This is a genomic window from Acidovorax soli (genome assembly GCF_014207955.1).
Classification (GTDB): Bacteria; Pseudomonadota; Gammaproteobacteria; order Burkholderiales; family Burkholderiaceae_C; genus Acidovorax; species Acidovorax soli_A.
Genome location: NZ_JACHLK010000011.1, coordinates 164,109 through 219,267 on the forward strand (window position 1 = coordinate 164,109; position 55,159 = coordinate 219,267).

A 55,159-nucleotide genomic window follows, 5' to 3' on the forward strand; every position below is an offset into this window, starting at 1 on the left:
TGCACGCGCTGGCGCACCTGGGCCAGCAGCTCCTGCGCGCCGGGCTCGGCCGCCTGGGCGGGCAGCAGGGCCAGGGCACACAGGGCCAGGGCGAACATGCGGATCCACGGGACCATCTTCATGGCGCCACCCCCAGCCGCTCCCACAGCACGGACGGGCAGACGAAGCACATGGCGCGGGTCTGCATGTCCACCGCCACCTGGATGGTGTGGGCGCTGTTGACCTTCTGGCCCGTGGCGGCGTCGGTGATGAGGTAGTCGATGCGCAGGCGGTTCTCCCACTCGGTGATGGTGGCGCGCACCTTGAGCACCTGGCCGAAGGTGGCCGGGCGCACGTATTTGAGGCGCATGTCCACCACGGGCCAGCCGTAGCCCGATTCGCGCATGCGCGGGTAGTCGTAGTCGAATTTGGCCAGAAGTGCGCTGCGCGCCAGCTCGAGAAAGCGCACGTAGTGGCCGTGGTAGACGATCTCCATCACGTCGATGTCGTAGAACGCGGGCGTGATCTCGATCTCGTGCGTCAGCCGCTCGCGCGAGGCCAGCTCTTTCTCAGTGGACATGCGCGGGCCTCCGGGCCGATGGGGTGGCGAAAAGGTGAATCATGCGGTGTGCGCAGGGCGCGCGGGCGCGCCTTGCTCCCAAAAAGGGAAAAAGTTGAACCAGTCGTAGGGCGCCTTGCGCAGCATGCGTTCAAGCTGCTGCGCAAACAGGGTGGCGTACCCGGCCATGGCCTGGTCGCGCCGGGCACGCGGCAGCAGCACGCGCTCGGCCAGCGGCACGAATTCGACGGCATAGCCGGCGCCCTCGTGCACGCAGCCCATGAAGAACAGCGGGCATTCGAGCACCGAGGCGAGGATGTAGGGCCCGCAGGGGAACGGTGCCCGGTGGCCGAGGAACGGGGCATGCGTGATGCGGCTTTCGCGCACGGGCACGCGGTCGCCGGCAATGGCGATGAGCTCGCCGCGTGCCACACGCTCGGCCAGCATCATGGCCGTGGCGGCGTTGAAATCGGTCACCTGCAGCAGCTGCACGCCGCTGTCGGGCGCCAGGCGCTGCAGCACGCGGTTGAAGCGCTCGGCGTGGGCCGTGTGCACCAGGATGTTCAGGCGCAGGCCCGCGCGCCGCTCGGCCAGGGCGCGGCACAGCTCGATGCAGCCCATGTGCGCGGTGACCACCACGGCGCCCTGGCCCCGCTGTGCCAGGGCATCCAGGGCCTCGCGCCCGGTGACGGCCACGCTATCGAAGCGGTAGCGCCCGCTGAGCGCGAGCAGCTTGTCCAGGATCACCTGGGCAAACATGCGAAAGTGGCGCTGGCTCTGGCGCCAGCCCGGCATGGCGGGCCACAGGCCATGGGCGGCCTGCATGCGCTGCAGGTACTGCAGCGAGGCGCGGCGCGCCACCGGGCTCACCAGCCAGTAGTAGCCGACGATGGGGTACAGGCACAGCAGAAAGGGCCAGCGCCCGAGGAAGCGGTGCACCTGGTAGAGCAGCCACATGCCCGCGACGAAGGTGTTCTCGCCCAGCTGCGCCCAGTGCGGGGCGGCGGGCGCGGCAGCAGCAGCCTGGGTCTGTGGCTCTGGCGCAGATGCCGTCATGCCGCCTGCCCTGCCCCGCGCCGGCCCAGCAGCTTGCGCACCAGCAGCACGGGGCTGCGCAGCAGCATGCCGCCGAACAGGCGCGTGTGCATGCCCGAGATGAGCACGTTGTCGCGCCACACGCGAAAGTGCGAGAGCCCGTCCTGCGGGTAGGTGACGGCCGTGCGCTGGGTGATGAAGGGCACGCCCTTCCAGTGCATGCGCACGAGGATCTCGGTGTCGAACTCCATGTGCTTGCCGATGCGCGCGCCGTCCATCACGCCGATGGCATCGCGCAGCGGGTAGACGCGAAAGCCGCACATCGAGTCTTCGATGTCCAGCGACAAGGTGTTGATCCACACCCACACATGGGTGGCGTAGCGGCCGTACAGGCGCGCCTTGGGCACGCTGGCGTCGTAGCGCGGCGCGCCGCAGACCATGGCCTCGGGCCGGGCCCGGGCGAGCGCGATGAAGGCCGGGATGTCGGCCACGGCGTGCTGGCCGTCGGCGTCGATCTGCAGCGCGTGGCTGTGGCCCGCGGCCAGCGCATGGCGCATGCCGGTCATCACGGCGCCGCCCTTGCCCTGGTTCTGCGGCAGGCGCAGCAGCGTGACCGCTGCGCCATGCTGCTGCGCCAGGGCATCGAGCACGGCGGCGCAGCCGGGTTCGGAGCCGTCGTCCACCAGGATGCAGTGCAGGCCCGCGGCGAGCACGCCCTGCACCATGGCGCCGATGGTCGTCGGGTGGTTGTAGACCGGGATGATGGCGACGGGGTTGAACGGCATGGCGGTACTCATGCGGCCCCCTCCCCCTGCACCAGGCGCCCGCTGGCATGCGGCCCGCGGCCGGAGGTCAGCGCAAACTGCAGCTGGCCCTTGCCGGGCACCCACTGCAGCTGCACCTGGACCCGGTCGCCGGGCAGGATGGGCTGCTGGAACTTGACCACCTCGGCGCGCAGGAAGGCCGCCGGAATGCCGAAGGCCTGCTGCCCCAAGGTGACCACCCAGTGCAGCTGCGCCACGCCGGGCACGATGGGCGCGCCAGGGAAGTGGCCGTCGAGCACGCGCAGCCCGGGGTCGACCAGCAGGCTGGCCGTGGCCTGGTGCGCGCTGCGCTCGGTCCATTCGGGCAGGGGCATGAGCGGGCGGAACAGCGCCAGCAGGTCGTGCTGCGTGGTCTTGCCCTGGGCGTTTTGCGGCAGGGCCGCCACGTAGCGCCAGCTGCGCGGCAGGGCCACGCGGTCCACCACGGGTGCCAGCAGGGCGCGCAGCGCGTCCCCCATGGGCTTGCGGCCCTGCTGCTGCAGGGCCTGCCAGCCGGCCTCGGTGAGCGCAAGCACCATGCCCACGCGCGCGGCGGCGGGCGGCGCTTCGAGCACCACGGCCCGGGCAGCCGCCACCCGGTCGCTGGCCAGCAGGGCGTTTTCCATGGCGGTCAGGGAGATGCGCTTTTCGGCGATCTTGGCGATGCGGTCGGCCCGGCCCTGCAGCACGAAGCCGGCGCCCCCATCGCCACCGTCTTGCGGCAAGGCGCGGTCGGCCGTCTCCCACCAGGCATCGGCATCGGGCAGGTGGCCCGAGCGCACCGACAGGCAGCCACTGTCGGCCAGGCGCACCTGCACGCCCGGCAGGGGCTGCCAGGCATCGCCCTGCTCGGCCCGGCGGCGCCAGGCGATGCCGCCGGTTTCCGAGCTGCCGAACACCTCGGTGGTGGAATGGCCGAGCAAGGCCAGCGCATGGGCCGAGGCCTCGGGCGGCAGCGGGCCGCCCGACGAGAAGATGCCGCGCAGGCCCTGGGAGGCGGCCGCCCAGTCGAGGTGATCGGGCAGGCGGCTGAGCATGGCGGGGCTGGAGATGAGCAGCGTGGGGCCGGGCGGGGACAGCTGGGCCACCAGCTCCTCGGGGTAGCGCGCAAACCCGGTGCCCAACAGCCGCCCCGCGGCCAGCGGCCACAGCACACGGAACAGCAGGCCGTAGATGTGCTGGTGCGAGACGGTGGCCAGCGTGCGCAGGCCCGGTTCGTTGGCCATCGGGCCGAACACCGCCTGCAGCGCATGCACTTCGGCATCGAGCTGCGAAAGGTGTTTGACGATGCGTTCGGGCACGCCCGTGGAGCCCGAGGTGAACAGCACCACCTGCGCCGCGCGCATCGAAAGCGGCTGCAACTGCACCGCCGCCGCGCCCGTTGTATCGGGCACGAGGGCATCCGGCAACTGGCCCGCGCAGGCCTGCACCTGGGGCAGCAGGTGCGCCAGGGTATGGGGCTGCAGGTCGCTGGCCAGCACCGGCGTCTTGCCCGCATGCCAGGCCCCCCAGAGGGCGGCCGCAAACTGCAGCGGCTCCTCGAAATACAGGCCCACCTCGGTGCCCTGCACCTGCTGGAAGGCGGCGCACCAGGCCTTGACGGACAGCACCCAGTCCGCGTGCCGCACCGGGCTGCCCGCAGAGGCCGCGACCTCGTGCCCTGCGGCACGCGCCTGCGGCAGGGCCACCTCGGACAAGGCTGTAAACGTGTTCACTTGCTCGATTCCTGATTCTTGGAGTTGTTGGACAGGGACGGGGAAAAAAAGTCGCTTGGCTCTGCCCAGCGCTCTACTGCGGCCCCAGGGTCAGCGCCCCGCGCCGGCGCACCCACTGGCGCACCAGCCACTCGCCGCCCATCAGGCAGCCCATGAGCACATAGGCCACAAGCCCGTTGTACAGCGCCCAGGTGGCATCGCTGCACCAGGCGGCGGTGTAGGCCGCGGCAGCGCCGTTGGCCACGAAGAACGCGCACCACACGGCGGTCACCTTGCGCGTGTAGCGCACGCCGGACTCGGGCAGATCGGGCTGGGTGATGCGGGCCACGCGCTCGATCACCGTAGGCGGGTAGCGCAGGCTCACCGCGAACACCACCAGCAGCACGGCGTTGACCAGCACCGGATAGAGCTTGACGGCCAGGGCATCGGCGCGCCACCAGGAGGCCAGCGCCAGCACGGCCGCGCCCGAGGCCACGGCCCACCAGAAGCGCTGGCGCGTGGCCACGGCGCGCAGCACGGCCAGCAGCACCAGCAGCACGGCCAGCCACTGCGGCGCCACGCGGCCCATGGCCAGGTACACGCCCAGCGGGTACAGCACCGTCAGCACCACCAGCACGGCGGTCACAAGCTTGTGCATGATGATGGCCGGCCGCCTGCCCGCGCGCTCAGGCCGGGGAGGCGGCGTCGTTCACCAGGCGGTGCAGGGCGTCGACCACGTCCTGCACCGTGCGCACGGACTTGAAGGCGTCGGCGTTCAGGCGCTTGCCCACCCAGGGCTTGAGCTGCACGATCAGGTCCACCGCATCGATGCTGTCGATGTCCAGGTCGTCGTACAGGCGGGCCTCGGGCGTGATGCGGTCGGCGTCGATTTCGAACGTCTCCTGCAGGATCGCGGCGATGCGTTCGTAGATGGCTTCTTTGTTCATGTCGTATTTTCCGTGAATGCCACTCGCTTCGTCAGTCAGTGCGTGCGGCTGGCGGCCACGAAGGCGGCCAGCGCCTGCACGCTGCCAAAGTGCTTGCGCGTCTGCTCCGAGTCGGCCGACATGCTCAGGCCGTAGCGCTTTTGCAGGGCCAGGCCGAGCTCCAGCGCGTCGATGGAGTCGAGGCCCAGGCCCTCGACGAACAGCGGCGCTGCGGGGTCGATGTCTTCGGGCGCGATGTCTTCGAGCGCCAGGCTGGAGATGATGATTTCCTTGATTTCTTGCTCAAGTTGAAGCACAGGCAGGTCCCTTGAAAAGTTGTACGGACAGGTGCTCGGTCACATGGCGCGCAGCCAGGGAATCGCTGGCAGCCGAGTCACAGAATTCTTCCACCGCGATATCGGGCCGCACCTCGATGGTGAAGTGCGGCTTGCGCACGGGCACCCTCCACCACGGCGTGCCCTTGGTCAGCATGGGCAGGCTGCTGTGGATGTGCACGGGCGTGATGTCGATGCGCCCTTTCACGGCCACATGGGCCGCGCCGCGCTGCAGCTTGACCTTGCCGTGCAGCGGCGTGCGCGTGCCTTCGGGGAAGATGATGAGGTTGTTGCCATCCTGGAGCGAGCGCACGCAGTCCTTCAGCAGGCCCGCGCCGTCGCCATTGGTGATGAAGCCCGCGGCCCGGATCGGGCCGCGCGTGAACGGGTTGCGCGCCAGCGCCTCCTTGACGATGCAGTCCGCATGGCGCACGAAGGAGATCAGGAACACCACGTCGATCAGTGAGGGGTGGTTGGCCAGGATCAAGAGGCCCCGGCGCTGCAGGCGTTCGCGTCCATGCACCTCGTACGAGATCACGCCCACGAAGTTCATGAGCCCCACGAAGCAGCGAAAGCTGTGGTGGATGATGGTCTGGCACAGCTGCTTCTGGCGCGCGGCCCCGCGCACGAAGAGCATGGCCACGGGGCACACGACGATGCCCAGCACGATGCCCCCCAGGCCGAACACGGAAAAACAGAAACCCGTGGCCACGATGCGCCAGGCCCGGTTGATCGCTTCACGCATGCACACGCTCCCACATCCATTGGCCTGACGCATGGCCGTGTACCAGGTTCTTGCGTTCACCCTGCAGCAGAAAATGCAGCGCATCGAGCCCATGCGGCAAGGCCACCGTCTCGCCGCGCCCATCGGCCTCGCCCGGCGCATCGATGGCCTGCAGCGCAAAGCCCGCTTCGCCAGGCTGCAGGGGCGCCAGCCGCACAGCCCAGGCGTATTCGGCCACGGGCTCATCGTGGAAGACGGTGTAGTCGGGCGGCAGCAGCTCGTCATAGCAGACCAGCAACACCTCGCCGAAGGCCTCGGCATCGTGCAGCAGGCCCAAGGCCTCGACGAGGCCGGCCTCGGGCACGCAGTGCGAAGACGCGACGCAGACCGCGTTGGCGCGCATGCCGCGCAGGATGGAGTGCTGCGCGCCCACGGCGTTGTGCACCGACAGGCCGAAGGCGGTGGGCGACAGGGGTTCATCTTGGGCCTGCGAGCGCAGCAGTGCCAGCGCCTTGTCGGCATCGCCATAGCGCGATGCCCAGACCACGGGAATGTCGGCCCCCTGTTCGGGCGGCAGCACGCTGTCGGCCACGGCAACGGCCATCTTCGCCAGGTGGCCCAGCCGGCGCCGCGCCATGGCGGGCACATGGGGCAGCTCGACCACGGTGTCGCCCACGGGGCACACCGGTGCCTGGGCCCACTGCAGCCATTGCTCCTGACTTTGCAGGCCTGGTGCTATCGCAGCCCACGCCCGAACGGCGAACGCAGCGCGCACAGCCCTCTCCCGATTTCTTTGATTGCTTGGCGTGTGTACGGCACACACGGGGCAATTATCTCAGAATCCCCCTTGGCGGCGACAGTTTTGCTGTTACATGTGCACACAAACAGACGCTCTGCCGGACCTGCACACGCCCACACAAAGGGTTACATCAGATCCACCCAAATGGGGGATGCCATGGAGCGTTGCATCCGGGCGACAAAGGACGGCCGCCCCGCCCTACTCTTCGAAGCCGAAGCCCACCGCCGACACCCCGGCCGCGCTCGCCCGGGCCACCAGGTACTGGCCCGGCCCGACCACGATGGCCGTGCGCTCGAGCACGCCCGAGGGCGGCAGGTAGGCGTCGTACTCGATCCACTCCGCGTCAGTGGGTGTGGCGGCCGCGGCAAGGGCCACGCGGGCCAGCACGGCCGAGGCGCTGCGGTTGACCAGCGACAGCGTGAGCGTCCCGGTCTGGGAGGCGGGCTGGTAGAGGGGGGTGGCCGTGGCCGCAGCCAGGTCCATTGCAAAAAGACGTCCGTTGGCCATGTCGATCAAGCTCCTGAAAGAAAGAAAACCTTGCTGCGCGACTGCACCGGGGCCCATTGCTGCACGCCCTGGATCACGAACAGCGCCAGCGGCCGGGCCTGCACCGGCGCCACGGGCAGGCCCAGGGCGCCGCCGGCCTGCGAGCTGACCCAGGCCCGCACCCAGTTCGTGCTGGCCAGGGCCTGGCTGTTGTCGGCCGGGGGCAGCGGGGTGGCGGCGCTGACCGTGCCGCCCACGGCCAAGTGGCCGGCGATGGCCAGATTGCCGGCGATGGATTGGTCGCCCGTGAGGGCGTTGCCGCCGGCCAGGTTGGCCTTGGTGGCCAGGCCGGCATCGGTCTGCCCGGCCTTGGTGGCCACGCCGTCGAAGCCCAGCTCGATGCGCTGGAACTCGTCCTTGAGGACCTGCTCGTCCACCCGCTGCCCGGGCAGCGGGTTGAAGACGCGGTGGTAGTAGGTATTGGCCATGGGGCTGCTCCTGCGTTTGGTGGGATTGGGGGTCAGCGGTCCAGCCGGCGCGGCGTGTAGACCACCGACACGCTCTGCAGCGTGTGGGGCAGCTCGTCGCGCGCGCTGCTCACGATGTTCAGGCTGAGGTCGGTGCCCACGCCGTCCAGGCGCACCTTGGAGAGGGCGTTGGCGGGCACGCTGTAGTAGCTCTGGCCGTAGTTGCTCACGCTGTAGTAGGCGCCGCCGGCGTTCTGCAGCACGCCCACCACATCGGTCAGGCCCACCTCGGGCCGGCCCAGGCTGTACTCGCCCTGCACCAGCAGGCGGCAGGCGCTGCGGTTTTTGCTCTCCAGGTCCACGCGCCGAAAGCGTTTCTTCTCCATCGGGCTTTTGGTGTGGTTGAAGGCCAGCTTGAGGTAGGCCACGATCTCGGCCCCGTCGAAGCTGCGGCCCCGGTCGGCCTCGTAGACAAAGCCGTCGTCGCTGCCGAAGAAGTTGCGGTGCTCGCCGCCCACCACGGCATCGCAGGTGCAGCGCACCGTGCGGCCATAGTCGATGGGCATGAAGGCCAGCGCGCTGCCGCCATCGGCCGTGGGGATGGGCGTGACGCTCAGGCCCTCGCCGCCGGCAAAGAACAGGCGCATGCGCTTGTCGGCCCGGTTGACCACCGAGGCCGTGACCTGCCGCGCCTTGAGCAGCCGCTGGATGCGCGCAGACAGCGGCAACCGCTCGAAGTTGCCGAAGGCCTGCGTGGCACTGACCACGGCCACGCCCAGGGTGTCGAGCACCAGCACCCGGCCCAGGCTCTGCACGCTGCCGCGCTGCGCGCCCACGTCGTCGGCAAAGTTCACGAAGCGCCAGTCGGCGCTGCTGCTGCCATACAGCACCCAGGTGCGCCCGGCGGCAAACACCATGAGCGCGCCGCCCTCGGCGTCCGAAGGCAGCACCTGCAGGCCCGTTACCACATCGCCCGCCGCGATCTCGGCCGCCCCCACCACCGCCGACCAGCGGTACGGATCGCCCACGGCGCTGTGCTGCAGCGAGCCCTCGAAGCTGAAGAACAGGTGGTTCTTGTGCGCCACGCAGTGCACGGGCTTGTCCACCGCCATCCCGGTGGCCAGGGGCACCAGCACCTCGCCGTCGAACTCGAAGCCGCGGTTCACGCCGTCGGCGCCATAGATGCGCTGCTGCCCGGCGCGGCCGTTGAAGTTGTAGACCACGGTATCGAGCCGGCCGCCGGGCAGCTGGGTGATCGCCACCTCGGCCCCGCCGGCCAACGCCGTCACCCCGGCGGTGAAGGCGCCCGCGGTGAACGGCCCGCCCGAGGGTGCGGTGACGATGAAGCGCCCCTTGGCCGTGCCCGCCGCCCAGGTGCCCGACTCCACCACCACGCGCTTGACGATGGCGGACACGGCGCCCTTGGTGACGTTGGCGCCCACGGCAGGCTCCGTGCCGCTGCCGCTGGAAAAGGCCAGCTCATGGTAGTGGAGCACCGGCGCCCAGCCGGTGGCCGAACTCTTGTAGATGCTGCAGGCCGTGGCCGCCAGGTTGTCGCGCCAGGCGTAGACCGTGCCATTCAATACGGCGACGCCGCGCAGCGGCCCCGAGCCCGGCACGGCCCCAATGGCCGTGCGGTAGTGCTCGGCGGCCAGCGCCGCAAAGGCGTTGTCGTCGAAGCCATCGATGTCCGAGGCGTCGCCGTCGAACCGGCCCACCGGGCTGCCCGCCACCGTGAGGACCTCGCCCACGGCGAACACACCGGTGCGCTGCGTCACAACGATCTGCGCCGCATGGCGCAGCAACAGCACCACGGCCGTGGCACCCGAGGTGGCCCCCACCACCGTCTGCCCCGCAGCCACACCGGTGAAGGCGGTGGCCGCGCGCAGGCATTGGTAGGCCGCATCGCCGGGCCGGGCCCGGCCGTCGAAGCGCTCGTAGCCGCCGATGCGCTCGTACCCCTCCAGGGCCGAGCTCTCGTAGTTGATCGCGCCCGTCACCATGCCCGGGCGCAGCGTGAGCTGGGCCGACTCGGCATCGAGCCCGCCCGAGAGCGGGAAGTACTGGGTCTTGAGAGATGGCATCTTCACGTCAGCCCTCCATTGCACCGCGCTCGCCCACTGTGCTTGAAACTGGCGCAGCCAAAGCCAGTGCCCCCGCGCAAGGGCCGCCCCGCCGCGAAGGCGGCGTATCCAGCGTTTGCGCTGGGGGCGTCCCCCTCCCGAATCGCGTAGCGAGTCGAGAGAGGGGTGAAGGCGCGAAGCGACTCAGGGGGTGTTTTATTGCCGGTCATGCCAGGGGCCTCGCGCCAAAGCCGGGGCGCGGCAGCTGCGATTGCGCCAGCGCCGAAAAGCCCATGCTGTAGTTCTGCTCGGCGCGCTGGTAGACCTCGCTGGCCGCGTCGAAGCCGCCGTATTCGCGCAGCGCACGCCAGGCGATCAGGGGGTGGAAGCGCGCAGGCAGGGCCGGCTCGTCCGCGTCGAGCGCCAGGCTGGCGACATCCTTCACATAGGCCGCGCGCACCATGTGGGCCGCATCGGGCGCGGGGCCCACCAGCAGCTCGCCGCCGGGCGCAATGCTCCAGTAGCGCAAGGCCCCCGGGGCATGCGCGCCGGTCAGAAAGCGCTGGCGAAACGCCTCGTAGTCAAGCCAGGCCAGCGCATGCTCGCTCACCTGGCCATCGGCCACGCGCCAGGCGCTGGGCCGGTAGCCGTCGGCCGCGGGCTTCCAGGCGGCGAAGTCGGCCAGCGCAAAGCCCGGGGCCGCGGCCTCGGGCACCATCACCAGGCTGCCGGCTGGAACCTGGCCCAGGGCCTCGCCGCGGCGAAACAGCCAGGACTCGTGCGCCAGCGCGATGTCGCGCCAGGCCCAGTTCACCCACTCGAACACGCGGGCATCATCGCCACTGGCCGTGCTGGCCGAGGCCGGCGGACCGCCGGACAAGCCGCTCTCGCGCTTGACGGCCCGGGCCAGTTGCAGGAAGTTCATGGCGATCTCCTCAGCCTTTGCGCTGAAGTGGGAAGCGCGGCTTTTCCACCCAGCGCATCTTGTCGATGTTCTCGGGCTCCTCGGGGTCGGCCTCGCGCACCGTGTAGGCCAGGCCTTCGATGTGGTCGGCCATCTCCACCGGCACACGCACCCAGCGCTCGCGCTGGATCTGGATCTGGTAGTTGTTGAGCCCGAAAAAGGGCTGCTGCGGCTCGTGCAGCTCGCCCTTGAAGAGCTTGATCTCGACCGTCTGGCCCGAGAAGCCGTGCTGCTGCACGGCCACATCGATGTCGGTGTCGGTGCCTGCGGTGGTTTCGGCCAATGCGGCGGCCTTGGCGGGTGCTTTTGCCATGGGTGTTCCTTGTTCGATGGATGAATGAAGGGGCCGGCCGCGTGCCGGCCCCAGGGGGTCAGGCCGGCGTCACGAAGACACGCCGTGCTCGATGCGGGTCATCCAGGCGTCGTTCAAGATGGCCGCGGCCGACCACATCTTGAAAGCCACATGCCCGCGCTGGCCCATGGGGTCGCTGTCGCTGGGCTTGGGGTTGACCACGATGGGCGTGAGGCCCGAGCCCGATGCCGAGAGGTTCACCGTGGCATAGGCCTCCTTGCCGACGATGACCGACTGGTACACGTCCACCGCCGTGCCGCCCAGCATGCCGTTCAGCGTGGCGTTGCCGGCGTTGGCCAGCGGCGCGTACAGCGTGGACGAGACAAAGCGGATGTTCTCGAACGAGCCGATCTCGTTCTCGCACAGCGGCTTGAAGGTGCCGTAGTTCTGGATGCGCGTGTAGCCGGCCGGGAAGAACGCGGGGTTCTGCAGGTCCATCTCCACATTGGGGTGCACGAAGCACACGTAGCACGGCGGGATGGGCAGCGTGCCCACGCCGTCGGTGGCGTTGAGCACCGTGGTCAGCGGGCGCGCGTCCTGCGCCTTGAGCTGGCGGATCGCGCGGCGCGCCACGTTGGCCGTCATGGTGGTGTTCACCGCGTTGCGCGCCACGCCGTTGGCATACAGCACCTGCGTTCCGGCCTTGATGGTGTTGTACAGGATCAGCTCCTGCGTCTGGCCCGCGGTCTCGCCCAGCGAGGCGCTCAGCTCGCTGAGCACCGGGTCTTCGTGCGTGTCGGCGATCACGTCGGTGATCTGCACACGCTGGCCGTACTGCTCCAGGTTGGCCGACACGTCGGTGCTGGTGATGTTGCCCTGCACGGGCGTCACGCCCTCGGTCAGCGGCGTGGTGGTGGGCGCCAGGCGGCCGTAGCGGCGCCACTTGACGACCTTGGTCTTGCCCTTGGGCACGGCAGTCACCACGGCAAACTTGGCCATGTTCAGGGAGGGCTGGGCGCGTTCCAGCATCTTGTCCACCGCGTAAGCCGCGGTGCGGGGGGTGATGTCACCGTAAACGGTCATGAGATTGGCTCCTTGTCGGAAAATTCAAACGTGTCTGTGTGCGCCAGCGCGCGGCTGCGGCCCGTGGCTATGCCAGGCCGCCCAGCCGCTGGCGCCGAAAGAAGTCCAGCGAGGCTTCGAAGTCGTCCTCGGGCGGCAGGCCGCCCCGGGCGCCGCTGGCGCGCGAAGGCAGGCCTGCCGCCGACTGCAGCCGGGCGGCATTGGCGCTGGCGCGCTGTGCGGCGGGCTGTTGTTGCTGGGGGTAGCGGGCAATGGGGGCGCGGCCCGCGCGGCGCAGGTGGGCGTCGTAGGCGTCCATCACCGCAATCGCTTCGCTGGGGTCCTGCCCCTGGTAGAAGGCCGTCTGGATGGGCTGGGGCTGCGTGCCGATCCAGGCGCCGAAGTCCGCGCTGCGCACCACCTCCACCGCATTCGGGTAGGTGGCCTCGAAGGTCTGCATCGCGGCCTGGTAGGCGGCGCTGCGTTGCTCCTGGGCGCGCTGCTCGTGCTCGGCACGCAGGCCGTGCAGCGGCTCGACCATGCGGGCGGCGGTCTGCTCGGCCACCGTCGCGGCCTTGGCATCCACGGCCTGCAGGGCGTGCTGCACGGCCCCCACCAGCCCATGCAGTTCAGGGAACTGCTGCACCTTCTGGGCCAGCTCGGCCAGCCGCTCAGCGGCGGCGGAGCTGTCGCCCTGGGCACCGGGTGCACCCTTGGCCCCGCTGCCCTTGAGCTGCGCGTTCTCCTGCAGCAGGCGGTCACGCTCGGCCCGCGCCTGGTTCAGGTAGCGGTTGAGCTGGCCCACGCGGCCCATCTCGCTGCGCGCCTTGTGCAGCTCTTCCTGCGTGCGGCGCAGCAGCTCGGCGGGGTCGGGGTTGCCGGCCCTGTCGGCATGCTGTGCGGCGGCTTGGCGCGCACGGATCTGCGCGGCATCAGCACCCTCCTCCATGGCTGCGGGCATGGCCCCGTCGGGGCCTGCCGGCAGGGTCGCGGCGGTGGGCGCCTGTGCATCACCGCCCGTTTCCGCACGCTCCTGGCGCAGCGCATCCAGCGCCTGCGCCATCTGGTCCTCGGCATCCATCGCGCCGACGGCGCCCTCGCCCGGCTCCAGGCTGGCTGCGGTGGCGTGGCTGGTGTTGGTACTGATGCTGCTGTCGGTGGTGTTCATGGTGCGGTCGGTCCTTCTTCGGCATGGCCCGTGGGGCCAGAGGCAGTGGTGGCGGGGTGGTGGTTGCTGGCACCGGGCACGTCGCCCGTGAAAGCAATGTCCGCGAAGAGGAGAGCGCGCTGAAGGGGTGGCATATATGCCGTATCGCACTGCACCGCCAGGACCGCGTGCGCTCGCATGCCAATGCAGCGCCCAGAAAAAAGCCCGCGCGAAGCGGGCTTGGCACAGGGCCTTGAAAAGGTGGACAGGGCCGATCAGTCCTGCAGGCTCCAATCGTGGATGGACACCATGTCAATCACCTGGTCCGGGGATTCCTCCAAAGGACAATCTTCCGCGCCAAAGGCAATACCCTGGAACTCTGCATCATCCGATACGGGGTAATGCATATCATCTCCCGGGCCATACTCCAGACCGCACCACTTCAGTACTTTCGACAGCTTGTCGCCAATCTTCACCTCGCCCCAAACCAGCCCTTCGTATCCTGCATCGACAAATATGTTGTACAGAATTCCAGCGCCGTTGAACTGGAGTCTTATCAAATTATTCCCGAAAACCAATTCTTCAATCGTCAAATTATCATAGCCATGTGATATCCAGCCCTTCGAATCGCGCAAAACAGCAAGAAATGGACGGTCCGAGTCCTGATTCCACCTCGGACTATCGCCAATGGATTTTTTCACCTCCTCCATGCGCTGCCCAATGAAGAAGCCAGCTGCACTTTTTCCGGGGATAAGCGGTGCCCTTAGATCAAGCATAAAAATCCTTAATTTACTCGAAAACCCAAATTTCACCATCCCAACTCAGGCGACGACCATTGACACCAAAGAAGACTGTTCCTGACTTTATTGTTCTTGGAACGTATCTTTCATTGATTATTTTCACTTCAGAGCCGTCATGCCGCAAAAATTTATAATACTCAGCCCTATGCCTACCGCCACCTGGGTGGTACTCCACTTCTTGCAGTTCAGGATGGCCCTGCAGGACATATACGAATGCCTTGCCTGATTGCCCTTTCCCCGGCTGCCTCCTGGTTCCATCAAAGCCCTGCAGTCTGTAATAGGTCAGCAAATCCTCACCGGCCATTCCCCAAACATTGTCAGGCTTGTTCAAGTCAATGTGGTCGGGAATTTTCGCCTGGCGAGCCAGATCGCGCTTGAGCCACTGCATGTTGCCGCCATAGCGCCCGGGCTTGGGCTGTACATCCGTCGCGCTGCCGGCGTTCGCACCAACCTCCTCGGCAAAATCCGCGTCGGATGCTGGCGAGGGAGGCAGACCTCCAGGCACAGGTTGACCCGCCTTTTCATGCCCATTTTCATTTGGCGATGTGGTGTTGGCACCAAGGCCCGACCCGGGCCGCGCGGGGGTATCCGGTTCCGCAAGCAGCAAGCGAGCCTTGTTCGCACTGGAAGGCGCTACCAGTACACGACCACCCATCTGAATCAGTTCAGCCGCACTGATGCCCCCCCGTTGCAGGCGCAAAAGAAGGGCTGCCGGGTTGTCGCCAGCTATCGACAGTGAGCCCTTGTCCAACAACGCGATGTGCAGTCCCGGTGGTGCCGATGTGGGAGATGGGACCTGTGGGAAATGCGTGCCGGCACCTGGAATTGGCAACGGCGGTTCGCCTTGCGGCTGTGCAGTGGAAAAGGATGACAACGCATCTCGGGCGCGATCAGCGCTTCTGGGCGCCACCAACGCGCCTCGAGACCCCGGAAAGACGTCCTCAGCGGCAACACCCGCCTGCAACAATGCGTCGCGGACGACCGCCGGATCTCCCGTCACGGCCAGCGTGCCAGTGGGTTGTGTCTCCACCTTCAGGACAGCGGCGGCCAGGGGTGAGGCAAGCCCTTGCGCCTGCCCGGCTTGCGCAGAATCCCCCTGAGTGTCCATTGTTGGCTGTGCCAAGTGCGCGGCAGGCTCGCTTGCCATCGCAAGCTCGGAGCCCCCTTGCGCCGCTGGTGGATTCGCGCGCTTGGCCCCACCCAGCGCGCGGTCAGGCGGCAGGTCGGAAGGCACGAGCAAGTCCTCACGCAACGCAGAAGCCTGTTCGGCATGCACTGGTGGCATTGGCGTGGTGTGCTGCTCCCCAACCACTGGCACATCGGCCTTGTGTGCTCCATGCTGGGTGGTCGCTCCCTTTGGTTCACCGCCGCGCAAGCCACCCACAGTGCCGGCATGGGCACCGAACAAGGCTCCGGCTGCGAAGTCATCCACATACTGGACACCAGTTCCCTCCCTGAAAGGCGCCCTGCCAGCACCCAATTCTTCTGGCACACGCTGCACAGCCTCGGTGCCACCCTGCACCGCCATCTGGGTGCCCACGGACTTGCCCAGGCGTTCCAGCGCGTTGCCTTTGAATGTCTGGGTGCTCAGGGCGTTCAGGCCTATCCGATCCGCCAGTGTGTCGATGGCGGTGGAGACGGTGGCGCCGGCCAGCATGGCGGGCAGATCGAGCGGCTTGCCGGTTCTGCGCGCCTCCTCGGCCGCTTCGCCATAGACCGAACCGAAAGTCTGCACCGTGCTGTTCAAGGCAATACCGACAGCCTCTCCCAGCGCCTTCTTGCCCAACGTGTTGGCGATCAGGCCGCCCATGCCTGCCGACAGGATGGTGGTTGCGGCCTGAAAGCCCGCGTAGCCACTGTTTTCCAACGCCCATTCCACGGCATCGCCCGTGCTGCGGATGCCGGTGAAGGTCGGCGCAAGGCGGATGTTGTTGACGCCACGCATGGTCTCCCGGTACCCCTCCAGGCCCCAATCGCGCAGATCTTCATTGCCGGTCAACTCTCCGGCCAAGCCAATCGTCCCCATGGAGGTGGCATAGAGTCCGGCCGCCCCCTGCGCCAGCCCCCGCACCACGGAGGGCATCTCCTGCGCCGCCGCGCGCTGGCGGGCATCGGCGCGCTGCGCCCGCATTTCCTTTGCTTCGGCAGCCACGCGCTCGCGCTCGGAATTCGGGTTGTAGTGCTGCACGATGCGCTCGCCGGTCGCGGCGTCGGGGCGCACCTTGTGCGCCCGCGCATTCAGGCGCTGTTCCAAGCTGGCGTCGAACCGTGCGTTGGCAGCGGCATCGGCGGGTGCATAGCCCCGTGCCATGTACTGCGCCTCCCGGTCCACAGGCTTTACTTCGATGGCGGGCTGGGCCAGGTTGAACTCCGCCAGCGCGCGCAGCCTCTCGCGGCTGGCAGGGTTGATCGCAGCAAGCCGCTGCACCTCTTGCTCCACCGCCCATTCGCGCTGGCCGCTGTCGGTATCAAGCCGCATGCCAGAAGTGGCCCCTCTGCCCCCACCTGCTCCGCGCCAGGCCTGTGCTGAAGTGATGACCTGCTGCTCGGACACATCTTCCTGGTCATCCGCAGCGCCAGGCCAGGCCAGCTTGAAAAGGTTCATCGGCGGCCCTCGGGCAAGGATGAGTGGATCGGATCACCACTGTCCTCAAGGGCCGGTCGGCCGCACAGGATCCGCATATATGCGCAGGCCACGATCCCGCTTCGCCACAAGCCCTCCGACCTGGGCGGAACGACTGCCAGAAAAGAGCCCGCACTGGGCGGGCTACTGGAAGGCGGAGGTCACAAACAGCCGCTCAATCATCACCACAGCACCCCGATCAGCGCAAACGCCCCGCCCAGCACGAACATGGCCTGGAACAGCATGCTGCGCAGCTTTTCGTCCGCGCTTTCGCCGGACCACGACTCCACGCCCGTGAGCTGGATCACCGAGCCCCAGGTGGCGAAGATGGCACCCAGGGCGGCCAGGACCTTGCCCATGTCGTTCGGGAACTCCAGCTCCACCGGCCGGCCCAGGCCCGAGTACAGGATGAGCAGCAGCGCAAACACGCCCACGATGGCCAGGCCCGAGCGCCAGAACTGTGTGCGCGTGCGCAACAGCCGCTCCAGCGACGCCTGGCGCATGGCCTCCAGTTCGGTGCCGGTGCTCCACCCGCCCGCCTTGTAGCGTGCCAGCTGGTCTGCGGGCTGGATGATGATGGCCAGGTCGTGCGCGGTCGCCATGTCGGCAAAGCGCCGGCGGCTGAACAGAAACGCCCACAACGTCGGGAAGGTACTGAGACGCTTGGGCACCACGGGCGGCACCGGGGACGGCATGGCTAGGTGTCCGCCCTCTTCTCTTGCGCTGGCAGCATTCCATCCACTGCGTCCCGTGAGGGCACTGTGCAACGGTCTGTTGAGTGGAAAATGCAAACTTCTGCCATCCCTGGATCATAGGGGCAGGTGGGGCCGCTGCAATCAATCAATGGCCAGCCCGGTCCCGATGGCGACCCTGCGCCGCTGATCAGATGCCCAGCACCAACCCGGTGCTGGCGTACTGCGGCAGGTTGGCGGCCGTGCCCACCAGCTCCAGTTGGGCCACGCCGGCCAGCATGGTGGCCTGGGTGTAGTCCCCGCTGGTGATCAGCCCCTCGAAAGCGGCCACCGTGGCATTGTCGGCGGTGGTGCCGGTGACGGCCTTGAACAGCGTGGCGACGAACTGGGCGTTCGATGTGCCGCCTGCCAGACCGGCCATGTAGCCCGAGTCGATGAGGTAGGAGCTCACCTGCGCCACCGAGAAACCGCTGTCGAACAGGGGCAGCAAGGTCTTGGCGATCAGATCGCCATCCCGGAGCCCCGCCGAGCCCTTGAGGGTATAGGCCAGCAGGGCAGCCTTGTGCCCATTGGTGCCGGGGTCAAGGTCCAGCACAAAATACCTGTCCTTGAGCTGGACGCGTTCCATGCCAGAGTCCAGCACATTGTTCTGCTCCACGGAGATCTTGGCCTCCGCCCAATGGGCAGGGTACTTGGTGACCGTGACGTTGGCCGAGGCGGTGTCGATGAACAGGGTGTCGATGCCGTCGCCACCCTTGGCAGAGTTGCTGCTGCCCAGGCTGGCCACGATCAGGTCATTGCCGCCATTGCCAAGCGCCTGGTTGTTCCCCTTGCCCGGCAGGATGATGTCCGGCGCAGCCGTGCCCTCCTGCGTTTCGCTGGCATCCGTGCCCTTGATCTGCGGGGCATTGAGCAGCCACAGCTGCAATGCCGGGATGAGCTTGTCGCCGAACTGGTAGAACTCGAAATTCGAGGTCACGTCGGTGCCGTCGGCACCATCCGCGTTGTGCGCCACCTGGATGGTGTTGGTGGCACGGTCCACGGTCACGGTGTAGGCCGCATAGGCGCCCGCATACTGCGCGGTGTCAATCCCCGAACCACCATCGAGCCTGTCGTTGCCGCCGCCACCGCGCACGAAGTCGTTGCCCGCGCCGGCGGTCACGGTGTCATTGCCGCTGCCGCCGTAGATCAGGTCCATTCCGTTGCCACCCGCAAGCGTGTCCGCCGCATCCGTTCCATGGACGGTGGTTGCTGCAGGCAAGGTGGCATCGGGGCGCGGTGCGGGGGCCATCAGCACGGCCGGCAGGACCGCGGCCACCGGTGCGGGCGCGGGTGCGGGTGCGGGTGCGGGTGCGGGTGCGGGTGCGGGTGCGGGTGCGGGTGCGGGGGAAGTGTTCCAGCCGGACGAGTCTGTGTCTTCGCTCACTGTCAGGCTGGTGCTTCGGTGGCCTTGCGCAACCCCCCTGTCCCAGCCCGGATCGATGTAGAACACGCCGTCGTAAGGGGCCTTCCACCCGCTGATGGAATCGTAGGAGGAGGAACCCGAGTACCAGTCGTCCGAGAGGTCTCCACGGGCAACCGGCTTGCCGTTCTGGTCGTACAGCTTGATCCAGGGCTCGAAGAAGGACGTGCTGTGGATGGAGTAGGTGGAACCCGCCTTGGCCGTGAACTGGTAGATGGACGATTTGGTGAAGTCCGGTTCATATAGGCGCACCGTGGACGTGACCTCGTACCCCAGAAGAACGCCGAGGGGGTGCGTCTCCGGGACGAAGACCATGGTGTTGGCCGACGCCCTGTAGGACGCAGGCAGATCAGGCAGTCTATCCAGACCGAAGTAGTAAGACGCCATGGGGAAGCTCTCCATCCAATCAGACAAAAAAGAAATTCAGGGAAATCCAGGCCGGCCGCACGCTGGCGGCCGCTCACCTCGCCAGCAGCTTCGCCTTGAGGCCCTGGAACTCCTGCTCGGTGATGGTGCCATCGGCCCGCAGCCTGGCAAGCTTTTGCAGCTCATCGGCCACCAGGGCCGGGGTTGCTGCAGCCGGCACGGCAGGTACCGGCGCGGGTGCAGGAACTGCCCCGGCCGAAGCCGCCACCTTGCGGTACTTCCCGGCCTCCAGCTCGGCCTTGGCCACCAGGTCGCTCACCGCCTGCGCATCGACCTCGACCAGCGTGGCGTTGGCCCCCAGGCCCGACAGCTGTATGCGCAGGGGCTGCGTGCGCGCCCGCTCCACGGTGGCGGGCGCGAGATCGATGAAGAGCTCCTCCGAGTAGGAGCAGCCGCTGCGGCAGGACACCACCCGCGCGGCGAGGCGGCCGAGCTTGAGGCCTTCGCCCATGTCCGTCTGCGCCGCGGAGAAGGCCTTCCACGAGCTGGCGCGGTAGATCTCGTAGTAGTGCACATAGAAGTCGACCTCGCCCGTGGCCTTGTTCACCAGGGCAGACAGGGTCCAGCGCCGCAGGTCCATGGGGCTGGTCTCCTGGCTGAGCGGCGTAGCCTCGAGCTTGGCAAAGCGGTAGAAGTCCCCGGTGCCCGGCTGCAGGCTGCCGCGCTTCTTGGCGCTGGCGTCCTTGACGCTGCCACCCAGCGGCGGCGCAGGCACATCGGTGAACACGCCGCGGTTCATGGCCTCCATGTTCTGGGACTGCTGGGCAGATGCCGCGGCGGCGGCGCACAGCGCCATGGCGGCCATGGCCAGGCTTCTTGCAATTGCAGGCATGGATCTTCTCCCTCTCATCCCGGTGATTGTTGTTGTCGCGTGGGCCCGGCTCGCTTCGGGCAGGCGCGCTATCTTAGACAACGCGGCAAGCGCCCCGGCGGATGACATCCACGGCCAATGGTCAATGCCGCGGACCCCGACCGCTGGCGTGGCCTGCCGTCATGCCCCTGCGGCATGCACGCCCGGCGCCATCTCCACCGAATAGAACACCCGGCGCAGCTCCGCATCGTCCGACTCCACGCTGGCCTGCACCTGCGCGGCAAAGTGGGCCAGAAAGCGCTGCGCGGCCAGCGATGGCGTCTCGTTGCTGCGGCGGATGATGCCCACGGTGCGCGGAGCGAACTGCTCGCGCAGCTGCAGCGCCACCATGCTGCCGCGCAGCGATGCCGTCTCGGCCAGCGGCCAGGGGCAGAAGGTGAGCATGTCGGTCTTCTGCACCAGGGTCAGCATCAGCGAGGCCGACTGCGCCAGGTGGATGTGGTGGCGCGGCACAGCCGCGCCATGCTGGGTGAAGAGCTGGTCCATCAGCTCCTTCTCGCCGCCGGGGCCGAAGTTGAGCACCCAGTCCTCGCCCAGCAGCTCGTGGATGGATGTGGCCCCCGCCCGGGCGTGGCCGGCACGCGCCATCACCGTGGCCTCGTAGGTGAACAGCGGGGTGGACTGCAGGCCCAGCATCTCGTCGGGCGCGGCGATGCGGCCGATCATCAGGTCCAGGCTGCCCTCGCGCAGCTTGGGGTAGGCCAGGGCCGAGAAGCCGTCGTACAGCTCCAGTTGCACATGCGGCATCTCGGCACGGAACGGCGGCAGCACGCGCGCCAGCAATGTCTGCGCGACCCAGGGCGTGATGCCGATGGACAGGCGCTGCGGCGCGCCCGCATCGCGGTGGCGCGCCAGGTCCTGCTCGGCCTGGTGCATCTGCTCCAGGATGCGCTGGGCGTGCTGCACCAGGTCGCGCCCCGCGGGCGTGAGGCCGATGCCGCCACTGTGCCGGGTGAACAGGGCGAGCTGGCAGTCGGCCTCCAGCTCGCGCATGCCCTGGGTGACGGCCGCCTGCGTCACCTGGAGGGCGCGCGCCGCCGCGCGGATGCTGCCGTGCGCGGCCACCGCGGCGATATAGCGCATCTGGTGCAGTTTCATGGCGCGCATTATCGGCGCCCCGCCCGCGCTGGCCGGGCGCACCACTGCGCAGCACAGACATGCGACAACAGCAAGACAAGCAGCGCCACGCGGTGCATGGCAGCCCCTGTCTGCCGCCCGGCGGGCCCTGTTCCTAGACTTTGCCTTACCTGCATGGCGGTATGCCCGCTGCACATCACCCATTGAACCCAAGCAATCCAGAACAACACCATGAGCCAGGCCATCGAACGAGACAACGAGCAACACCAGCACACCGCGGGCACCGACCCCGTGCTGCCCGGCATCCGCGCCATCGAGGCCGAGATGGTCGCCCTGCGCCGCCACATCCATGCCCACCCCGAGCTGGCGTTCGAGGAATTCGCCACCGCCGACCTGGTGGCCGCGCGCCTGGCCGAATGGGGCTACGCCGTGCACCGCGGCCTGGGCGGCACCGGCGTGGTGGGCACGCTGCGCCTGGGCAGCAGCCCGCGCGCGCTGGGCCTGCGCGCCGACATGGACGCCCTGCCCATTCACGAAGAAACCGGCCTGCCCTATGCCAGCACCCACGCAGGCAAGATGCACGCCTGCGGGCACGACGGCCACACCGCCATCCTGCTGGCCGCGGCACGCCACCTGGCCCAGGAGCGCAACTTCGACGGCACGCTGCACCTCGTCTTCCAGCCCGCCGAAGAAGGCCTGGGCGGCGGCCGCAAGATGATCGAGGACGGCCTGTTCGAGCAGTTCCCCTGCGACGCCATCTTCGCCCTGCACAACATGCCCGGCCATCCGGTGGGCACCTTCGGCTTCATGGGCGGGCCGTTCATGGCCTCGTCCGACTCGGTCACCATCACCGTCAAGGGCCGGGGCGGCCACGGCTCGGCCCCGCACCTGGCGGCCGACCCGGTGGTGGCGGCCGCGCACATCGTGCTGGCGCTGCAGACCATCGTCTCGCGCAATGTGGACCCGCGCGAGATGGCCGTCATCTCCGTGGGCGCCATCCACGGCGGCGATGCGCCCAACGTCATCCCCGGCAGCGTACTCATGCGCCTCACCGTGCGCGCCTACCGCCCCGAGATCCGTGCCCTGCTGCGCGAGCGCATCACCGCCCTGGTGCAGGCCCAGGCCGCCACGCTGGGCGTGCAGGCCGAAGTGGACTACCACTGGCGCTACCCGGCCCTGGTGAACGACGTGGCCAGCACCGACTTTGCGCGCCAGGTGGCGCTCGACTGGCTGGGCGAAGACGGCCTCATGCCCGACCTGCAGCCGCTGACCGGCAGCGAAGACTTCTCCTTCATGCTGGAGCAGTGCCCCGGCAGCTACCTCATCGTGGGCAACGGCGTGGGCGACACGCATGGCACGGGCGGCTGCATGGTGCACAACCCCGGCTACGACTTCAACGACGCCTGCCTGCCCCTGGCCTCGACCTACTGGGTCAAGCTGACCGAGCGCTTTCTGGCGCACGAGGGCTGAACCCCACCACGGCACGCGACCTGCTTACCCGACCTTTCCCGCAACCCCAGACCCCCACCCCACCCCATGCACACGCCGCCTTCCTCCCGACTGATCCCCTCCCTGCCCGCCCAGCCGACGCGCCGGGGCGCCTTGCTGGCGGCGGCTGCCACCGTGGCCGTGCTGGCAGGCAGCGGCGCGCCCGCAGCCTTCGCCCAGGGTACGGCCTGGCCCACCAAGCCGGTCAAGATCGTCATCGGCTACCCACCGGGCGGCTCGGTCGACCAGGCCGCGCGCATCGTCGGCGACGCCCTGGGCCCCAAGCTCGGCGCCACGCTGGTCATGGACAACCAGGGCGGCGCGGCCGGCGCCATTGCCGCCCAGCGCGTGGTCAGCAGCCCGGCCGACGGCTACACCTTGCTGGTGGGCTCCAGCAACGAAATGGCGGCCACGGGCCTGGTGAACCCCGCGCAGAAGTACGACCCGCTCAAGGACATGACGCCCATCGGCCTCATCGCCACCGCCCCCGTGCTGCTGGTGGCCGGCCCCAGGACGGGGGTGAAGAACCTGGCCGAGTTCGTCGACCTGGCCCGGCGCAACCCCGGCAAGTTCAGCTACGGCAGCTCGGGCGTGGGCTCCACGCTGCACTTTGCGGGCGAACTCATCAAGCAGCGCGCCGGCATCTTCATGACGCACATTCCCTACCGCGGCACGGCCTCGCTCACCAGCGACCTGGCGGGCGGCACGCTGGACTTCGCCATGCTCTCGCCCACCGCCGCCCTGCCCTTCATCCAGAGCGGCCGCGTCGTGCCCCTGGGCATCACCAGCGCCGCGCGCAGCCCGGCCCTGCCCAACGTGCCCGCGCTGGCCGAGCACCCGCTGCTCAAGGGCTACGACCTGGTCGGCTGGTTCGCCATGGCCGCCCCCAAAAACCTGCCGCCCGCCCTCACCCAGCAACTGAGCCAGGGCCTGAAAGCCACCCTGCAGGACCCGGCCGTGCGCCGCCGCTTGGAAGACGCCGGCATGGTGCTGCCCACCGCCGCCAACGCCGACCTGGCCGCGCTGATGCGCAGCGACATGGCACAGTACGCCAAGCTGGTCGATTTTGCGAAGATGAAAGACTGAACCGACCCGGCGCGGTACTGCCCCACCCCGCAAGCGCCGCACGCGGGGACTTGATTTCGGCGAAATGTCCAAAGCGGCCTGTGCCTGTGGCATGCTCGCGGCAGATTGAGAGCCCATTTCCCTGGCTCCACGCTCCCCAGCCCCTGCACAGAAAGACGCATGATGAGAGGACTCACGGTCAGCCAACGGATCGCCGCCAGTTTTGCACTGGTCATTGCCGTCATGCTCGGCATGTCCGCCACCTTCTACCTGCGTGCCGTGGCCAACCACGCGCAGGCCACCGAGGTCCTCTCCTCGGACCTGGCCGGCATGTCCATCGCCGCCGCCATGCGGCTGAAGATGACGGACCACCTTCTGCAGGTCCAGGAGCTGGTGAAGACTGCCCGGGCCAACGAAGGCCGCAAGGCGGAGCTGCCTGCGGAAGCCAAGGCCCGGCTGGCCGCCCTTGAAAGCGGCGTCGACAAGAGCTATGCCGAGTACCAGCCCACCGTCTACACCCCGGCCGACCGCGAGGCCACCGCCGAGTTCGCGCGCACGCGGGAGGAATACCAGCAGAAAGCCCGCCAGGTGCTGGAACTGCTGGCCCAGGGCCAGGTGGCCCGGGCCGAGCAGCTGGCCAGCGAACAGGTGGCGCCGCTGTGGAACAAGAACCGCGAACAGCTCAGCGTGATCATCGACCTGAACCAGCGCCAGGTGACGCAGGCCATGCAAGAGATGCAGGAGACCGCCACCTCCAACCAGCGCCTGTCGGTGGGCGCGCTGGTGTTGGCGCTGGTGCTTGCCGCGGTGTCCGGCCTGCTGCTGCACCGCTCCATCCTGCGCCCCATCGAAGGCACGCTGGCCGCCATGAAGACCCTGGGCAACGGCGACCTGTCCAGCCGCCTCAACCTGGGCCGCAGCGACGAGTTCAACGCCATCGAGCAGGGCTTCAACGGCATGGCCGCCTCGCTGCGCGAGCTGGTGGTGCAGGCGCAGCGCTCGTCCGTGCAGCTGACCACCTCCATCACCGAGGTCGCCGCCACCGCCAAGCAGCAGCAGGCCACCGTGACGGAAACCGCCGCCACCACCAGCGAGATCGGTGCCACCTCGCGCCAGATCTCGGCGACCTCGCGCGAGCTCGTGCGCACCATGGGCGAAGTCTCCGCCCGCTCCGAACAGACCGCGGCCCTGGCCGGCTCAGGCCACAGCGGCGTGCTGCGCATGGCCGAGGTAATGCAGCAGCTGACCAGCGCCGCCGAAATGGTCAACGCCAAGCTGGCCCTGCTCAACGAAAAGGCCGGCGGCATCAACCAGGTGGTCACCACCATCGTCAAGGTGGCCGACCAGACCAACCTGCTGTCGCTCAATGCCGCCATCGAGGCCGAGAAGGCCGGCGAATACGGCCGCGGCTTTGGCGTGGTGGCCACCGAGGTGCGCCGCCTGGCCGACCAGACCGCCATCGCCACCTACGACATCGAGCAGATGGTGCGCGAAATCCAGTCGGCCGTGTCGGCCGGCGTGATGGGCATGGACAAGTTCTCCGAAGAGGTGCGCCGCGGCAACGCCGAAATGGCCCAGGTGGGCGACCAACTCTCGCAGATCATCCACCAGGTACAGGCCCTGGCACCGCAGGTGCAACTGGCCAGCGAGGGCATGCAGGCCCAGTCCGGCGGTGCCGAGCAGATCGAGCAGGCGCTGAGCCAGCTGACCGAGGCCAGCGGCCAGACCGTCGAGTCCCTGCGCCAGACCGGCATGGCCATCGAGGACATGAGCGACGTGGCCAACAACCTGCGCAGCGGGGTCAGCCGCTTCAAGGTCTGAAGCACCAGACGGGGCAAGAATCCATGGACTCCATTGCGGCGCAGGAACGCGACCCGCTGCACCTGCTGTTCAGCCTGGGCGCGGACCGCTACGCCCTGGCCGCCAGCGCGGTGCGCGAGGTCCTGCCGCTGCAGCGCCTCAAGCAGGTGCCCGAGGCGCCGCCCTGGGTGGCCGGCCTGCTGACCCACCGCGGCGAGGTGATTCCCGTGCTGGACCTGTGCCAGCGCGTGCTCGGGCGGGCTGCCCGGCAGAGCATCAACACCCGCCTGGTGCTGCTGCAGTATTCGCCGGCCCACACCCTGGGCCTGGTGCTGGAGCAGGCCAACCAGGTGCAACGCCTGCCCGTGCAGGCGCAGCGCTCCATGGGCCTGGCGGCAGGCGGCGCCTACCTGGGCGCCGTGCAGACCCAGGGTGCTGCAGGCACAGGCACCATCCAGCACATCGCCATCGACGGCCTGCTGCCACCCGATGTGGCCAGCCTGCTGTTTCCCTCCGCAGGCACTGCCCCATGATTGCGCGGCTGGAACAGCTCCTCAAGACCCTGATCGGGCTGGATGCCCGCACCCTGGGGCAGGGCGCCATCGAGCGCGCGCTGCGCCAGCGCCTGGCGGCCTGCGCCCTGGACGAAGAGGCCTACTGGGCCCTGGCCAGCGCATCGCCCGCCGAGCAGCGCGCCCTGATCGAAGCCGTGGTCGTGCCCGAGACCTGGTTCTTCCGCTACCCCGAATCGTTTGTGCTGCTGGCCACGCAGGCCCGTGCCCTGCAAGGCCGCCGCCCTGCCGGGCAGCCCCTGCGCCTGCTCAGCCTGCCCTGCTCCACCGGAGAAGAGCCCTACTCCATCGCCATGGCCCTGCTGGACGCCGGCTTCGCGCCGCACGGGGTGCACATCGACGCCCTGGACATCAGCCAGCGCGCCCTGGACCATGCGGCCCGGGGCCGCTACAGCGGCAATGCCTTCCGCGGCGACGCGCTGGATTTTCGGGAGCGCCACTTCCAGCGCGAGGCCGACGGCACCCACCGCATCCACGAGCGGCTGCGCGGCATGGTGAACTGGCAAGCCGGCAACCTGCTGGACGCGGCCGTGCTGTCCGCGCGCGCGCCCTACGACTTGGTGTTTTGCCGCAACCTGCTGATCTATTTTGACCGCCCCACCCAGTTGCAGGCACTGGCCCAGCTGGAACGCGTGCTGCTGGCCGACGGCCTGCTCTTCGTGGGCCCGGCAGAGGCGGGCCTGCTGACCCAGCGCGGCCTGCAGGCCCTGGACACGGCGCACAGTTTCGCCTTTCGCCGCCGCGCGGCGCCCCAGACCCCAGCGGCACGCCCGTCTGCAGCACCCGCAACGCCCAGACCGGCCCCCCTGCGGACTCCCCCGCCAGCAGCGGCAGCCATGCGCCCCGTGCCGCCCCCGCAGGCCACCCCGCCCGCAGCACCCGCCGACACGGCAACCGGGCTGGCCCGCATCGCCGCACTCGCCAACGCCGGGCGCCACACCGAAGCGCTCAGCGCCTGTGCCGAGCAGCTGGACCGGCACGGCCCCTCGGCCGAGCTGTATTTCTGGTGGGGCCTGCTGTGCGATGGCGCGGGCCAGACCGATGCCGCACAGCGCCACTACCGCAAGGCCCTGTACCTGGAGCCCCACCACGCCCAGGCCCTGGCCCACCTGGCCGCCCTGCTGGCGGCGCACGGCGACCGCAGCGGTGCGGCCCGGTTGCAGCAGCGGCTGAAGCAGCAAGGAACCCACGATGTCGGCAGCAAGTCCTGACCCCCTGCTCGCGCCCGACACCGCCGCCTTCGACGCCTGCTGGCGGCGCATCGGCGTGCAGGGCGACCGCTCCTGCGAGCGGCTCGCGCAGCACGTGCACTGCCACCACTGCGAACGCCATGCCGAAGCCGCCATGCAACTGCTGGACCGGCACCGCCTGGACCTGGCGGCCACAGCAGCCGACCACACACCGCCAGCCGATGCCCCGCAGGCCGGCGGCGCCACGCTCTCGGCCCTGGTCTTTCGCCTGGGGCAGGACTGGCTGGCCCTGCCCACCACGCTGCTGCAAGAGGTTTCGGTACTGGTGCCCGTGCACGGCATCCCCTACCCGCGCAGCCGCTCTCTGCGTGGCCTGTGCAATGTGCGCGGCACCCTGGTGCCCTGCCTGTCGCTGGACTTGCTGCTGGGCCTGGCCCCCGAGGCCACGCCGCAGGACCGGCCGCGCATGCTGATCCTGGACGCCCCCGGCGGCGCCCTGGTGGTGCAGGTGCACGCGGTGGATGCCGTGCACGCCCTGCCCCGCGCCCTGCTGCAGGAACCCCGCCACGCCAGCGGCCTGGCCGCCAGCCAGCTGGCCGCGGCCGTGCTGCAATGGCAGCAGCGCAGCATCACCCTGCTGGATGCCGAGCGCCTGACCCAGGCCATGTTGAGGAGCCTGGCATGAACCTCGACGCGTACAAGGACCGCTCGCTGCAGGAGCTTTTCCGCCTGGAGGCCCAGGCCCAGACCGAGGTGATGAACAGCGGCCTGCTGGTGCTGGAGCGCGAACCCACCGACCCCGCCCAGCTCGACGCCTGCATGCGCGCGGCGCACTCGCTCAAGGGCGCGGCACGCATCATCGGGCTGGATGCTGCGGTGGACCTGGCCCACGTGATGGAAGACCTGCTGGTGGCCGCCCAGCGTGGCGAGCTGCGCCTGGGCAAGCCCCACATCGATGCCCTGCTGCAAGGCTCCGACGCGCTGCTGCAACTGAGCGAAGGTGCCACGGTGGATGGGCTGGCGGCCCTGCACAAGCGCCTGTCCGCCGGCGCACAGCTGGGTGACGGGGAGCCCACACCTGCTCCCACCCCTGCCTTTGAAGCCCCTGAGCAGACAACGCCCCCCGCACAGGCGCCCGAGCCCCAGCCACTGCCCGCGGAGCCGCAGGACCGCATCCTGCGCGTGTCGGCCGACCGGCTGGACGATCTGCTCGACCTGGCGGGCCGCTCCCTGGTGGCGGCGCAGCGCACCAAGCCCCTGGGCCAGGGCCTGGAGCGGCTCAAGCGCCTGCAGCAGCAGATCGGCCGGTCCCTGCGCGGCCTGCGCGATGCCATGCCGGGGCAGGAGCTGCCGCCCCAAGCCAAGGCCCTGCTGGCCGATGCCAGCAACTGGGTGCTGGAAGCGCAAACCCAGTTGCAGCAGCACACCGAGGCCTTCGACAGCTTTGCCTGGGCGTTTGGCCAGCGCAGCCAGCGCCTCTACGATGCCGCCCTGGCCTCGCGCATGCGCCCCTGTGCCGACCTCATGGCGGGCAAGGCGCGCATGGTGCGCGACCTGGGCCACAGCCTGGGCAAGGAAGTCTGGCTGGCGCTGGAGGGCGAAGACATCCAGGGCGACCGCGATGTGCTGGAACGGCTGGAGGCCCCGCTCATCCAACTGCTGCGCAATGCCGTGGACCATGGCATCGAGAGCCCCGAGGAGCGCCTGGCCAGCGGCAAGCCGGCCCAGGGCCACCTGGTGCTGCGCGCGCGCCATGCGGCCGGGCGCCTGCTGCTGGAGCTGCAGGACGATGGCGCCGGGGTGGACCTGGCGCGCCTGCGCGCCACCGTGATTGCGCGCCGGCTGGCCACCGAAGCCATGGCGCAGCGCATGCATGAGGAAGAGCTGCTGGCCTTTCTGTTCCTGCCGGGCTTCAGCATGAGCGAGCAGGTCAGCGAGATCTCGGGGCGCGGCGTGGGCCTGGACGTGGTGCAGCACGCGCTGCGGCAGTTGCGCGGCACCGTGCGCGTACGCCAGCAGCAGGGCCGCGGCACGCTGTTCCAGATGGAGCTGCCGCTCACCCTGTCGGTGCTGCGCAGCCTGGTGGTGGAGATTGGCGGCGAGGCCTATGCACTGCCCCTGGCGCGGGTGGAGCAGACCCTGCGCGTGCCGCCCGACGCCATCACCCTGGTCGAGGGGCAGCAGCACCTGTGGCACCGCGGGCGCCCCGTGGGTTTGGTGGCGGCGCACCAGCTGCTGCAGCTGCCGCCGGGCAAGCCCGATGCGCTGGGCCTGCCGGTGGTGCTGGTACCGCACCACGAACGCAGCCACGCCATCGCCGTGGACCGCTTCATGGGCGAGCAAAGCCTGGTGGTGATACCGGTGGACCCACGCCTGGGCCTGCTGCGCGGCGTGGAGGCCGGGGCGCTGCTCGACGATGGCAGCCCCGTGCTCATCCTCGATGTGGACGAGCTGATGAACGCGGCCGACAAGCTGCTGGGCGCGGGCCAGGTGGAGCGGGTGGCGCGGTTTGCAGGGGGCCCGACCCTGCGGCGCAAGCGCGTGCTGGTGGTCGACGATTCGCTGACCGTGCGCGAGCTGGAGCGCAAGCTGCTGGCCGGGCGCGGCTACGAAGTGACCGTGGCCGTGGACGGCATGGACGGCTGGAACGCGCTGCGCGCCGAGGATTTCGACCTGCTGGTGACCGACATCGACATGCCGCGCATGGACGGCATCGAACTGGTCGGCCTGGTGCGGCGCGACGCACGCCTGCAGTCGCTGCCGGTGGTGGTGGTGTCGTACAAGGACCGCGAGGAAGATCGCCGGCGCGGCCTGGATGCCGGCGCCGACCACTACCTGGCCAAGTCCAGCTTCCACGACGAAACCCTGCTCGAAGCCGTGCAGATGCTGATTGGCGAGGCCCTCGAGTGAAGCTGGGCCTGCTGCTCACCTCCCTGTCGCTGGCCCTGGGCCTGCGCCATGTGCTCGAACCCGCACATGGGGTGCGCTGGCTGGCCATGGAGGACGCAGCAGCCCTGCGCCTGTGCCACGATGAACCGCCCGATCTGCTGCTGTTGCAGCTGGACTCCGCAGACCGGGTGGAGCTCACCCGGCGCATCATGGACGAAGCACCCTGCCCCGTGCTGCTGCTGGACCTGGCGGCCGAACTGAGCACCGAATGGGTGTTCAACGCCCTGGGCCACGGCGCGCTGGACGTGGTCCACCTGCCGGGGCTGGCCGACGCCGCCGCGCTCGATCCGGCCCTGCTGCTGCGCAAGATCCAGAACATCCAGCGGCTCACCAGCTCCCCCCAGCCCGCGCCGCACCGCACCACCGCCACGCAGGGCACGCAACGCACGCGCCTGATCGCCATCGGCGCCTCGGCCGGCGGGCCGGCCGCCCTGAGCCTGCTGCTGCACGCGCTGCCGCCCGACCTGGATGCCGCCCTGGTGCTGGTGCAGCACCTGGACGACCAGTTCTCGGCCGGCATGGCCGAATGGCTGGCGCGCGAATCGCCGCTGCCGGTGCGCCTGGTCCAGGCGGGCGAGGCGCCGCAGCCCGGCGTGGTGTTGCTGGCCGGGCGCAATGAGCACCTGTGCCTGGGCCGCCACGGCGAGCTGCGCTACACCCCCGAGCCCACCGAACAGATCTACCGTCCGTCCATCGACGTGTTCTTCCACAGCCTGGCCACGCAATGGCAGGGCGACGCCATCGGCGTGCTGCTGACGGGCATGGGGCGCGACGGTGCAGAAGGACTCAAGGCCATGCGCGAGCGCGGCTTTCCCACCATCACCCAGGACCAGGCCAGCAGCGCGGTGTGGGGCATGCCCAAGGCCGCAGCGGCCATTGGCGCGGCGGCCGAAGTGCTGCCGCTGGAACGCATCGCCACACGCCTCGCCGAATTGTGCAGCCGGGCACCGACAAGGAGAACCCCATGACAGATACCCGCATGTTTGACGACACCATGCGGCCCCAGGCACCCGGCGATTTCGACGCCATGGTGCTGCTGGTGGACGACCAGGCCATGATCGGCGAAGCTGTGCGGCGCATGCTGGCCAGCGAGGCGGGGGTCGACTTCCACTACTGCAGCGACCCGGCCGAGGCCGTGGCCATGGCCTTGCGCATCCGGCCCACGGTGATCCTGCAGGACCTGGTGATGCCCGGCATCGACGGGCTGGAGCTGGTGCGCGAATACCGCCAGACCGAGGCCCTGCGCGACCTGCCCATCATCGTGCTGTCCTCCAAGGAAGACCCCAAGGTGAAAAGCCAGGCGTTTGCCGCGGGGGCCAACGACTACCTGGTCAAGCTGCCCGACACCATCGAGCTGATCGCACGCATCCGCTACCACTCGCGCGCCTACCAGGCGCTGCGGCAACGCGACGAGGCCTACCGCGCCCTGCGACTGAGCCAGCAGCAGCTGCTGGAGAGCAACCTCGCGCTGCAGCAGGCCATGAAGATGGACGGCCTGACCGGCCTGTCCAACCGCCGCCATTTCGACGAGTACCTGGACATCGAGTGGAAGCGCGCGCGCCGCGAGCAGCAAGACCTGTCGCTCTTGATGATCGACGTCGACTACTTCAAGCTCTACAACGACAACTTCGGCCATGTGATGGGCGACGATGCCCTGCGCAGCGTGGCCCAGGTCATCGCCCAGTCCTTCTCGCGCCCCGGCGATCTGGCCGCACGCTACGGCGGCGAAGAGTTCGCCGTGATCCTGCCCAACACCTCGGCGGACGGTGCCCGGTCGCTGGCCGACGAGGCGCGGCGTGCGGTAGAAAAGATGGCCATCGCGCATGTGGCGCCTGTGGCCGATGCGCCGCTCACCGTTTCGATCGGCGTGGCCACCGTGGTGCCCGACCGCGACATGCAGCCCGTCGCGCTGATACAGCGTGCGGACGCCGCCCTCTACGAGGCCAAGGAGAACGGGCGCAACTGTGTAGGCACCGTCTGAACGGCGCCAGACCCTGCGGCGCATGCGATCATGCACCGCATCGTGCGCGCACATGTTCTGCACCGCCACGCCTTACCTGAAAGACTTGCAATGACCACCGCCACCCCCGAACGATGCGCCGCCCTGCGCACTGCCCTGCTGGGCCTGCACCGCCACCTGATCGAGCTGGAGCGACGCGAGTACGAGAAGCTGCACGGCCGCCAATCGGCCGGCGAGTTCCTGCAGGTCATGGCGTACGCCGAGTCGATGCGCTGGCTGGAGCCGCTGAGCCGCCTGATCGTGATGCTCGACGAGGCCCTGGAGCCCGGCAACGCCGATGCCACCGAAGCCCCCCAGGTGGTGGCCGGCAGGGTGCGCGAGATGCTCAAGCTGGAAGCATCGGCCGAGGCGGATTTTTCAAGCCACTACCAGCGCCACTTTCACACCTCGCCCGAGCTGGCGATGGCGCATGCGGCGGTGATCCGGGCGCTGGGTTAGGGCGCTGGCGAACCTAGTTCAGAACACCCCGCGCTGCGTCGCAAAATTCATCGAACCATGCAAACGCGGCCTGGCAGCGTGCCTCGTCGGTGGTGTCCGCCGCCGAGTACAAGGCCGTGGACAGGTCGAACAGCACGCCCGCCAACGCCTTGGGCACCGTGAGGGCATCGGCGTACACCGGTGCCAGCGCATGCAGCCGGTCGATGATGTCCTGCATGCGTGCCTCGTCGTGCACCGCGCCGAGGCGGCGCACCTCGTCGTAAGCGGCGTCGCAGAGCGCCAGCACCGCGTCGATCCTGGGATCGGCCGCTGGTGCCCCGCAGGCTTCAGTCATCCGGTTGCACCAGATTGATCAGATTGCCACAGCTGTCTTCCAACAGCACCATCGTGATCGGCCCCGCACGCATGGGCTCGCCCCGAAACACCACGCCGCCCGCCTTGAGCCGCGCGTAGTCACCCGCCAGGTCTTTGGTGATGAAGGCCGTGGCGGGGATGCCGGCCTCGAACAGTGCGCGTTGGTACACGGCCGAAGGTGGAAACGCCATGGGTTCGAGCACCAGCTCCACGCCCTCGGCCCCGTCGGGCGAGTTGACCGTGAGCCAGCGGAAGCTGCCCATGGGGATGTCCTTGTCCTTCACAAAACCCAGTTGCTCGGTGTAGAACTTCAGGGCCTTTTCCTGGTCGTCCACGAGGACGCTGGCGAGTTTGATCTGCATGGCGGTCAGCTCCTCAAAGTGGCTTGCGCGCTACGGCGTTGAGCAGGGTTTCCTCGCGCACCTTGGGCACGCCAAAGCCCAGCCATTCGAAGGCGCCCAGGTCTTTGCGGCTCCACCACAGGTAGGGCGTGCTCACCTGCTCGGGCTTCACCTCGAAGCCGGCCTCGCCCAGCATGGCCAGGAACTCGGGCGCGCTGCGCTGCACATGCATGGGGTGGCGAAACAGCAGGCGGATGACCCAGCTGTGGATGTAGGCGCGCGTGCTCTCGGCCAGCAGCAGGTGGCCGCCGGGCTTGAGCACGCGAAAGACCTCGGCCAGCGCGCTCCGCTGGTCCACGATGTGGTGCAGCGTCTGGTGGCACAGCACCAGGTCCACCGAGGCATCGGGCAGCGGGATCTTCTCGGCAGGCGCATGGTGCAGGGTGACGGGGGCACCGGCCGCCTGGCGCATGGCGTCGCAGCGCTCGGCAAAGTCGGGCTCGGGGTCCAGGGCGTGGATCTGCGTGGGGCGAAAGCGCTGCGCCAGCTCGGGCAGCGAATGGCCTTGCCCGGTGCCGATGTCGAGCACCGCCCCGCCCTTGGGCAGATCGGGGGCCAGGGCCTGCAGGTCGTTGAGGGCGCGCTGCAGCACATGCACGCGCCAGGTCTCGGTGGACAGGAACCACAGGCCGAAGCGCGTCTCGGGGACAAAGGCGTGGGAGGGTGTTGCGGCCGGAGGGGACGAAAGAGAGGGCATGGATGGACGGGCTTGGGCGGGAGGCCGCCGGTTCAATGTTCTGGTTGGCGGGCCGAGGACCGATGGGGCACCGGGCGGCTTGCTCGTCATCACATGATAGGCCAAGAGAAGGCCCCACCCCCTATCCCCCGGTGCATGCAACGGTAACAGCCCCCGCCCGCTCAACCTGATTGCACCACAATCATTTTAATTCAAATGATTGTGACAAAATCGGCCTCCATGAAAGAAGCCCCCTCCGACCCCCGCCACCGCATCGGCATCCGCCTGGTGGGCCTGGCACGGCGCTGGCGCCAGGCGCTGGATGCGCGCCTGTCGGCCAGCGGCCTGAGCGACGCCACCTGGGCGCCGCTGATGCACCTGCACGAGTTGGGCAGCGACAGCGGCGTCTCGCAAAGCGCGCTGGCCGCGGCCGTGGGGCTCGACGGCTCCAGCCTGGTACGGCTGCTCGACATACTGGTGGAGCGCGGCCTGATCGAGCGCCGCCCCCACCCCGAAGACCGCCGCGTGAAGCTGGTGCACCTGACCACCGCCGGCCGCCGCACCGTGGCCGCCCTGCGCAAGCAGCTGCAGGCCATTGAATCGGAGCTGCTGGCCGATATTGGCGAGCAGGACGCACTGACGCTGCTGCGCGCCTTCGAGCGCATCGAAGCGCGCATCGCAGAGCAGGCCTGACCATGCAGACCACCGCCGCCACCTCCTCTTCCGCCCGCAGCTCGCACCTGGCCAGCCTGCCGCGCCTGCTGGCCCCGGCGCGCCTGCGCGAGGCTTGCACCATCACCCCCCTGCCCTCGCTGCGCAATGCCGCCGTGGTGGGCCTGCAGACCGGCCTGGCCGTGCTGATCGCTGCGGGGGCCACCCACCTGTCGCCCTGGGCGCACCTGGTGGGCTATGCGGCGCTGGGCGCGCTGGCGGCCCTGCTCGGGCGTTTTGCGCCGGCCGGCCAGCGCATGCCCGCCGTGCTGCGGGCGGGGGCGCTGCTGGTCGGCGCGGTCGCAATGCTGTCGCTGGCCGGCCTGGCGGGCGCCGGCCCGGCCGCGCTGCTGCTGTGCCTGGGCCTGCTGGCAGGCGCAGTCTCATGGCTGGCTGGGCGCTGGCAGCTGGGCCCGCCGGGCGCGGTGATCTTTGTCTTTGCGGGCTGCGCGGCCCTGGGCCCGGTGGATGGAGGGCATGCCGTGGCCGGGCGCCTGCTCTTCACCCTGGCCGGCGTGGCTGCAGCCGCAGCGGTGTGCCGCGCCAGCGACTGGCTGCGCGCCGCACCCGCGGCGCTGCCCCAGACGCCCCCGGTGCAGGCACCGTGGCTGCAATTTGCCCGCATTGCCCTGTGCACCGCCAGCGCCGGTCTGCTGGCCCTGGCCGCTGGCTGGCAGCACCCGGCCTGGGCCGCCATTGGCGCCATGGCCGTGCTGCAGGGCAGCCATTTGCACACCGCCATGCACCGCGCCGTGCAGCGCACCCTGGGCACCGTGGCCGGTGCGGCCCTGGCCTGGCTGGTGCTGGCGCAGCAGCCCGGCTTCTGGCCCCTGCTGGCGGCCGTGATCGTGCTGCAACTGGCCACCGAGGTGGTGATCGGCGCCAACTACGCACTGGGCCAGGTCTTCGTGACGCCCATGGCCCTGCTCATGACCTCGCTGGCCACGCCCGGCGCCGCCGCCGGCATGCCCCTGGCGCGCGTGCTGGACACCGTGCTCGGCGCCCTGGTGGGCATGGTGTTCGCCCTGGTGTTCTCCACGCTGGAAGACCGCCTGCACCTGGCGCACCACCATGCGCGGGCGCAGGGCACCTGAGAGCGGATAACAAAACTCAGCGAAGCGGTTCTGGCTAGGCGCTGCGTCGCAGGCAGTACGAGTAGTACGACAAGACGCGGCAACAACGCCAGAAGAGTTTTGTTAGCCGCTCTGAGCACAACGGTCACAGAAACCGTTCTGGCCGGTACTTGGCCAGCACAGCCAGCCGCTCGCTGGTGAGGACTTCCTGCGCCGCCAACTTGCCCAGCAGGGGCGCCAGCGTCACGCCGCTGTGGGTCGCCACCATGTACATGCCGGCAGCACCCGGCACCTTGCCGATCATGGGCAAGCCATCGAGCGGCATGGGGCGGTAGCCCACGATCACGTCCTTGACGCGCGCATCCTTGAGGGCCGGCCAGTATCGGGCCACCTTCATCTTCAGGCTCTCGCCGTGCATGGCGGCCAATTCCTGCGTGGGGTGGCTGCGCAGCGCGCCCGCATACACCGGCTCGTGCGTGGGCGTCTTGGGTGGGCCGCCCACGTAGATGGCCACGGCTTCGCCATTGGGCATCTGCTTCCATTCCAGCGCGCTGGAAAAGTCGTACACCTTGCGCGTCGTCGGGGCGATGGGGTGCGTGTGAATTTTGAGCCCGGGCACGGCGTTCATGCCGATCTTCACACCCACCTTCGCCAGCAGCGCCGAGGTATCGGTACCGCAGGCCGACACCAGGTGGTCGAGCGGATGGAAGTCGCCCGTGCTGGTGCGCACGCCTCTCACCTGGCCCCGGTCAAGCCGGATCTCATCCACCGAACAAGGGTGCAACACCTGCGCTCCCTTGGCTGTGGCGTAGGCCAGGATCTTCTGGGTGGTCGCCACAGGGTCGATGTGCCCGTCCTGCGGCAGGTAGAAGCCGGCCCGGGTTTCGCCGGGTTCGAGGTAAGGGCTCAGCGCCTTGATGCCGGCCTCGGTGACATGCTTCGGGTTGGCGCTGGTCACACGCAGCACCTCCTCGCGCTGGTCCAGGTTCTTGGCCTTCTCGGCATCGTCGCTCCAACTGATGGAGCCACCCCAGGTCACCTCCAGCTGCAAACGCTCCTGAAAGCGATGCCACTCGGCCATGCTGGCCAGGCGCAGGTCGCGGTAGTCGGCATTCACCGTGCTCGGGTTGATCCACGCCAGGGACGCCCGTGTCGCACCCGAGGCCGGCGCCTCCTTCTCGAAAACGATGACCTCGGCCCCCGCATCGGCCAGGTAGGCCGCTATCGAGGCACCGATGATGCCCGCGCCCACCACGCCGACCCGGGGCCGGCGTCCTTTGGCGAACGACATCGCGGAAACGGAGCCTGCGCCCCATGCGGCGACCTGGAGAAAATTGCGTCGTTGAATCATGATGGGAAAATAATGCGTTGTGGAACTGGGTTATCCAAAAACCACCCCATGCGATTACCCATTGCGCCAGAAAGCAAAATCACCCGAATATGCGGCAGCACGGCCTGCAAAAGGCCGCCAGGTGTTTAAAAACAGGTATCGATCAGGGGTGCGGGCACTGTACGGCCGGCAACCTCATGAAAACAATGACGCCAGTGGCGCTTGCCATTACCAAACCTGATAGCCAACCCGCGCCTGCGGGCACCGGCGCATCAGTTCACCAAACGATCGGCCCGCAGGTTGCGCGCCTCGAACAGGCAGGCCGCCAGATCGCGCACGATGCGCGACTTGGGCAGATCCGGCCGAAAGATCAGCAGCGTGCGAAAGTGCACCGCCGCCGAGAACGGGCGGAACACCACCCCGCGCGCGGCGTAGCCGTCGGCCGCATAGGGGTTCACCAGCCCCACGCCCAGCCCCTCCATGGCCAGCGCGCAGACGGTGGACGAGTTGGGCGTCTCGGCCACCACCCTGGGGCGCACACCCTTGGACTCGAACACCTTGTCGAGCTTGCGGCGCACGGTGTCCTCGGGTGCCAGGGCGATGAAGGGCTCGCCTGCCAGGTCTTCGGGGGTGACGACCCCGCGCTCGGCCAGCGGGTGCCCGGCCGGCATGGCGCACACGGCCTTGGGCGTGGCAAAGAGCTGGTGCTCCAGGCCGGTGACATCGATTTCGTCAGCGGCCAGGCCCACATCAAAGCGGCTGGCCATCACCAGCTCGCGCACGGAAGACGATGCTGCCACCTGCAGCGTCACCGCCATCGAGGGATGCCGCTCGCGGAACAGGCGCAGCGCATGCGGCACCAGGGTCGAGCCCATGGCCGCCAGGCTGGCCATGCGGATGTCGCCCGTGCCGAAGTCGCGGATGCGCGCCGCGCTCACGCGCAGCCGGTCCAACCCCTGGAAGCTGCTCTCCACGTCGCGAAAGAACAGCTGCCCCTCGGCCGTGGGCACCAGCCGGCCGCGGATGCGGTCAAACAGCGCAAAGCCCGTGAGCTTCTCCAGCTCCAGGATGCTGCGGCTGATGGCCGGCTGGGTGATCTGCAGCAGATCGGCCGCGCGCGAGGCCGAGCCGGTGACCATCACGGCACGAAAGGCTTCTACCTGGCGAAAGTTCATGGGTCACCTATCAGGTTTGCGCATGGATGACTGCATTTCAGTCATTGATTGTAATTACCTCTGATTTTAGAGTCAGCACCGAAGCCCCAGATGAATATCGAACATTGATCTGGTTATTGAAATGCAATCCAATAGGCGTGGTGTATCCCATGAATAATATGCAGACCTTGAATCGGCGCAGCACCTTGCTGGGTTTGGCCGGTGCCGCCGTGGGCTCCCTGGCTCCACTGGCCAAATCCTGGGCAGACCCGGTTTATCCCGACAAACCGGTCAAGCTGATCGTGCCCTGGTCGGCCGGCGGCAGCACCGATGTGCTGGCCCGCGCAGTCGGGCAGAACCTGGGCGACCTGCTGGGCAAGCCCGTGGTCGTGGACAACCGGCCCGGCGCCTCGGGCCGCCTGGGTGTGGATGCCATGGCCAAGTCCGCGGCCGACGGGTACACCGCCTCGGTGATCGAGCTGGCGCACGCGATTGCGCCCTCGGTGTTCCAGAAGGTGTCTTACGACCTCATGAACGACACGGCCGCCGTGTCGCTGCTGGGCGATTCGCCGCTGGTGCTCTTCGTCAACGCGCAGAAGTACAAGGAGGGGCAGTTTCAGAACTTCCTGGCCGACGCGCGCAAGGCCGCCGACCCTTTCACCCTGGCCACCAGCGGCAACGGCAGCATCAGCCACCTGACGGCGGGCCTGTTTGCCAAAGAACTGAAAGTCCCCTTCGACCTCATTCCCTACAAGGGCTCGGCCCCGGCCCTCACCGACATCGCCGCCGGCCTGGTTGCGGGCCACTTCTGCACGCTGGCCAGCGCCAGCAGCCTGCTGGGCGCGGGCAAGATCGTGCCGCTCATGGTCACGGGCAGCCGCCGCATCGCGCAACTGCCCCACGTTCCCGCCGCGAGCGAGCTGCGCCTGTCCACGCTGGACTTCGGGCAATGGTGGGCGCTGGTCGTGCCCGCCAAAACGCCCCGGCCCATCGTCGACAGGCTGTACGCCTCCACCACCAAGGCCCTCGCGGACAAGCAGGTGCAGGCCCGCATCTCCAGCCTGGCCATCAACCTGCGCAGCAAGGCGCCGGACGACACCATGGCCTTCATCCGCGCCGAGGCCGCGAAATGGGCCAAGGTCGTCTCCGACCTCGGCATCAAACCAGAATAAGCACCCCCTGAGTCGCTTCGCGCCTTCCCCCTCTCTCGATTCGCTGCGCGACTCGGGAGGGGGACGCCCCCGGTGCGGCGGGGCGGCCCTTGCACGGGGGCACTGGCCTCGGCCGGGCCAGTTTCACACGCAGCGCGCTGAACAACTGAAGAGCACAGATGAAAAACACTCCTCCTACCCTCAACAACAAGCCCGAAGATGGCTTCCAGAGCCTGTCCCCCGCCGTGTGGCGCGCATCCACCGTGCTGTTCGACAACATTGCGGACTTCACCACGCGCAAGGAGCGCCTGTTCGATGGCTACACCTACGGCATCATGGGTACGCCGACCACGCGCATGCTGGAGAAGCGCATCGCCCAACTCGAAGGCGCCAGCCATTGCATCGTCACACCCTCGGGCCAGTCCGCGCTGTGCCAGGTGGCGCTGGCGCTGCTGGGCGCCGGCGACCATGTGCTCATCGCCGACTCGGCCTACGGCCCGCTGCGCAGCTTTGCCAGCGACTACCTGCAGCGCTTTGGCGTGGCGTGCGAGACCTTCGACCCCAGCGCGGGTGCCGAGCTGGCAGAGCGCTTCAGGCCAAACACGAAACTCATCTTTCTGGAGTCGCCCGGCTCGTTGACCATGGAGATGCAGGACCTGCCGGCCATCGTGCGCGCCGCGCGGGCAGCCGGCATCACCACCGTGCTGGACAACAGCTGGGCCTCGCCCCTGGGCCTGCAGGGCGTGCCTATGGGCATCGATATCGTGGTGGAGGCGGCGTCCAAGCTGTTCGGCGGCCATTCGGACCTGCTGCTGGGCTCCATCGCCACCGACAACCGCAGCCTGTATGAAAAGCTGCGCACCGCCCAAAGCGTGCTCGGCCAGGTCGTGGGCCCCGACGACTGCTTTCTCGTGCTGCGCGGGCTGGACACCCTGGCGCTGCGCTACGCGCACCAGTGCGCATCGGCCCTGGCTGTGGCCGAGCGGCTGGCGAACAATCCCCATGTGGAGCGCGTCATGTTCCCGCCCCGCCCCGGCGACGAAGGCCATGCACGCTGGGCCGCGTCCTTCCAGGGCGGCGGCTGCGTGCTCTCCTTCGTGCCCCGGCTGCCATCCGAAGCGCAGGTGCACCAGTTCTTCGACGCGCTCCAGGTCTTTCGCATCGGCGCGAGCTGGGGCGGCGTGCACAGCCTGGCCGGCTACTACCCCGAGGCCGAGCAGGCCCGGCGGGCCTACTGCAGGGTCACGCAGGGCATCGTGCGCCTGGCCATCGGTGCCGAAGGGGCGGAGCTGCTGGCGGCGGATGTGGAGCAGGCGCTGCGCAGCGCTGCGGGGTGAGTCTGCACAGCGGTCAAGCCTTCACTTCGACCACCTGCTCAAAACCGCCGAAGATCATGCGCTTGCCGTCAAACGGCATGGGTGGGTTGCCGGGGTTGGCAGGGTCCATGCGCGGGTCTTCCACCATCTTCTTCATGCCCGCGTCGCGGGTGGCCTTGTCCGGCCATTCCACCCACGAAAAGGCCACGGTCTCCTCGGCAGTGGCCTGGACGGCACGGCGGAAGTCGGTGAGCTTGCCCTCGGGGACATCATCGCCCCAGCCCTCGATCACGCGGAGGGCGCCCAGCTCGATGAAGATCGGATCGAACCGGCGCGCGTGTTCGATGAACTTCTGCTTGTTGGCGGTGGGGACGGCGATCACGAAACCATCGATGTAAGACATGGCTTGCTCCTGTGAAGTGGACCAAGCGGGGTACCCGCCTGTCGGGCACCCCGTATCCACACGACGAACAGCGGCAGGCCAAATCGATCAGAGAGTGCCTGCGCTCTCCCCCATGGTAGTAGCCATGGGCCTGCACGCTGCGCTGGGCAGCGCGAACAGCCCCTCACCATTACCCGATCCTGGCCATTAGAGGAAGCTTCACGTGTTGCCTGGTACACCGGGGCGCGTTGCACGGACGGTGTGGGCTGCACTCCCGCCAAAGCCTGTGAGACCCTCGCTGAATTGCAGATAGGCGAACCCACTCTGCTCGAGTTCCCCCTTTAGCTCTTCGCTAACGAAGTAGTACCTATCATTCATGGTCATCAAGCGCAAGCCATCGAGCGCCAGGCCTCGAAGGTCTTGGGCAGTGAAGAACTGACTGACTCTGATGCGAACATGCGTACGGACCTCTTCGCCAGTAAACGGGAAGAAGAACGCCACCGGCTCGTAGGAGACCCGCTCGAGTTTCAAGCTGGCCAGGAAGTCGGCGAGGCGCTTCTCCACGAGAAGATAGCCGTATCCACCCATCAACGGTGCAAGCTGCCCGTGCGATACAACTTGAAAGCGGCCATCTGAGAGCTCGAAGAGGGTCGGTGTTTGGGATTGATCACACTCCAAATGCCAAGGTAGTTTCATGCTCTGCAGCCCAACGCAATGCATCCTGAAGGGTATGCGAAATATGCTGATCGATGTGGGAATGCTCTGGGCACTGATTCTTCTGGATCCATGATCAGCCAACTCATTTATCAATCCACTATGTGTCTGATGCTGGATTGCTTGCAGAAAGGCATCGGGGCTTTCCGCCCTGCGCATACAGCACAGCCAGCCGGTCCACCGCAGCCTGCACAAAATCCTCGGGCAGATCCTGGATGATGCGCGACGCGGGCGTGAACACATCCGTGCCATGCTGCGCCTCGATCACCTCCAGCATGGCCATGCGCGCGTCACGGTCGAGCGGGTAGGCATCACCGAAGTGGGCCAGCGTGGATTCCAGCGCCGCCAGCGTGATGGGCATGCCCAGGCTGCGCAGGCCATCGCGTGCCAGCAGGGCCATGTCGCCGGCGTTGTTCCAGTAGAACTGGTTGAGCGTGCCGTTCATGGTCTCGGCCTCCAGCCACCACAGGGCGATGGCCTCCTGTTCCTCGCGCATGAGCGTGTCGAAGCCCTGGTCCCAGCGGTCTTCGAGGTGCTTCCAGGTGGGGCTGTTGCTTACACCCATGCAATGGTCTCCTTGGTGCGGCCCATCAGGGTCGGGCCTTGCCCGGCACAGTGACGAAGCGCACGACCGCATCCACCACGCCCGGCGCCAGCGGCTGGCCGGGGTTGGCATAGGTGGCCATGTTGGCGGCCGCATCGTCGGTGGGCACAGCCTTGAGCACGTGGTTGGTGTCGGGCAGTAGCGCCAGTTGGGCGGCGGGCTGGGCCTTGGCGAGCAGGCGCGCGTCCTGCGCGGGCACCTGCAGGTCGCGCTCGCCCTGCAGCACCAGCACGGGCAGCTTGGTGGCAGCAATGAGTTGGGCCGGGTCTTGCGCAAAGGCGCTGATCAGAAAGCCCTGCACCGCCTCGTTGAACAGCGGGTGCAAGGCGGGGTGCAGGCTGGCCGGGTCCACGCGGGCGCCGCCTTCGAGCCGGGTGATGGCGGCCAGGGCCTGGTCCAGGATGGGGGCGTTGGCCGGGTTGGCGCGCAATTGGTCGCGCAGCACCTGGCCCAGCGGCCGGCCTGGCGCGGCCGCCAGCACCAAGCCGCAGATGCCCTGCACCTCGCTGCCGCTGCCGCTGCCAGCCTGCGCCGCCGCCAGTGCGACCAGGCCGCCCTCGCTGTGGCCCAGCACCCAGACGCAGGGCACGCCGGTGCTGCGGCGGATGGCGCCCACCCAGCTGCGCACGTCGGCCACGTAGTCGGGGATGGTGACGGCGTTGGCATCGGCCACGGCCTTGCTGCTCTCGAACATGCCGCGCTTGTCGATGCGCACCGTGGCAATGCCTTTGGCCGCCAGGTCCTGCGCCAGCAGCCGGTAGGTGGCGGCGTTCACGCCCAGGGGGTTGTTGCCGTTGCGGTCCGTGGGGCCCGAGCCGGGCACGATGAGCACCACGGGCGCGCCCGCCTTGGCAGGGGCCAGCAGACTGCCCTTGAGCGGGCCCAGCGGGCCGCGCGCCTCGATGGGCTGGTCACGCGGGCCAGCCGCCGGCTGCGCCACCGCAGCCAGCGCCGCGGCCGACACCACCAGGCCGAACAGAAATGCTTTCATGCCGCCGAGTATTGCCCACCGCTCGGGCCAGGGGTGTGAGAAGTCGTTGCTCCGTGGGGTATTCACAACCGCCACGGCGCCCCCTGCGCGAACTGCCCCACCATCCACGCCTTGAACGCCGCCATGGCCGCCGTGCTGAAGCGCCCCGAAGGCCGCACCAGGTAAATGCCGGCATGCGCATTGAGCCCCCAGGGTGCCAGCACCGGCACCAGGTGGCCCGCGGCGATGTCGGGGCTGACCAGCCAGTCGCCCGCGGCCATGATGCCCAGGCCCAGGCGCGCGGCGGCCAGCAGGGCCTCGTTGTCGTTGCTGATGAGGGTGCCCTGGATCTGCACGGATTCGGTCACGCCATCGCGTGTGAGGCGCCATTCGGGGTAGGAGCGCAGCCCCGTGAAGCCCAGGCAGTTGTGCTGCGCCAGGTCGGCCGGCACCTGCGGCGTGCCATGGCGCTGCAGGTAGGCCGGCGCCGCGCAGAGGATGCGCCGGTGCTCGCACAGCCGCGTGGCCACCAGGCGGCTGTCTTCGAGCTCGCCGATGCGCACGGCCGCGTCGAAGTGCTCGGCCACGATGTCGACGAAACGCTCGGCGTACTCCACCTCCACCACCACCTCGGGGTGGGCCATGGCAAAGCCCGCCACCATGGGGCTGAGCCAGCGCCGGCCCATCGCGGCGGGCATGGACAGGCGCAGCCGCCCGCGCACCTCGTGCGCGCCCTGGGCGGCCTCCTTCTGCGCCTCGGCGATCAGCAGAGCGGCGTGGCGCACCTTTTCCACCAGGCGCAGGCCGTCGTCGGTAAAGCGCAGCTGCCGCGTGGTGCGCTCCACCAGGCGCACGCCCAGGCGCGCCTCCAGCGCGGCCAGGCGCTTGGACAGCACCGAGGGGTGCTTGTTCAGCGCCCGGCCTGCGGCCGCGAACGAGCCCTCGGCATGCAGCGCGAGCAGCGTGGCAAGTTCATCGGCGTGTTGGCTGTCGAGCAGGTCCATGGGGCAATCGCAAAGCAGTCACGGGGACTGTACGCCATGCACCACCCCGCCCAGTCAAGGCACCAGCACAATCGCGCCTTGTGAGCGCCCCTGCTCCAGGTCCGAATGCGCCTGCGCCACCTCGGCCAGCGGATAGCGGCGCCAGACCTGCGGCCGGACGATGCCGGCGGCAATAGCATCGAGCACATCGCGTGCCCGCTCCTGGTACTCGGCCGCCGTGGCGGTGTGGGCCGCCAGCGAGGGCCGCGTGGCGAACAGCGAGCCCTTGGCATTGAGCGTGCCCATGTCGATGGGTGCCGGCGCACCCGAGAGTGCGCCAAAGGACACGAACAGCCCGCGCGGGCGCAGGCTGTCGAGCGAGGCCTCGAGCGACACGCGGCCGATGGGGTCGTACACCACGTCGGCGCCCTGCCCCTCTGTGGCCTGCTTCACCTGCGCGGCCAGTGTGGCCGGGTCGAAAACAAAGACCTCGTGGCAGCCCGCAGCCCGCGCGCGCTCCACGCTCTCGGCCTTGGACACCACGCCGATCACGAAGGCCCCCAGGTGCCTCGCCCAGGCCGCCATGATCTGCCCCAGCCCGCCCGCCGCCCCGTAAAGCACGATGCGCGTGCCCGGCCCCACGGCGCAGGTCGTCTTGAGCAGGTACTGCGCCGTGATGCCCTTGAACAGCACGGCCGCCGCGTCGTCGAACGACAGCGCTTGCGGCAGCTTCACCAGCCGGTCCGCCGGGAACCGCCGCGCGCTGGCATAGGCCCCGAGCGGCCCCGTGGCATAGGCCACGCGGTCGCCCACGGCGACGTTCGTCACACCGGCACCGATGGCAGCCACCGTGCCCGCCCCTTCCAGACCCAGGCCCGAGGGCAAGGCGATGCGCACAGCCCCCTTGCGCTGGCTCACGTCGAGCGGGTTCACACCGATGGCGGCCTGGGCGAGCCAGACCTCGCCCGGACCGGGGGCCCCGGTTGACATAGGTTCAAGGTGCATCACCTCGGGGGCGCCGGTTGCGTGGAGAACGACGACTTGTTGTTGCTGCTGCTGTGCCATGCGGGCTTTCCTGCTTTGTTCATGCGGTTGGAGACCCGGCAAGCGTAGGCGTGCGTGCCCGCGCCAGCAATCGGACTGGCTGCAGTTCAACCGTGCATGGGGTGCAGCAATGGGATGCGGGTGCGCCCTCGATCCGCTGTACGCAAGGGCCGGTGCCAGCTCAGTCGTAGGAGTAGTGAAAGGGCCGCAGATCCCTTTTGGGCCAGAGATTGGTGAAGTCCTCGCCCGTGGCTTCGCGATACGCCACCCGCACCTTCTTCTCCACCTTGTTCGTGCCCAGGTACTTCCGAAAGGTCAGAAAGGCCGCATTGGGATAGCCGGTGTAGATGAAGAAGTTGACAGTGCCCGAGCCGACGTCGTGCCCATCGACATCGCACGTCCGGGGCATACAGGCGATCAATCGGTCTTCGAAGGCATGCACCTCGTCCAGTGAGGCGAAGTAGCTGTCGGGGAACTGGATCACCAGTTGGTAGCGAATGGGCTCGATCGTCATGGGACAGTCTGGATTGAAGGGATTGCAGCCGGAAATTCCGGTCGGCATTGTGCCGCCCGCGGGCACCAGGTCATTCGTGACCAGGTGTTTTTTGTGTGTGCATACGGCAGCGAAACTGATAGAACGGCCGCCATGCGCAACACTGTTTCAGCTCCCCACCTCTGGCTTTGGGCCCTGCTCGCCGGCCTGCTGCTTCTGGCGGCTGCGCCTGCCCGGGCCACTACGCTCAGCACGGGGTACGACACCTCGTGCTCCGTTTCCAACGACTGGGTGGCCCAGTGCTGGGGCGCCGTGCCACTGGCCAAGACCAGCACCGCGGGCATTGCCGACCTGCGCGCGGGCAAGGGTTTCAACTGCGCGCTGCGCAAGGACGAAACCGTGAGCTGCTGGGGCAACATGGGCAGCCTCTCGTTCGGTGCCGCCACGGCAGACACCCCGGGCCAGGCCATCGCGGGCGTGCGGCAAGCCACCCAACTGGCCGTGGGCGCCACCCACGCCTGCGCACTCAGCGAGAGGGTGGTGTACTGCTGGGGCGATGGCAGCCGGGGCCAGCGCGGCGCGCCGGTGAGCGCCACGCCGTCGGCACAGGCCACTTACGCGGAGGGCTTGTACGATGTGGCGCGCGTGGCCGCCGGTAACGGCAGCACCTGCGTGGTCAAGCGCGATGGCAGCGTGTGGTGCTACGGCAGCGGCACGCCACAGCTCACAGCGCCGGGCGGCATGGCCCCGGCTCCCGGCACGGGCACCCAGGTGCCGGGTATCACCGATGCGGTGGACGTGGCACTCTTCGACGGCCACGCCTGCGTGCTGCGCAAGACGGGCGCCATCGCCTGCTGGGGCAGCAACGCCAAGGGAGAGCTGGGCACGGCGGCCAGCGCCACGCCGGTGACAGTGCCGGTGGAAGTGCCGGCCCTCGGTGGTGCGGCCAAGGCTGTTGCCGTGGGGCCGGGCTATACCTGCGCCGTGCTCACCAACGGAGCGGTGAAGTGCTGGGGTGGCAACCCGAACAAGCAACTGGGCATCGGCTACGGGCAGGAGTCCGCCACGCCCGCGACAGGCACCGTGCTCGGCATCACCGATGCCATTGCCATCAGCGCAGGCGCGACGCATGCATGCGCCGTGCTCGATGGCGGCTACGTCAACTGCTGGGGCGAAGGCGCGGGCCGCGGGCCCATACCCTGCACCCCCATCGGCGCCTACTACCCGGGCGTTGCGTACAGCTACCCCATGTTCAACGGTGGAGCCTGCCTCCCCGGCACCTCTGCCACGCCTTACGCAGTGGGCCTGAGCGGCCTGAGTCCGCTGGAGGACATCCTCATGGTCCTGCAATGGGCCGAAGCAACGCTGCCGCAGACCTTTCCGGCACGGCCCATCGGGTTCGTGCCCTTGATGATCAACAACTACTACGACCGCGCGTACCCCGGCAACACCTACCTCGCCGTCAACGGCCATGGCACGCCGCACCTGATGTACCTGGGCCCCGAGAGCGGCGGCCAACTGGCCGACCTGGGCCGCCTGGCCCCGTGGGTGCGGCAGGCCCGCGCGGCGCAGCCCGTCACGCCGCCCATCAGCACCACGCTGCAGCTGCAGCAGGTACACGTCAATGTGGACTTCTTTCCTGGGCCGTACCGGCCCGGGTGCAACAACCTCTACATCTTCTACCGCGTGGGCGCCACCCCGGGCAACACGCTGCCCGCCGATTTCACGCCCACCGCAATCCGCCTGCTCAAGGACGACACGTATGTGGACGCCACGGGCCTCAGCGAGGACAGCGCTTTGGCGCCCTCCCCCAACACCTATGCGGGCCGTGCCGGGGGCTGCCCCGCCACCGTGCTGCGCGGGGGTGCCGACGTGGAGCTGGTGCTGTACTACACCACCAATGGCGAGGCGGGACAGGTGCGGGCACGGGTCAAGGTGATGGAGTCATCCTGAGCGAGCGAACCCACCGACCAAGCGCCATCAGGCTCTCGGAGGTCCATGCACTGAATGCACAGCCAGACTGCAGCAATGCCCCATGCGGGCTGATGCCCTAGCGAGCGCCTTCACCGCCCGTGGATGCTGTTCACCATCAGCCCCCAGCGGGAGAGCTTTCCGTACACCGTGGCCGCGCTGCCCACAGGCGGCATGTCACCCTTGAAACGGCCATCCACGCAAGCGTCGGGGGAAGTGACTCCCTGGAACTCGAATGCCGCGCGCAGGTGGCAGCCACGGTAGTATTCAGGCACCTTGAAAGAGACAACGCGCACCTGTACGCGGGTGGGCGTGCCCAAGGCCCAGCACAGCATGGCAGACCAGCCCCAGGGCGCTACCAGCACCATGGCGGTGGTCAGGGCCACACAGCCTGGAAACACCCCCAGCCAACGCTTGGTCCAGGTCATCCCATCGCTCTGGATGGCCTGCGCCCTGCGCATCGTCCAGAACCAGAAGACTGCGAACACCGGCAGCAGAAAGGCAGCCAATGCCCACACCATGGAGAGGTAGTCCGCGGAGCCGAACCAGATGAACCGGCGCCCGAGCGGGGACAGCGCGCCCACCATGCCCAGCACGGTCCAGCCGGCCAACGCCAGGGCCGCCCAGCGGACAGGCCTGGGCACCACCACGGGTGCGAATGCCTTTCGGGAAGCCGATGGCATCGTTGGGGCGGCACTCTTTCGAGACGCCTTGCGCAACGCCAACTCGCGCACCTGGGTATCGCCAATGGCCAGCAGGCGTGCTTCGATGTGGGCGGTTTCCTCGGCATCCGCATTGCTGCCAGGAGGGGCACCCTGCGCTGCACCCGGCCTGGTGGCCCCGGTATCTGTGCCCTGGCGCGTCATCGGCCGTGGATCCTTTGCACATAGAGCCCCCATCGGGAGATGCGCCCCGATACGGCAACCGTTTCACCAGGGTTCGGCGGCTTGCCTTGCAAACGCCCTTCCAGGCAGATGCGGGACGTCGTGCCCTTGAATTCCACGTATGCAGATTGGTCACAGCCTTTGGTCCCGGGTGAGAGGGTGCCCAGGGATACAAGCCGCACCTCGGTGCGCGAAGAGGTGCCCAGGCCCCACCCCAATGCCGCACTCCATCCCATGGGCGAGGCCACCAGCATGCCCGCAAAAAGCAGGACCGTGACCGGATACACGAAAAGCCAGCGTACGAACCAGGTCGGGTACCGGTTCCGCAAAGAGTGGCCTGCCTGTTCAGCGCGATACAACATCACGGCAACCAGGGGCAGTGCAGCAAGAAAAAGCCACGGAGCCACTGTGCCGTAACCCGCCGCGCTGAACCAGATGAAGGCCTCCCCAAGAACCATCGCAAGAATGCCGCTAGCGGCGCCCAGGACGCCCGCAATTGCCAGTGGCACGCTGAACGCCAAGGGCAATGGCGGGCCTCGGCGGGCCGGCTCGACGATCCCATACTTTGCCCGGAAGGCCAGACTTCGGTCTCTCGCTTCTTGCAGGCTCCGATCTATTTCGCGCAGGGTCTCATCGGTCCGTTGCTGCAGTGCCTCCATGCGGGCTGCAAACTCCGGGTCCGACGCCCTGTACCCCGGCCGCCACTCCTCACCGGAGGTGGATTGCTTTGGCGCCAAGCGGCTCTCGCTGGCCGAAGGCGCGCTCTCTTGCCGGTCCATCAAATCTTGCATCTGGGCCTCGTAGAGCGCCTGCAGCCGCGCCTCGATGCGCTCAGTCGCCTGCGCATCCAACAGCCCCTTGCGCTCCAGCGCGAGGCCTTCCCGCAGGACGGTCGCCACCTCGGGCCCCAAACGGTCGATGGCGTCGCCCGCACCGGGGCTGGGGTCTGAGCGCCGAGGCACATCGCCGAACGCTGGCGATGACGATGACTCGCGGGCAGAGGACTCATTTCGCATGGACCGACTCCACACGCACGCCCCAGCGCGAAACGCGACCGGACACCACCAGGATATCCCCCACACGGGGCACTGCACCGACAGTGGCGGTGTGCACGCAGACGCGGGCCACGGCGCCGCGAAGCTCCACGCTGGCATGCTGCTGGCAGCGGCTGGAGCGGCGCGGTGCATCCACCGACACGACGCGCACCTCCATGCGCGAGGCCGTGCCCGACAGGCCGCCCAGGTAGGCGGCCCAGCCCCAGGGCGCAGCGCCAACAGCAGCCGCCGCCAGCAACGCGGCAAAGGGGAAGACGACCATTCGCCGCACGAACCAGGTGGGCATGTCCTCATACACGCGTGGCGCCCAGACCTCTGCCCGGCACAGCACCCAGTACCACGCAGGTATCGCCGCCAGCACCACCCACGGGGTTGCCGCGCGCAATGCAGCATTGCCGGTGGCCAGGAATTCGCCGCCCCGCGACATCTCGAACCAGGCGCCCCCAAAGATGAAGACTAGCACGGCCACCAGGGGCACGGCAAAGCGGTAGGGCAGCCGCAGAGGCCTTGCAGCCGGCCTGGCCAGGCTCTTTTGGTGAAAGCGCTGCTGGAACTTGCGCACCAGGTCGCGGCGCTCCGTATCCATCTGCCGTTGCACCTCGGTACGCACCCGCGCCTGCGCACGCTGGTGGGCGGCAGCGAGTTCTTCTCGGCTTCTGCGGCGGGCAGGCGGCTGTTTCTCCTGCTCTGTGGTGCGATGGGGCGCGGCTCCCGCCGTGTTGGGGCCTGCCGCTGTCAACGGTTGCGCCAGGGCCCTGGGGCTGCTGTGGTCTCTCATGTTGTCGTCTTTGTTATGGCTCGAAAACTCCCTCGCAGCCATCCTAAGCGCAGCCCCTGAATCGGCCCATTTCGCGTTTGCCATGCAATTTGTGGGTGCTTTGGGCTGCCCCCCAAGGCACCACACCATGGCACCAAAGAGCCTGCAGCATTCCTGGATGTCACGTACCATGGCACGCCCTGCCGCAACTGTTTGTTTTGACCGAAAAGGAGCTGGACCACCATGTGCGATTCAAATGACCATGACGATCTCCACAAGTACACCCGCCGCGACTTCGCTGCGTGGGCGGCATCGGCCGGCCTGCTGACCACCCTGCCCGCGGTGGCCAATGCAGCTGCAGTGGCCGAGCGCGACGTGACCATCACCACGCCGGACGGAACCTGCGATGCCTACTTTGTCGCCCCCACATCGGGCTCTGCCCCCGGTGTGCTGGTCTGGCCCGACGTGTTCGGCCTGCGCCCTGCCTTCCGCCAGATGGGCAAGCGCCTGGCCGAGTCGGGCTACAGCGTGCTGGTCGTCAACCCGTTCTACCGACAGAAGAAGGCGCCCACCGCGCCCCAGGGCGGCCAGACGCCGATTGCCGAAGTGCTGCCCCTGATGCAGGCCCTGACGCCAGCCATGCACCTGAGCGACGGCAAGACCTTCGTGGCCTGGCTCGACGCCCAGGCCGAGGTGGACAAGGCGCGCAAGATCGGCACCACCGGCTACTGCATGGGCGGGCCGATTGCGGTGCGCACGGCCCTGGTGGCGGCGGGCCGTGTGGGTGCGGTGGCCAGCTTCCATGGCGCTGCCATGGTGACGCCAGCGCCAGAGAGCCCCCACCGCCTGGTGGCACAGACCAAGGCGCAGTACCTGATTGCGATTGCCGAGAACGACGACACCAAGGACCCCGAGGCCAAGACCAGCCTGCGCACCGCATTCGAAGGCGCCAAGCTGCAGGCCGAAGTCGAGGTCTACCCGGCAGCACACGGCTGGTGCCCGCCCGACACCCGCGTTTACGACGCCGCCCAGGCCGACCGCGCCTGGGCACGCCTCTTGGCCACCTTCAACAAGGCCTTGGTCTGATACCGGCCTGAATGCATGCACTCCGGGCGCCGCGGCGTCCGGGGTGCATATGCTTGCCGGCTGCCGCAGGGCGAGCCTGCGGACTCACCCCCGCCCGCGAAACGAGCGCATCAGCATCCAGATGCACACGGCCATGCCGACCAGCGGGATCGCCGCCACCGCGGCCACCAGGGCGCGCGCGGCCGGGGCCCATTCGAAATCGAGCCCCGCCCCTTGGCCTCGGCCGGAAAGCGCTCGTAAAAAGCCTCGGCGTCCTCCCGCGTGGCCCGGTCGTGCGCGCCCATCATCTGCAGCGCGGCGGCCAGCTCGAAGTGGCGGCGCCGGTCCAGCGTGCCGAAGCGCAGCGCCCGGCCCAGCGCATACAGGGCGTGCGGGTTGCCGCGCACGGCATGGCGGCGGTATTCGGCCCAGGCCGTGTCCAGGTCGCCGGCCTTGCGCGCGGCCTCGGCGTGGCGGACCTGCAGGTCGGGCTCCTCGGGCGTGTCGCCATTGCCCAGGTAGTGCACGCCGCTTTGCGGGTCGTACAGGTTCAGGCCCAGCCGGGTGGCCTGATCCCAGGCCAGGTTGAAGGCCGCGTCCCAATGCTCCGTGCGGGTGTTGATGCCAAAGCCCAGCGTGGCGTCGTCGGTGACACCGTCCTCGCTGCCATCGAGCCACACGTCCATTGCTTCTGGGTAGCGCTCCTGCAGCACCCGCCCCCACTCCAGGAACTTGGGGTTCTGCCCTGGTGGCGGGCTGTCCGAAACGCGCTCGAACTGCTCGTCGGCCTCCTTCTTGGTGGTCGGCCAGGGCCAGTCAACTGGCTTTTCCCACAGTTGAAGCGTGTAACTCATGCTCGGTACCCTCCCAGGCGTGGCATCGTTGGTATTGGAGAGGGATTCTAGGGTGGCTGCACCGCATTTCGTTACATGGGGCCTGTGACCGCAGCCACATGTGCCAAGCCCCTGCGTTCCTAGAATTGCCCGACAACATTCCGAGAGGTTGAGGACCATGGACGACAGACACACCCCGGTGCGTGCACCGCGGCTGGTGCGCAGGGCATTGGCCATTGCGGCGCTCGCCATCCCCGCGGCCTTTGCGCCGTCAGCGGCCAGTGCCACCACCGTGAGCATGGGCACCACCCACGGCTGCTCGGTGGCCGACACCAGCCAAGCCACCTGCTGGGGCAGCCTGCCGGTGCAGGGCCAGGAGACCTATACGCTCAAGGACATCCGGGTGGGCCTCGATTTCAGCTGTGCGCAGCTATCCAGCGGCGTGCGCTGCTGGGGCAACAATGATGTGGGGCAACTGGGCGCGGCCACGGTCGAGCCCAAGGGCCAGTGGGTAGAGGGTGTCTACAACCCCAACCAGATCACACTGGGCGCACGGCACGCCTGTGCTGTCGACTGGGGGAGGCTTGTCTGCTGGGGCGATGCCAGCCAGGGGCAGCTCGGCGAGCCCGTCCGATCAGCCGTGGCAAAACCCACGCCGATCCCGGGCATACCCAACGCCAAGCATGCCGCAGCCGGCAAAAGCGCGACCTGCGCGGTGCAGGACGATGGGCGCGTGCTGTGCGTGGGCACCGGCAGCGGCCTGGCGGGCGCTGCCGATGCACCGGCCACGCCACGTGCCGTACCGGGTATCAGCGATGCCGTGGAAGTGGCCCTCTTCGACGGCCACGCCTGCGTGCTGCGCAAGGAGGGCAAAGTATCGTGCTGGGGCGGCAACCGCTTTGGCGAACTGGGCGTGCCCGCCGGCAATGGCGCACAGACCACCCCGATCGAAGTGACGAGCCTGGGCGCTGCGGCCAAGGCTGTCACCGTCGGCAACGGCTTTACCTGTGCGTTGTTGGTGAACGGCACCGTGAAATGCTGGGGCAACAACACCAACGGCCAGTTGGGCACCGCCCTGGGTGGTGCCGCCACCGGCCTGGTCACCGGCATCACGGATGCCACGGCCATCAGTGCCGGGCAGACGGCCGCATGCGCGGCACTGCAAGGCGGCTATGTGCAGTGCTGGGGCGAAGGCGCGGGCTGGAGCAGCGAGATCTGCCGCGTGCTGGGCGGCATCTACCCACAGCACCCTGTCTCGTGGGGGCCCGTCGCTGACATCACTGTCTGCCGCCCGCAGGGCTCTGCCGCGCCCATGGCGGTCAAGGGCCTGGGGCCGGCCAACGATGCGGCCCAGGTGCTGGACTGGGCAGAAAAGGCCCTGCCCGCCACCTTCCCCGCACAGGGCACAGGCGCGCCGGGCCTGGGCGACGGCAGCTCCTACTACCTGCGCGCCTACCCCGGCGGCCACACGCTGGCCGTCAATGCCCATGGCACGCCGCACCTGCTGTACATGGGACCGCTGGGCAACGGCCAGTTGCTCGACCTGGGGCCGCTCAGCCGCTGGCTGACCGAGGCCACCCAGGACGAAGGGGCCCGCAGCGGCCTGCAGTTGCAAGCGACGCCCTGGGTCGATTTCATGCCCACAATCTTCGGTGGGCCCTGCCAGAACCTGCTGGTGCGCTACGCCATCAGCGGCCCGGCGGGCAGCGTGCCAGAAGGCTTGCTCACCACTTCGGTACGGCTGGAGGTCGATGGCCGGTCCGTGGAAATCCCCATCCGCGACCGCTATGTCGATGGTGTGCTGCAAGGTACCGCCCAGGGCTGCCCCATCGCCAACCTTGCGGGGCAGACGGTGGATGTGACCGTGTTCTACACCCAGGGCAAGCGCAAGGGCCTGCTGCGCACCCGCGCCAAGGTGGGTGCGACGGCATGATGCATGCCCCCAACCCCGCCTTGTCAATTGATTGGAGGATCCACCCCGGCCCTTAGAAACTCGCCCGCAGCGTCAACATCACACTGCGCGGCAGCCCGTAGCAGTTGCTGCGCGTGGCGGTACCCGCGCGCTCCCAGTACACGCGGTCGAACAGGTTGTCGATGTTCAGCGCCAGCTTGAGCTGGGGCCTGATCGGGTAGACCGCATACAGCGACCACACGCTGTAGCCGCCTGCCGGCCCGCCTGGACGCAGCGCACCGTGCCCAGCGCGTCGTAGACATCGCTGACCGCGCGCACGCCCGCGCCCAGCTCGGCCCGCCGTACACTGCCGGCGCCGGGCAAAGCGCCCATGCAGTCTTTCAGGGCGAACATCCGGGCCCGGTAACCAGGTAGCGGTTTTGGGGCGGTAGTTCCCTGACCGGCGTTCGGCCTGGGTCAGCACACCAGGTGGGCATGTCTGGGCGTGACCAACGCCTGCCAGAAAAGCAGCCCATGGC

General features: G+C 68.5%; 57 protein-coding genes (1 of these 57 running past the window's edge). 17 read left to right on the forward strand and 40 right to left on the reverse strand.

Annotated features, from left to right (window positions below; translation table 11 throughout):
- The 23 genes from HNP48_RS24345 to HNP48_RS24455 all read right to left on the reverse strand — a co-directional run.
- Positions 1-122 carry the start of an outer membrane lipoprotein carrier protein LolA gene (locus HNP48_RS24345; protein WP_184861973.1) on the reverse strand. The gene continues 514 nt to the left of window position 1, outside the view, so the window shows 122 of its 636 coding nt (coding positions 1-122); the start codon lies at positions 120-122; the stop codon falls past the left edge of the window.
- Complete coding sequence (locus tag HNP48_RS24350; RefSeq protein ID WP_184861975.1) at positions 119-559, reverse strand: thioesterase family protein; 441 nt, start codon at positions 557-559, stop codon at positions 119-121. Before HNP48_RS24350 ends, HNP48_RS24345 begins: the two co-directional genes overlap by 4 nt.
- A 39-nt stretch (positions 560-598) precedes the next feature.
- The gene (locus HNP48_RS24355) at positions 599-1,594 is read right to left on the reverse strand and encodes an acyltransferase (RefSeq protein WP_184861977.1); all 996 of its coding nucleotides are present in this window, start codon (positions 1,592-1,594) and stop codon (positions 599-601) included.
- A complete protein-coding gene (locus tag HNP48_RS24360; protein WP_184861979.1) occupies positions 1,591-2,370 on the reverse strand; it encodes a glycosyltransferase family 2 protein in 780 nt (259 codons plus the stop codon). The genes HNP48_RS24355 and HNP48_RS24360 overlap by 4 nt, the downstream gene beginning before the upstream one ends.
- Positions 2,367-4,091, reverse strand: a complete 1,725-nt coding sequence (locus HNP48_RS24365) for an AMP-binding protein (RefSeq protein ID WP_184861981.1) — start codon at positions 4,089-4,091, stop codon at positions 2,367-2,369. The genes HNP48_RS24360 and HNP48_RS24365 overlap by 4 nt, the downstream gene beginning before the upstream one ends.
- 73 nt (positions 4,092-4,164) lie before the next feature.
- Complete coding sequence (locus HNP48_RS24370; protein ID WP_184861983.1) at positions 4,165-4,728, reverse strand: hypothetical protein; 564 nt, start codon at positions 4,726-4,728, stop codon at positions 4,165-4,167.
- Positions 4,729-4,756: 28 nt separating this feature from the next.
- Positions 4,757-5,017 carry an acyl carrier protein gene (locus HNP48_RS24375; protein WP_184861985.1) on the reverse strand — a complete coding sequence of 87 codons (261 nt, stop codon included), beginning with the start codon at positions 5,015-5,017 and terminating at the stop codon, positions 4,757-4,759.
- A 35-nt stretch (positions 5,018-5,052) separates the two neighbouring features.
- On the reverse strand, positions 5,053-5,313 hold the full coding sequence (locus tag HNP48_RS24380) for a phosphopantetheine-binding protein (protein ID WP_007855388.1): 261 nt from the start codon (positions 5,311-5,313) through the stop codon (positions 5,053-5,055).
- Positions 5,300-6,076 carry a 1-acyl-sn-glycerol-3-phosphate acyltransferase gene (locus HNP48_RS24385; protein ID WP_184861986.1) on the reverse strand — a complete coding sequence of 259 codons (777 nt, stop codon included), beginning with the start codon at positions 6,074-6,076 and terminating at the stop codon, positions 5,300-5,302. Before HNP48_RS24385 ends, HNP48_RS24380 begins: the two co-directional genes overlap by 14 nt.
- Positions 6,069-6,731 (reverse strand): beta-ketoacyl synthase chain length factor, encoded by a 663-nt coding sequence (locus HNP48_RS24390; RefSeq protein WP_221480330.1) that lies wholly within the window; start codon positions 6,729-6,731, stop codon positions 6,069-6,071. Before HNP48_RS24390 ends, HNP48_RS24385 begins: the two co-directional genes overlap by 8 nt.
- A 321-nt stretch (positions 6,732-7,052) precedes the next feature.
- Positions 7,053-7,361 carry a hypothetical protein gene (locus HNP48_RS24395; protein WP_184861990.1) on the reverse strand — a complete coding sequence of 103 codons (309 nt, stop codon included), beginning with the start codon at positions 7,359-7,361 and terminating at the stop codon, positions 7,053-7,055.
- A gap of 5 nt (positions 7,362-7,366) precedes the next feature.
- Positions 7,367-7,828, reverse strand: a complete 462-nt coding sequence (locus HNP48_RS24400) for a hypothetical protein (RefSeq protein ID WP_184861992.1) — start codon at positions 7,826-7,828, stop codon at positions 7,367-7,369.
- Between the two features lie 32 nt (positions 7,829-7,860).
- The gene (locus HNP48_RS24405; protein ID WP_184861994.1) at positions 7,861-9,897 is read right to left on the reverse strand and encodes a hypothetical protein; all 2,037 of its coding nucleotides are present in this window, start codon (positions 9,895-9,897) and stop codon (positions 7,861-7,863) included.
- 199 nt (positions 9,898-10,096) lie between these two features.
- Positions 10,097-10,795, reverse strand: coding sequence for a hypothetical protein (locus tag HNP48_RS24410; RefSeq protein WP_184861996.1), 699 nt, complete (start codon positions 10,793-10,795; stop codon positions 10,097-10,099).
- Positions 10,796-10,805: 10 nt separating this feature from the next.
- Positions 10,806-11,147 carry a hypothetical protein gene (locus HNP48_RS24415; RefSeq protein WP_184861998.1) on the reverse strand — a complete coding sequence of 114 codons (342 nt, stop codon included), beginning with the start codon at positions 11,145-11,147 and terminating at the stop codon, positions 10,806-10,808.
- A gap of 69 nt (positions 11,148-11,216) precedes the next feature.
- Entirely contained in the window at positions 11,217-12,209 is a 993-nt protein-coding gene (locus HNP48_RS24420; RefSeq protein WP_184862000.1) for a N4-gp56 family major capsid protein, read from the reverse strand.
- A 67-nt stretch (positions 12,210-12,276) separates the two neighbouring features.
- Positions 12,277-13,356, reverse strand: coding sequence for a hypothetical protein (locus HNP48_RS24425; protein WP_184862002.1), 1,080 nt, complete (start codon positions 13,354-13,356; stop codon positions 12,277-12,279).
- Between the two features lie 254 nt (positions 13,357-13,610).
- Positions 13,611-14,111: a hypothetical protein gene (locus tag HNP48_RS24430; RefSeq protein WP_184862004.1), complete on the reverse strand. Its 501-nt coding sequence runs from the start codon at positions 14,109-14,111 to the stop codon at positions 13,611-13,613.
- Positions 14,112-14,124: 13 nt separating this feature from the next.
- On the reverse strand, positions 14,125-16,740 hold the full coding sequence (locus HNP48_RS24435) for a hypothetical protein (RefSeq protein WP_184862005.1): 2,616 nt from the start codon (positions 16,738-16,740) through the stop codon (positions 14,125-14,127).
- A 200-nt stretch (positions 16,741-16,940) separates the two neighbouring features.
- Complete coding sequence (locus HNP48_RS24440; RefSeq protein ID WP_184862007.1) at positions 16,941-17,453, reverse strand: hypothetical protein; 513 nt, start codon at positions 17,451-17,453, stop codon at positions 16,941-16,943.
- A 187-nt stretch (positions 17,454-17,640) separates the two neighbouring features.
- Positions 17,641-19,299 carry a calcium-binding protein gene (locus tag HNP48_RS24445; protein WP_184862009.1) on the reverse strand — a complete coding sequence of 553 codons (1,659 nt, stop codon included), beginning with the start codon at positions 19,297-19,299 and terminating at the stop codon, positions 17,641-17,643.
- A 73-nt stretch (positions 19,300-19,372) separates the two neighbouring features.
- Complete coding sequence (locus HNP48_RS24450) at positions 19,373-20,170, reverse strand: SHOCT domain-containing protein (protein WP_184862011.1); 798 nt, start codon at positions 20,168-20,170, stop codon at positions 19,373-19,375.
- Between the two features lie 159 nt (positions 20,171-20,329).
- Positions 20,330-21,307 carry a LysR family transcriptional regulator gene (locus HNP48_RS24455; protein WP_260420361.1) on the reverse strand — a complete coding sequence of 326 codons (978 nt, stop codon included), beginning with the start codon at positions 21,305-21,307 and terminating at the stop codon, positions 20,330-20,332.
- Positions 21,308-21,517: 210 nt separating this feature from the next.
- Here HNP48_RS24455 and HNP48_RS24460 point away from each other — a divergent pair, with 210 nt between their 5' ends.
- From HNP48_RS24460 to HNP48_RS24505, 10 genes are all read left to right on the forward strand, one after another.
- The gene (locus tag HNP48_RS24460) at positions 21,518-22,756 is read left to right on the forward strand and encodes a M20 aminoacylase family protein (protein ID WP_184862015.1); all 1,239 of its coding nucleotides are present in this window, start codon (positions 21,518-21,520) and stop codon (positions 22,754-22,756) included.
- A 66-nt stretch (positions 22,757-22,822) separates the two neighbouring features.
- Positions 22,823-23,860: a tripartite tricarboxylate transporter substrate binding protein gene (locus tag HNP48_RS24465; protein ID WP_184862017.1), complete on the forward strand. Its 1,038-nt coding sequence runs from the start codon at positions 22,823-22,825 to the stop codon at positions 23,858-23,860.
- 159 nt (positions 23,861-24,019) lie between these two features.
- Complete coding sequence (locus tag HNP48_RS24470; protein WP_311773852.1) at positions 24,020-25,660, forward strand: methyl-accepting chemotaxis protein; 1,641 nt, start codon at positions 24,020-24,022, stop codon at positions 25,658-25,660.
- A gap of 23 nt (positions 25,661-25,683) precedes the next feature.
- Positions 25,684-26,172 (forward strand): chemotaxis protein CheW, encoded by a 489-nt coding sequence (locus HNP48_RS24475; RefSeq protein ID WP_184862019.1) that lies wholly within the window; start codon positions 25,684-25,686, stop codon positions 26,170-26,172.
- Positions 26,169-27,422: a protein-glutamate O-methyltransferase CheR gene (locus HNP48_RS24480; protein ID WP_184862021.1), complete on the forward strand. Its 1,254-nt coding sequence runs from the start codon at positions 26,169-26,171 to the stop codon at positions 27,420-27,422. Before HNP48_RS24475 ends, HNP48_RS24480 begins: the two co-directional genes overlap by 4 nt.
- Complete coding sequence (locus HNP48_RS24485) at positions 27,403-28,086, forward strand: chemotaxis protein CheW (RefSeq protein WP_184862023.1); 684 nt, start codon at positions 27,403-27,405, stop codon at positions 28,084-28,086. The genes HNP48_RS24480 and HNP48_RS24485 overlap by 20 nt, the downstream gene beginning before the upstream one ends.
- Complete coding sequence (locus HNP48_RS24490) at positions 28,083-30,311, forward strand: hybrid sensor histidine kinase/response regulator (protein ID WP_184862025.1); 2,229 nt, start codon at positions 28,083-28,085, stop codon at positions 30,309-30,311. Before HNP48_RS24485 ends, HNP48_RS24490 begins: the two co-directional genes overlap by 4 nt.
- On the forward strand, positions 30,308-31,318 hold the full coding sequence (gene cheB / locus HNP48_RS24495) for a chemotaxis-specific protein-glutamate methyltransferase CheB (RefSeq protein ID WP_184862027.1): 1,011 nt from the start codon (positions 30,308-30,310) through the stop codon (positions 31,316-31,318). Before HNP48_RS24490 ends, cheB begins: the two co-directional genes overlap by 4 nt.
- Positions 31,315-32,331 (forward strand): PleD family two-component system response regulator, encoded by a 1,017-nt coding sequence (locus tag HNP48_RS24500; RefSeq protein ID WP_311773853.1) that lies wholly within the window; start codon positions 31,315-31,317, stop codon positions 32,329-32,331. The genes cheB and HNP48_RS24500 overlap by 4 nt, the downstream gene beginning before the upstream one ends.
- 90 nt (positions 32,332-32,421) lie before the next feature.
- Entirely contained in the window at positions 32,422-32,808 is a 387-nt protein-coding gene (locus HNP48_RS24505) for a hypothetical protein (protein ID WP_184862029.1), read from the forward strand.
- Between the two features lie 13 nt (positions 32,809-32,821).
- On the opposite strand, the gene HNP48_RS24510 is transcribed toward HNP48_RS24505, so the two are convergent.
- The 3 genes from HNP48_RS24510 to HNP48_RS24520 are packed head-to-tail and all read right to left on the reverse strand — an operon-like array spanning position 32,822 to position 34,260.
- Positions 32,822-33,142: a hypothetical protein gene (locus HNP48_RS24510; protein ID WP_184862031.1), complete on the reverse strand. Its 321-nt coding sequence runs from the start codon at positions 33,140-33,142 to the stop codon at positions 32,822-32,824.
- Entirely contained in the window at positions 33,135-33,524 is a 390-nt protein-coding gene (locus HNP48_RS24515; protein WP_184862033.1) for a VOC family protein, read from the reverse strand. Before HNP48_RS24515 ends, HNP48_RS24510 begins: the two co-directional genes overlap by 8 nt.
- A 13-nt stretch (positions 33,525-33,537) precedes the next feature.
- The gene (locus HNP48_RS24520; RefSeq protein WP_184862035.1) at positions 33,538-34,260 is read right to left on the reverse strand and encodes a class I SAM-dependent methyltransferase; all 723 of its coding nucleotides are present in this window, start codon (positions 34,258-34,260) and stop codon (positions 33,538-33,540) included.
- 219 nt (positions 34,261-34,479) lie between these two features.
- Between HNP48_RS24520 and HNP48_RS24525 the strand changes: the two genes are divergently transcribed.
- Together HNP48_RS24525 and HNP48_RS24530 are read left to right on the forward strand one after the other, a co-directional pair.
- On the forward strand, positions 34,480-34,932 hold the full coding sequence (locus tag HNP48_RS24525; protein ID WP_184862037.1) for a MarR family winged helix-turn-helix transcriptional regulator: 453 nt from the start codon (positions 34,480-34,482) through the stop codon (positions 34,930-34,932).
- Positions 34,933-34,934: 2 nt separating this feature from the next.
- Positions 34,935-36,044, forward strand: coding sequence for an FUSC family protein (locus HNP48_RS24530; protein ID WP_184862039.1), 1,110 nt, complete (start codon positions 34,935-34,937; stop codon positions 36,042-36,044).
- A gap of 124 nt (positions 36,045-36,168) precedes the next feature.
- On the opposite strand, the gene HNP48_RS24535 is transcribed toward HNP48_RS24530, so the two are convergent.
- Both HNP48_RS24535 and HNP48_RS24540 read right to left on the reverse strand, forming a co-directional pair.
- On the reverse strand, positions 36,169-37,314 hold the full coding sequence (locus HNP48_RS24535; RefSeq protein ID WP_221480332.1) for an FAD-binding oxidoreductase: 1,146 nt from the start codon (positions 37,312-37,314) through the stop codon (positions 36,169-36,171).
- 311 nt (positions 37,315-37,625) lie between these two features.
- Positions 37,626-38,528: a LysR substrate-binding domain-containing protein gene (locus HNP48_RS24540; RefSeq protein WP_184862042.1), complete on the reverse strand. Its 903-nt coding sequence runs from the start codon at positions 38,526-38,528 to the stop codon at positions 37,626-37,628.
- A gap of 158 nt (positions 38,529-38,686) precedes the next feature.
- On the opposite strand from HNP48_RS24540, the gene HNP48_RS24545 reads away from it, so the two are divergent.
- Both HNP48_RS24545 and HNP48_RS24550 read left to right on the forward strand, forming a co-directional pair.
- On the forward strand, positions 38,687-39,679 hold the full coding sequence (locus HNP48_RS24545; protein WP_184862044.1) for a tripartite tricarboxylate transporter substrate binding protein: 993 nt from the start codon (positions 38,687-38,689) through the stop codon (positions 39,677-39,679).
- Positions 39,680-39,837: 158 nt separating this feature from the next.
- Positions 39,838-40,995, forward strand: a complete 1,158-nt coding sequence (locus HNP48_RS24550; protein ID WP_184862046.1) for a PLP-dependent aspartate aminotransferase family protein — start codon at positions 39,838-39,840, stop codon at positions 40,993-40,995.
- A gap of 13 nt (positions 40,996-41,008) precedes the next feature.
- Here HNP48_RS24550 and HNP48_RS24555 read toward each other — a convergent pair whose 3' ends face one another.
- The 7 genes from HNP48_RS24555 to HNP48_RS24585 all read right to left on the reverse strand — a co-directional run bounded on the left by HNP48_RS24555 (position 41,009) and on the right by HNP48_RS24585 (position 46,185).
- The gene (locus HNP48_RS24555) at positions 41,009-41,377 is read right to left on the reverse strand and encodes a DUF1428 domain-containing protein (protein WP_184862048.1); all 369 of its coding nucleotides are present in this window, start codon (positions 41,375-41,377) and stop codon (positions 41,009-41,011) included.
- A gap of 198 nt (positions 41,378-41,575) precedes the next feature.
- Positions 41,576-42,052, reverse strand: a complete 477-nt coding sequence (locus HNP48_RS24560) for a hypothetical protein (protein WP_184862050.1) — start codon at positions 42,050-42,052, stop codon at positions 41,576-41,578.
- Between the two features lie 118 nt (positions 42,053-42,170).
- Positions 42,171-42,635 (reverse strand): DUF4375 domain-containing protein, encoded by a 465-nt coding sequence (locus HNP48_RS24565; RefSeq protein WP_184862052.1) that lies wholly within the window; start codon positions 42,633-42,635, stop codon positions 42,171-42,173.
- A 25-nt stretch (positions 42,636-42,660) separates the two neighbouring features.
- On the reverse strand, positions 42,661-43,665 hold the full coding sequence (locus HNP48_RS24570) for an alpha/beta hydrolase (RefSeq protein ID WP_184862054.1): 1,005 nt from the start codon (positions 43,663-43,665) through the stop codon (positions 42,661-42,663).
- Between the two features lie 62 nt (positions 43,666-43,727).
- Positions 43,728-44,648: a LysR family transcriptional regulator gene (locus HNP48_RS24575; protein WP_184862056.1), complete on the reverse strand. Its 921-nt coding sequence runs from the start codon at positions 44,646-44,648 to the stop codon at positions 43,728-43,730.
- A gap of 54 nt (positions 44,649-44,702) precedes the next feature.
- Positions 44,703-45,692, reverse strand: coding sequence for a quinone oxidoreductase (locus HNP48_RS24580; RefSeq protein ID WP_184862058.1), 990 nt, complete (start codon positions 45,690-45,692; stop codon positions 44,703-44,705).
- Between the two features lie 160 nt (positions 45,693-45,852).
- Positions 45,853-46,185 (reverse strand): hypothetical protein, encoded by a 333-nt coding sequence (locus HNP48_RS24585; protein ID WP_184862060.1) that lies wholly within the window; start codon positions 46,183-46,185, stop codon positions 45,853-45,855.
- A gap of 132 nt (positions 46,186-46,317) precedes the next feature.
- Between HNP48_RS24585 and HNP48_RS24590 the strand changes: the two genes are divergently transcribed.
- Complete coding sequence (locus HNP48_RS24590; protein ID WP_184862062.1) at positions 46,318-48,117, forward strand: regulator; 1,800 nt, start codon at positions 46,318-46,320, stop codon at positions 48,115-48,117.
- A 110-nt stretch (positions 48,118-48,227) separates the two neighbouring features.
- On the opposite strand, the gene HNP48_RS24595 is transcribed toward HNP48_RS24590, so the two are convergent.
- The 3 genes from HNP48_RS24595 to HNP48_RS24605 are packed head-to-tail and all read right to left on the reverse strand — an operon-like array spanning position 48,228 to position 50,660.
- Positions 48,228-49,001 (reverse strand): hypothetical protein, encoded by a 774-nt coding sequence (locus HNP48_RS24595; protein ID WP_184862063.1) that lies wholly within the window; start codon positions 48,999-49,001, stop codon positions 48,228-48,230.
- Entirely contained in the window at positions 48,998-50,035 is a 1,038-nt protein-coding gene (locus HNP48_RS24600) for a hypothetical protein (RefSeq protein WP_184862065.1), read from the reverse strand. The genes HNP48_RS24595 and HNP48_RS24600 overlap by 4 nt, the downstream gene beginning before the upstream one ends.
- Positions 50,025-50,660 carry a hypothetical protein gene (locus HNP48_RS24605; protein ID WP_184862067.1) on the reverse strand — a complete coding sequence of 212 codons (636 nt, stop codon included), beginning with the start codon at positions 50,658-50,660 and terminating at the stop codon, positions 50,025-50,027. The genes HNP48_RS24600 and HNP48_RS24605 overlap by 11 nt, the downstream gene beginning before the upstream one ends.
- A 414-nt stretch (positions 50,661-51,074) precedes the next feature.
- Between HNP48_RS24605 and HNP48_RS24610 the strand changes: the two genes are divergently transcribed.
- Positions 51,075-51,917: a dienelactone hydrolase family protein gene (locus HNP48_RS24610; RefSeq protein ID WP_184862069.1), complete on the forward strand. Its 843-nt coding sequence runs from the start codon at positions 51,075-51,077 to the stop codon at positions 51,915-51,917.
- A 110-nt stretch (positions 51,918-52,027) separates the two neighbouring features.
- Here HNP48_RS24610 and HNP48_RS24615 read toward each other — a convergent pair whose 3' ends face one another.
- The gene (locus HNP48_RS24615; protein ID WP_184862071.1) at positions 52,028-52,750 is read right to left on the reverse strand and encodes a hypothetical protein; all 723 of its coding nucleotides are present in this window, start codon (positions 52,748-52,750) and stop codon (positions 52,028-52,030) included.
- Positions 52,751-52,907: 157 nt separating this feature from the next.
- Between HNP48_RS24615 and HNP48_RS24620 the strand changes: the two genes are divergently transcribed.
- Positions 52,908-54,662 carry a regulator gene (locus tag HNP48_RS24620; RefSeq protein ID WP_184862073.1) on the forward strand — a complete coding sequence of 585 codons (1,755 nt, stop codon included), beginning with the start codon at positions 52,908-52,910 and terminating at the stop codon, positions 54,660-54,662.
- Positions 54,663-54,714: 52 nt separating this feature from the next.
- Here the strand turns inward: HNP48_RS24620 and HNP48_RS35465 are convergent, their stop codons facing one another.
- Entirely contained in the window at positions 54,715-54,882 is a 168-nt protein-coding gene (locus HNP48_RS35465; RefSeq protein ID WP_311773854.1) for a hypothetical protein, read from the reverse strand.
- Positions 54,883-55,159: the final 277 nt, after the last annotated feature.

Coding starts and splice junctions, on each gene's coding strand:
- HNP48_RS24350 (WP_184861975.1), bottom strand. CDS start 559: ATGTCCACTGAGAAAGAGCTGGCCTCGCGCGAGCGGCTGACGCACGAG.
- HNP48_RS24510 (WP_184862031.1), bottom strand. CDS start 33,142: ATGACTGAAGCCTGCGGGGCACCAGCGGCCGATCCCAGGATCGACGCG.
- HNP48_RS24465 (WP_184862017.1), top strand. CDS start 22,823: ATGCACACGCCGCCTTCCTCCCGACTGATCCCCTCCCTGCCCGCCCAG.
- HNP48_RS24615 (WP_184862071.1), bottom strand. CDS start 52,750: ATGAGTTACACGCTTCAACTGTGGGAAAAGCCAGTTGACTGGCCCTGG.
- HNP48_RS24620 (WP_184862073.1), top strand. CDS start 52,908: ATGGACGACAGACACACCCCGGTGCGTGCACCGCGGCTGGTGCGCAGG.
- HNP48_RS24450 (WP_184862011.1), bottom strand. CDS start 20,170: ATGCCTGCAATTGCAAGAAGCCTGGCCATGGCCGCCATGGCGCTGTGC.
- HNP48_RS24375 (WP_184861985.1), bottom strand. CDS start 5,017: ATGAACAAAGAAGCCATCTACGAACGCATCGCCGCGATCCTGCAGGAG.
- HNP48_RS24360 (WP_184861979.1), bottom strand. CDS start 2,370: ATGAGTACCGCCATGCCGTTCAACCCCGTCGCCATCATCCCGGTCTAC.
- HNP48_RS24440 (WP_184862007.1), bottom strand. CDS start 17,453: ATGCCGTCCCCGGTGCCGCCCGTGGTGCCCAAGCGTCTCAGTACCTTC.
- HNP48_RS24520 (WP_184862035.1), bottom strand. CDS start 34,260: ATGCCCTCTCTTTCGTCCCCTCCGGCCGCAACACCCTCCCACGCCTTT.
- HNP48_RS24470 (WP_311773852.1), top strand. CDS start 24,020: ATGATGAGAGGACTCACGGTCAGCCAACGGATCGCCGCCAGTTTTGCA.
- HNP48_RS24435 (WP_184862005.1), bottom strand. CDS start 16,740: ATGAACCTTTTCAAGCTGGCCTGGCCTGGCGCTGCGGATGACCAGGAA.
- HNP48_RS24565 (WP_184862052.1), bottom strand. CDS start 42,635: ATGGGTGTAAGCAACAGCCCCACCTGGAAGCACCTCGAAGACCGCTGG.
- HNP48_RS24370 (WP_184861983.1), bottom strand. CDS start 4,728: ATGCACAAGCTTGTGACCGCCGTGCTGGTGGTGCTGACGGTGCTGTAC.
- HNP48_RS24595 (WP_184862063.1), bottom strand. CDS start 49,001: ATGACGCGCCAGGGCACAGATACCGGGGCCACCAGGCCGGGTGCAGCG.
- HNP48_RS24400 (WP_184861992.1), bottom strand. CDS start 7,828: ATGGCCAATACCTACTACCACCGCGTCTTCAACCCGCTGCCCGGGCAG.
- HNP48_RS24545 (WP_184862044.1), top strand. CDS start 38,687: ATGCAGACCTTGAATCGGCGCAGCACCTTGCTGGGTTTGGCCGGTGCC.
- HNP48_RS24525 (WP_184862037.1), top strand. CDS start 34,480: ATGAAAGAAGCCCCCTCCGACCCCCGCCACCGCATCGGCATCCGCCTG.
- HNP48_RS24480 (WP_184862021.1), top strand. CDS start 26,169: ATGATTGCGCGGCTGGAACAGCTCCTCAAGACCCTGATCGGGCTGGAT.
- HNP48_RS24490 (WP_184862025.1), top strand. CDS start 28,083: ATGAACCTCGACGCGTACAAGGACCGCTCGCTGCAGGAGCTTTTCCGC.
- HNP48_RS24560 (WP_184862050.1), bottom strand. CDS start 42,052: ATGAAACTACCTTGGCATTTGGAGTGTGATCAATCCCAAACACCGACC.
- HNP48_RS24550 (WP_184862046.1), top strand. CDS start 39,838: ATGAAAAACACTCCTCCTACCCTCAACAACAAGCCCGAAGATGGCTTC.
- HNP48_RS24460 (WP_184862015.1), top strand. CDS start 21,518: ATGAGCCAGGCCATCGAACGAGACAACGAGCAACACCAGCACACCGCG.
- HNP48_RS24455 (WP_260420361.1), bottom strand. CDS start 21,307: ATGAAACTGCACCAGATGCGCTATATCGCCGCGGTGGCCGCGCACGGC.
- HNP48_RS24500 (WP_311773853.1), top strand. CDS start 31,315: ATGACAGATACCCGCATGTTTGACGACACCATGCGGCCCCAGGCACCC.
- HNP48_RS24585 (WP_184862060.1), bottom strand. CDS start 46,185: ATGACGATCGAGCCCATTCGCTACCAACTGGTGATCCAGTTCCCCGAC.
- HNP48_RS24590 (WP_184862062.1), top strand. CDS start 46,318: ATGCGCAACACTGTTTCAGCTCCCCACCTCTGGCTTTGGGCCCTGCTC.
- HNP48_RS24420 (WP_184862000.1), bottom strand. CDS start 12,209: ATGACCGTTTACGGTGACATCACCCCCCGCACCGCGGCTTACGCGGTG.
- HNP48_RS24535 (WP_221480332.1), bottom strand. CDS start 37,314: ATGTCGTTCGCCAAAGGACGCCGGCCCCGGGTCGGCGTGGTGGGCGCG.
- HNP48_RS24425 (WP_184862002.1), bottom strand. CDS start 13,356: ATGAACACCACCGACAGCAGCATCAGTACCAACACCAGCCACGCCACC.
- HNP48_RS24555 (WP_184862048.1), bottom strand. CDS start 41,377: ATGTCTTACATCGATGGTTTCGTGATCGCCGTCCCCACCGCCAACAAG.
- HNP48_RS24505 (WP_184862029.1), top strand. CDS start 32,422: ATGACCACCGCCACCCCCGAACGATGCGCCGCCCTGCGCACTGCCCTG.
- HNP48_RS24410 (WP_184861996.1), bottom strand. CDS start 10,795: ATGAACTTCCTGCAACTGGCCCGGGCCGTCAAGCGCGAGAGCGGCTTG.
- HNP48_RS24580 (WP_184862058.1), bottom strand. CDS start 45,692: ATGGCACAGCAGCAGCAACAACAAGTCGTCGTTCTCCACGCAACCGGC.
- HNP48_RS24445 (WP_184862009.1), bottom strand. CDS start 19,299: ATGGCGTCTTACTACTTCGGTCTGGATAGACTGCCTGATCTGCCTGCG.
- HNP48_RS24515 (WP_184862033.1), bottom strand. CDS start 33,524: ATGCAGATCAAACTCGCCAGCGTCCTCGTGGACGACCAGGAAAAGGCC.
- HNP48_RS24605 (WP_184862067.1), bottom strand. CDS start 50,660: ATGGATACGGAGCGCCGCGACCTGGTGCGCAAGTTCCAGCAGCGCTTT.
- HNP48_RS24355 (WP_184861977.1), bottom strand. CDS start 1,594: ATGACGGCATCTGCGCCAGAGCCACAGACCCAGGCTGCTGCTGCCGCG.
- HNP48_RS24610 (WP_184862069.1), top strand. CDS start 51,075: ATGTGCGATTCAAATGACCATGACGATCTCCACAAGTACACCCGCCGC.
- HNP48_RS24600 (WP_184862065.1), bottom strand. CDS start 50,035: ATGCGAAATGAGTCCTCTGCCCGCGAGTCATCGTCATCGCCAGCGTTC.
- HNP48_RS24575 (WP_184862056.1), bottom strand. CDS start 44,648: ATGGACCTGCTCGACAGCCAACACGCCGATGAACTTGCCACGCTGCTC.
- HNP48_RS24570 (WP_184862054.1), bottom strand. CDS start 43,665: ATGAAAGCATTTCTGTTCGGCCTGGTGGTGTCGGCCGCGGCGCTGGCT.
- HNP48_RS24415 (WP_184861998.1), bottom strand. CDS start 11,147: ATGGCAAAAGCACCCGCCAAGGCCGCCGCATTGGCCGAAACCACCGCA.
- HNP48_RS24395 (WP_184861990.1), bottom strand. CDS start 7,361: ATGGCCAACGGACGTCTTTTTGCAATGGACCTGGCTGCGGCCACGGCC.
- HNP48_RS24485 (WP_184862023.1), top strand. CDS start 27,403: ATGTCGGCAGCAAGTCCTGACCCCCTGCTCGCGCCCGACACCGCCGCC.
- HNP48_RS24430 (WP_184862004.1), bottom strand. CDS start 14,111: ATGCTTGATCTAAGGGCACCGCTTATCCCCGGAAAAAGTGCAGCTGGC.
- HNP48_RS24475 (WP_184862019.1), top strand. CDS start 25,684: ATGGACTCCATTGCGGCGCAGGAACGCGACCCGCTGCACCTGCTGTTC.
- HNP48_RS24540 (WP_184862042.1), bottom strand. CDS start 38,528: ATGAACTTTCGCCAGGTAGAAGCCTTTCGTGCCGTGATGGTCACCGGC.
- HNP48_RS24385 (WP_184861986.1), bottom strand. CDS start 6,076: ATGCGTGAAGCGATCAACCGGGCCTGGCGCATCGTGGCCACGGGTTTC.
- HNP48_RS24530 (WP_184862039.1), top strand. CDS start 34,935: ATGCAGACCACCGCCGCCACCTCCTCTTCCGCCCGCAGCTCGCACCTG.